Origin of the sequence: Klebsiella sp. BDA134-6 (genome assembly GCF_015601345.1) — a bacterium.
Lineage (GTDB): Bacteria > Pseudomonadota > Gammaproteobacteria > Enterobacterales > Enterobacteriaceae > Klebsiella > Klebsiella grimontii.
On record NZ_CP064784.1, the window covers coordinates 5,628,280 to 5,685,950 of the forward strand.

Below are 57,671 nucleotides of genomic sequence, written 5' to 3' on the forward strand. Positions count from 1 at the left end.
GACCATTTCTTCCTTAATCTTTCGATGGCTGCCTGTAAATCAATGCTGGATGCCGCCTGTGATGTGCCGCACAGCTCGCTGGTTACGGTAATGGCGCGCAACGGTGTCAACTTCGGCATTCGCCTCTCTGGTACCGGTGAACGCTGGTTCCAGGCCCCGGCTAATCCCGTCGATGGCCTGTTCTTCCCTGGCTACGGTATCGACGATGCGGCGGCCGATTTAGGCGACTCGGCAATTACCGAAACCGCCGGGATCGGCGGATTTGCCATGGCAGCCTCCCCGGCCATCGTTAAATTCGTCGGCGGCACGCCAGCCGATGCCGTCCGTCATAGCCTGACGATGCAGGAAATCACGCTCGCCACCCATCCGGCGTTCACGCTGCCCGCGCTGAACTTTGCCGGTAGCGGCTGCGGTATCGATGCCCGCTACGTGGTTGATCGCAATATTCTCCCGGTCATCAACACCGGGATTGCGCATAAACGCGCGGGCGTAGGGCAGATCGGTGCCGGGATCACCACTGCGCCGCTGGCCTGCTTTACCGCCGCGCTTCGCGCGCTGGCAGAAGGAGCTGACCATGAAAAAAAATAAAGTCGCCGTCGTCGCCGTCGGCGGTAATGCATTGATCCGCAACCCCGGAGAAAATGCGCTGGAACAGCAGTACGAAGCGGTAAAAGCCACTGCTGAAAATGTGGTTGATCTGATTGCCGCAGGCTGGCGCGTGGTGGTGACGCACGGTAATGGTCCGCAGGTGGGTTTTATCCTGCGCCGTAGCGAAATCGCCAAAGACGCCGTTCCTGCGGTGCCGCTGGAGTACGCGGTCGGCGATACCCAGGGCGCAATTGGTTTTATGTTCCAGAACGCGCTGAATAACGCATTGACCTTACGCGGTCTTGATAGCGTCAGCGCCGTCGCGCTGGTGACGCAAACGTTAATAGACCCAAACGATACCGCCTTCAGCCATCCTGATAAGCCTATCGGCGACTATATGACTCTGGAAACGGCGGAGACGCTGGCGGCGGCTCAGGGCTGGGATATCGCAGAAGATTCGGGCCGCGGCTGGCGACGCGTCGTGGCATCACCGGCACCAAAAGAAGTCATCGAAACGCCGGTTATTCGCACCCTGCTTGAGCAAAATGTCTTAGTCATTGCCTGCGGAGGCGGCGGTATTCCAGTCTGGCGCGATACGTCTGGCAAGCTTATTGCCGCCCAGGCGGTCATTGATAAAGACCGCGCATCGGCGCTGCTGGCCTGCGAATTGCAGGCGGACATGCTGCTGATTCCGACCGGCGTAGAGCAAGTCGCCATCAACTTTGGCACACCGGAGCAGCGCTGGCTCGATACTTTAACGTTAGCTGAAGCGCAGGCCATGCTGCAAAGCGGTCAGTTCGGAGCCGGCAGCATGGCGCCAAAAGTCGAAGCCATGCTCACCTTCCTGCGATGTAATCCTGCGGGGGTTGGGCTGATTACCAATCCGGAAACCATCGTTCGCGCCATTGACGGTAACGGTGGAACCCGGTTTACCGGTTAAGTTTACGCCGCCATGCGCACGGCGAATGGCGGCCCTATATTCAGGTATAAATAAGGATAAATACGATGTCAGATAGCAAAATCCTGCTTGCGGTTAACGGCACGCTAATGCGCGGCCTGAAGCTAAACCCCAACATGCTTGCCGTTAATGCCGAATTCGTTCGTGAGGATAAAACGGCCTCCTGCTACCGCTGTTGGAGCATCAACGACGATCACCCCGGAATGATTCGTTCACCGGATAACGGCGCAAAAATCGCGCTGGAAATCTGGGCGGTTCCTCCTGCCGGACTGGGGAATATTCTGCAAAAAGAACCTGCCGGACTCTGTATCGGCAAAGTGTTACTGGACGACGGTAGTGAAGTGTTGGGCGTTCTGGCGGAATCCTGGCTGGTTGAAGGCCAGCCGGAGATCACTGACCTCGGCGGTTGGCGGGCATACACCGGCCACCACATGACTGAATAACTTCAGGAGAAGGATTATGGGGCAAGGAAAACTCACATTTCGTCCACCGCTATGGGTGACGGGCGATCTCAACGCTTTTTTCGGACTGTTTACCAACGTATTACTGAACGTGCTGGTCCTGTCAGGCCTCGCGCTGTACGTCGCGCAAATCCCGGCGACCACCGTTTATGGCCGCATCCTACCAGCGTTAGGTATCGCGCTGCCGCTGGGTAATCTGTTTTACGCCTGGCTTGCCTGGCGGATGGCAAAACGCGAGGGTCGCGACACGGTGACCGCCCTGCCATACGGGCCAAGCGTACCGCACATGTTCATCGTGGTGTTCGTTGTCATGCTGCCAACGCTGCTTATCCATAAAGACTGGATGCTGGCGTGGAAGCTCGGGCTTATCTGGGCAATGATTGTCGGCCTTATTGTGCTGGCAGGCGTGCTGGTTGGCCCGGCGATTCGTAAATATACGCCGCGCGCCGCAATGCTGGGGACGCTGGCGGGGATTGCGATTGCGTTTATCGCCATGCGCCCGGCGTATCAGATGTTTGATACCGCCTGGATTGGCATTGTCTGCTTCGCCATTATCCTGCTCAACTGGGTCGGTAACGTGCGGCTGCCGTTCGGTCTGCCGGGCGGGCTGGCGGTGGTTCTGGTGGGTTGCCTGCTGGGCTGGGGCGCGACCTGGCTTGGCTTTAGCGACATTATGAATCCGGCGGAAGTCAAAGAGGCCGCGGGGCGTTTCTCGCTCTATTTACCCACGCTTTCTACTGATGTCTTTAACGTCCCGATGAGCCTGGTCTGGCCACTGCTGGTGACGGCGATCCCGTTAGGGATTTTCAACTTTACCGAAATCCTCAATAACGTCGAATCCGCCGCAGTAGGAGGCGACAGCTACAACCTGCGCGCGGTACTGGCGGCTGACGGGCTGGGCGCGATTGTCGGCGCATTGTTGGGTTCGCCGTTTCCACCTGCGGTTTATATCGGCCATCCGGGCTGGAAAGCGATGGGCGGGCGCATTGGTTATTCGCTGGCAACCGGTGTTTGTATGGCCATCGTCTGCTTCCTGGGCCTCACCGCGCTGCTGCTCTCCATCATCCCACTGGTGGCAATCGTACCTATTCTGCTGTTTATCGGTCTGGTCATTGGCGCTCAGGCGTTCCAGGTGTCGCCGAAACGCCACGCTCCGGCGATCGTGTTGGCGCTGGTACCGAATATCGCCGAATGGGCGAAGAGCCAGGTCGATGGTGCGCTGGCGGCGGCCGGCGCGAATACCGTCAACCTCCCGGCTGACGTCGTTAATACGATGGCCAACAACGGTGTGCTGTATCACGGTATGGCAACCACCGGGGGCGGTGCGGTGTTGGCGGGGTTAATGATGGGGGCGATTGCCGCGTTCATTATCGACCGGCGCTTTAACTGGGCGGCGCTTTATGCCGCAGCAGCCACCGTCCTGTCGTTCTTCGGCTTTATTCACGGCCATCAGATGGCGTTTAACGCTTCACCGACGGTGACGTTTGGCTATGGCGTTGCCACGCTGTTCCTGACCTTTATGGCCTGGCGACAGGTTAAGGAAGAAGGAAAAGTCGACTGGTCGCCAATTGATAATGGCGATGAGGTGGTACATTAAGTCATAAACCGCCGCTGCCGGGATTTTCCCCGGCTTGCGGCGTAACACCTTAGCCGGGCTACGGGAACGCAGGCGTCTGTGAACCCGTAGCCCCGGTAAGCGTTAGCGCCACCGGGGAAGACAATACCTGATTATCAGCTCAGCGGTTTCTCGCCGTTTTGATCCTGGTCGACGGCAAAGCAGGCCACCAGCTGGCCGCCGTAATCCTTCAGCTGCGGCTGAAGCTGAGTGCATGGGCCAAAGCGGCGACGGCAGCGGGCGTTAAACGCGCAGCCCGGCGGCGGATTCAGCGGGCTCGGCAGCTCGCCGGTCAGCTTGATGCGCTCGCGGCGGTCATCCGGGTTCAGGCGCGGCGTTGCCGACAGCAGTGCCTGAGTGTAAGGATGCTGCGGGTTGTTGAAGATTTGATCCTTCGACCCTTTTTCCACGCAGCGGCCTAAGTACATCACCATCACTTCATCTGCGATGTGCTCCACGACCGACAGATCGTGGGAGATAAAGACGTAAGAAAGCCCCAGATCCTGCTGCAGATCCATCATCAGGTTCAGCACCTGCGCGCGCACCGAAACGTCCAGCGCGGAGACCGGTTCGTCAGCGATTACAACGTCCGGGTCAAGCATCAGACCACGGGCGATGGCGATACGCTGACGCTGGCCGCCGGAGAACATATGCGGATAGCGGTCGTAGTGTTCCGTTTTCAGGCCCACTTTGGCCATCATCGCCAGCGCTTTCTCCCGGCGCTGCTCCTTACTTAAGCTGGTGTTGATCTGCAGCGGCTCTTCCAGAATTTGCCCCACCTTTTTGCGCGGGTTCAGCGAACCGTAGGGGTTCTGGAACACAATCTGGATTTTCTGCCGGCGCAGCTTTTGCGCCTGCGGATCGTGCTTAAGCAGATCCTGCCCCTGATAATAGAGCTCGCCGCCAGTGGGGATTTCAATCATCGTCAGCAGACGGCCGAGCGTCGATTTACCACAGCCGGATTCCCCCACCACCGCCAGCGTTTTACCGCGTTCAAGAGTAAACGAGACGCCGTCCAGCGCTTTGACCAGGCGTTCCGGCGCAAATAGCCCCTTCTTCACCGGATAGTATTTCTTCAGATCGGTGGCCAGCAACAGAGGCTGTTGCGTGGTGGCCTCATGCGTACTCATAGCCCTGGCCTCCCGGCATCATCAAGTGGGTAATGACATTTTGACTGACGACCGCCGTTAAGCAGGTTCAGTTCAGGTTCTTCACTGCGGCATTTGTCTGTTGCATACGGGCAGCGCGGGTTGAGCAGGCAGCCGCTCGGACGGTCGTATTTGCCCGGCACCACGCCCGGCAGCGAGGCGAGGCGCGCTTTATCCTGAGCGAACTCCGGCAGCGCGCGCAGCAGCGCCTGCGTATAGGGGTGGCGAGGCGCGCGGAAGATATCCTTCGCATCGCCGGTTTCCACTACCTGGCCGGCGTACATGACGATGATTTTGTGCGCCGCTTCGGCCACCAGCGCCAGATCGTGAGTGATCAGGATCAGCGCCATATTCTCTTTCTGCTGCAGCTCCAGCAGCAGCTCGATGATCTGCGCCTGAATGGTCACATCCAGCGCCGTCGTCGGTTCATCGGCGATCAGCAGCTTTGGCCGACAGGCAATCGCCATCGCGATCATCACACGCTGGCTCATGCCGCCGGAGAGCTGGTGCGGATAGACATCGAGACGCGAAGCCGGGTCGGGGATCCCCACCAGCGTCAGCAAGTCAATCGCCCGTTGAATACGCGTTTTCTTATTACCGCCCTGGTGGACCTTGATGGCTTCCATAATCTGGTAGCCGACGGTATAGCACGGATTCAGACTGGTCATCGGGTCCTGGAAGATCATCGCCACTTCCGCGCCCACCAGCTGGCGGCGCTCTTTTTCGGAAATGCGCTTCAGGTCGCGACCGTTAAACTCCAGCTTTTCAGCCATCACCCGGCCGGGGTAGTCAATCAGCCCCATAATCGCCAGCGAACTGACCGATTTGCCCGAGCCGGACTCGCCGACAATACCGACCACTTCGCCCTGGTTTACGCTGTAGCTTACGCGGTCTACGGCGCGGAACGGCGTCCCTTCGTCGCCGAAGTGCACCGAGAGTTTATCTACATTTAATAACGCCATCTCGAACCTCTTACTGCTTCAGTTTGGGATCGAGCGCGTCACGCAGACCGTCACCCATCAGGTTAAATGCCAGCACCGTCAGCAGGATAGCGACACCCGGAAAGGTGACGACCCACCAGGCGCTCTGCGCGAACTGCAACACGTCGGAGAGCATCGTGCCCCACTCCGGTGTCGGCGGCTGCGCACCCATGCCAAGGAAGCCAAGAGCGGCCATATCGAGAATGGCGTTAGAGAAGCCCAGCGACGCCTGAACAATCAGCGGCGCAAGGCAGTTGGGAAGAATGTTGATGAACATCTGACGCATAGCCCCTGCGCCCGCCACCCGAGAAGCGGTCACGTAGTCGCGGTTGACTTCCACCAGCACCGCGGCGCGGGTCAGACGCACGTAGTGCGGCAGGGCGACAAAGGTTAGCGCCAGCGAGGCGTTGACGATGGATGGGCCAAAGATGGCCACCAGCACCAGCGCCAGCAGCAGGCTTGGCAGGGCCAGCATAATATCGACAACGCGCATAATGACCGAGTCAACCACGCCGCCAAAATAGCCAGCAATCAGGCCGAGTACCACGCCGAGGATCAGCGACAGCACCACCACCAGACAACCAACCAGCAGCGACAGGCGCGCGCCGTACATCAGGCGCGACAGGATATCGCGGCCGACGTCATCGGTGCCGAGCAGGTGGGTCACGCTGCCGCCTTCCTGCCAGAACGGCGGAGCCAACAGCGCGTCGCGGAACTGGTCCGCCGGGTTATAGGGCGCGATGAAATTGGCGAAGACGGCGATGATAATCATCACCGCGACGTAGGCCAGCCCCACAACGGCGCCTTTGTTGCGTTTAAAATAGTGCCAGAACTCCTGCAAAGGGGTCATTGGCACCGGTGCGGCGACAACTTTATTTTCAGTAACTTGTGACATGATGGCCCCTTACTTCTTATGCCGGATACGCGGGTTCACCACGCCGTACAACAGGTCGACCAGCAGGTTGACGAGAATAATCATCGTCGCCACCAGCAGCACCCCGCCCTGCACCACCGGATAGTCGCGGCGCTGCAGCGCATCAATCAGCCAGCGGCCAAGACCCGGCCAGGAGAAGATGGTTTCGGTCAGGATGGCCCCCGCCAGCAGCGTACCGACCTGCAGGCCGATAACCGTGACCACCGGCAGCATCGCGTTACGTAAAGCATGAACGACGATCACCCGCATCCGCGTCAGGCCTTTCGCGCGCGCGGTACGGATATAATCCTCGCCCAGCACTTCCAGCATCGACGAACGAGTCATACGCACGATCACCGCCAGGGGAATCGTCCCCAGCACCACGGCGGGCAGGATCATATGCATCACCGCATCAATAAAGTCGCCCGGCTCGCCCCAAATCGCGGTATCGATCAGCATAAATCCGGTCAGCGGCAGGGTATCGTCAAGGAAGACGGTATCGCTGATACGCCCGGAAACCGGCGTCAGGTTAAGCTGTACCGACACCAGCATGATCAGCATCATCCCCCACCAGAAGATAGGCATGGAATAGCCGGTCAGCGCGAGGCCCACGGAGGTGTGGTCGAAGATAGAGCCGCGTTTGACCGCCGCCAGCACACCCACCGGGATCCCGACGATGATGGCAAAAATCATCGCGCAGACGCCCAGCTCCATGGTGGCCTTAAAGCGCGGTACGAACTCTTCCCAGACGGGAATACGGCTTTTCAGCGAGATGCCCAAATCACCGTGCATCACGCCCCAAATATAGTTGACGTACTGCTGCCACATTGGCTTATCGAGGCCCATTTCGGCCAGCAGCTGCGCGTGACGTTCAGGGGAAATACCACGTTCGCCCGCCATAATCATCACCGGGTCGCCGGGGATCATATGAACGAAGGCAAAAGTGAGAAGGGTAATACCGATAAATGTTGGGATGACAAGTCCCAAACGTCGGAGAATGAACTGCAACATAACCCGGATTCTCTCTGGAGACGACCCGCCTGGTGACAGGACGTCTGTATTGCTCACAAATGTCAATTCCCTCCCCCCAAGGCGGGGAGAGGGGAAACACGCTGTTATTATTCGATAGAGACGTTATCGAAGTGGTGTTTACCTAATGGATCGACCACGTAGCCTTTGACTTCTTTACGCACCGGCTCATAGACGGTGGAGTGAGCGACGATCAGCGCCGGAGCCTGATCGTGCATCACGACCTGAGCCTGTTTGTACAGCTCAATACGTTTGTTGTGGTCATCGGTGGCGCGAGCCGGCTGAATCAGATCTTCAAACGGTTTGTAGCACCAGCGGGAGTAGTTAGAACCGTCTTTTGCCGCCGCGCAGCTGAACAGGGTGGCGAAGAAGTTATCCGGATCCCCGTTGTCGCCGGTCCACCCCATCATGACGGTCTGGTGTTCGCCCGCTTTCGCGCGCTTGAGGTATTCACCCCACTCGTAGGTCACGATCTTGGCCTGGACGCCGACTTTCGCCCAGTCAGCCTGAATCATCTCAGCCATACGGCGCGCGTTCGGGTTATACGGACGCTGTACCGGCATCGCCCACAGGTCGATGGTGAAGCCTTTTTCCAGGCCTGCTTCTTTCAGCAGCGCTTTCGCTTTCTCTGGATCGTAGGTGTAGTCTTTAACGTCGTCGTTATAGCCCCACATGGTCGGCGGGATCAGGTTCTTCGCGGCCTGGCCTGCGCCCTGGTAAACGGCTTTGATAATCGCTTCTTTGTTTACCGCGTAGGTCAGCGCCTGGCGAACTTTGACATCATCCAGCGGCTTCTTCTCGGTGTTGAAAGAGAGGTAGCCGACGTTCAGGCCCGGCTGCTCCAGCAGAGTGATGTTCTTGTCTTGTTTCATGCGCGCGATGTCTGCCGGGTTCGGGTACGGCATAATCTGGCATTCGTTTTTCTGCAGCTTAGCGTAGCGCACGGAAGCATCAGGGGTGATGGAGAAGACCAGGCGATCGATTTTCGGCTTGGTGCCCCAATAGCCCGGGAAGGCTTTATAGAGAATACGGGAGTCTTTCTGATACTGCAGCAACTGGAACGGGCCGGTACCGATTGGGTTGAGGTCCACTTTTTCCGGCGTACCGGCTTTCAGCATATTGTCGGCATACTCTTTTGACAGAATAGAGGCGAAGTCCATAGCGAGATCGGCAAGGAACGGCGATTCCGGACGGGTCAGCACGAACTGGACGGTATTATCGTCCACTTTCTTCACTTCGCTAATCAGGTCAGGTAACCCCATGCCTTCAAAGTATTCATAGCTGCCGCCAGACACTTTATGGTACGGGTTGTTGGTATTTTTTTGTCTGTCGAATGAGAAGACAACGTCATCGGCGTTCAGCGTGCGGGTCGGTTTAAAATCTTTGTTATCCTGCCACTTCACGTCTTTACGCAGATGGAAAGTATAGGTTTTCCCGTCTTCGCTAACTTCCCATTTTTCAGCCAGGCCCGGAATGACTTCCGTGGTGCCGGTTTTGAATTCTACCAGGCGGTTATAAATCGGCACTGAGCTGGCGTCATAGGTGGTACCAGAAGTGAAGAGCTGCGGGTTAAAGCCTTCCGGCGAACCTTCTGAACAATAAACCAGGGTCTTCGCTTGTACGCTTGCTGCGACGGTCATGGCAACCAGGCTCAGACCAAGCTTCAGCATCCCTGATTTTTTCAAGGAAATACTCATTATTCTGCTCCAAATGTGATGTTGTTTGCATATATCCGCCAGACCTTTATTTATTTTTATTCGTCATATTTCGAACTACGGATGCGTTGGCTGCGCTCGATAGCCCCAGTCACATAGTCATCTATGCTCCTGGGGATTCTCAAGCTTGCCGCCTTCCCGCAGCTCGAACTATTTAGAATATACCCGGTCCGGTCGGTGGTGCCCGAAAGCGTTGAGAGAGATGGGGATTCCTTTCACAAAAACGACTGAGTTGCAGTACGGATTCTCCATGAAATGCCCCTCATGCCCTACAATCTGTCAACAGAATGGGGAAACGTCAATACAGCCAACCAGGTTTTACATCCGGGGTGAGAATCGGCAGGCAAAGATTAAAAAAAGTGCAAAGCGCTATTTCCAGCAGAGAAATTTATGCTAGCGGCCAGTATACAGAATAAACGCCTTAATATTTTCCGGTAGCCAGTGATAAGCAATTATGGCAAATGGTAAAAATTTCTTGCGATGTGACCAATATGTGAGCGATAAATAGCGTGAACGTTAAAACGCACAGCGGAAAATGCTGAAGTTATCCATAAGCTTCGCGAAAAAAGATCGGAGTATATATAAAAAAATACAATGGAAGATGTCACAAAACAGGGAATTGGCGCCAGGAAATGAGGGTGGAGGCGTTTTTTTACACTCTTAGCAAGCAGCGTATTTTCCCGGAGGCGATGCTGCGCATCTGTCCGGGCTACCGGCCCGCAGACAACGGTGAACCCGTAGCCCCCCCCGGTAAGGCGTCAGCCGCCACCGGGGAGCCGAGCGCAGAGTCGCTGAAATTCCCGGAGGCGGTGCTGGGCGCCTTTACCGGCGACAGACGCAAAAAAGCCTGCTCGTTGAGCAGGCTTTTTGAATTTGGTCGGTGATAGAGGATAACTCGCCACTCCGTGGCTCGCCCTGCGGGCCGTTGCTGACGGAACGTTCTCTCGCTCCGCTCGAGTCGAACCTCTACCCCCGGAGGTTCTCATCCTCATAAAGCGCAGATGCAAAAAAGCCTGCTCGTTGAGCAGGCTTTTTGAATTTGGTCGGTGATAGAGGATAACTCGCCACTCCGTGGCTCGCCCTGCGGGCCGTTGCTGACGCAACGTTCTCTCGCTCCGCTCGAGTCGAACCTCTACCCCCGGAGGTTCTCATCCTCATAAAGCGCAGATGCAAAAAAGCCTGCTCGTTGAGCAGGCTTTTTGAATTTGGTCGGTGATAGAGGATTCGAACCTCCGACCCCTTCGTCCCGAACGAAGTGCGCTACCAGGCTGCGCCAATCACCGAATGCGGGCGCATCTTACTGCTGCGATACACACCCGTCAATGCCTTATTATGAAAAAGTCGCTCAAGCGGCGAGAAACTCGCCACTCTGCTACTCCTTCTTCGCCGCAGCGTCAGGAACGTGGCACCAGTTGTTATATTGGTTAATCCCGCCGTCCGGCGAGGTATAGCCAAGACAGCCCATAATGGTGTCATACAGCTCTACGTGACGACGCGGTACCTTCATTGCCGCCTGCTGCTTCAGGCGCGCAAAGGAGGCTGCATGGTCAGGCGACTCCAGATACTTATCGGACATCCACACCAGCATCGGCACGCGGAACTGCTCCGGCGGCGCCATCTTGCGCGGCGTCCCATGCAGGTGTTCGCGCTCGTTGATGGACTCGCCGTGGTCGGCTGCATAGAAAACAATCGCCTTCTTATCCCGCAGTTGATCCAGCACGCTAACGATAAAGTGATCGACGTAAGTCACGCTGTTATCGTATGAGTTAATCAGCTCAGCCTTCGAGCATTTATTATCGACGCCAACGCACTCCGGCTTCCATTGGGCAAAGCTGCGCGGATAGCGCTGGGTATAGTTAAAGTGCGATCCTTTGGTATGCAGAATAATCAGGTGCTTACCATTGGGATTCTTCGCCAGCCCGCGCTTCATTTCATCTACCAGCAGCATGTCGTCAACGCTCTTGCCGCGGTTACTCGGCTCAGCGCCAATCTGCTCGCGATAGGCGATATTGTTCGCCATTGTGTTGCTGTAGAACCACATCTCGCTCTGCATGGCGTACAGATTGCCGGTAAAGCCGAGCTGGTGGAGGACGGCAAAGACGTTCTGTTCTTTCAGCGTCCGCTGCGGGTTATCATCCGCCCCGCCCTGACGAACGAACATACAGCGCAGCGACAGCTTAGTCGCGGTATCGCAGGAGTATCCGCGGAAAGCGACCAGGTTTTTCTCCTGCGCCAGCTTAGGCGTGGTATTGCGGTTATAGCCCAGGATGCCCATATGGTCCCAGCGGGTGGTTTCGCCGATGATAAACACCACATAAGTGTCATCCAGCCCTTGCGGCGCAACGTAGGTAAATTTTTTCGCTGGATTGATCAGAGATTTATTATCGGAAGACTCATCCACCTGCGCCCATGCGTAAAGACCCAGCGCTGAAAGCCAGTTAGACGGCAGGTAGGAATTAGCCACCACCCCGCCATAGCTTGGCAGATCGACTTCGGAACTGCGCTCGAAGTTCTTCTGGCGAACCTCCAGCAGACGAATTGGCCCCCAAACCATCAGGCCAGCCAGCAGCACGATGGTAATATTCTTCATCCGCTGGCCGGGCGTACGAATTTGACGCAGCAGCGTGAAGCGGCAGCGGTTGCTCCAGATAAGCACCAGCGGCAGCGCGCTCATCAGCACCAGCCAGAGAATCAGGTGCCAGCCGATAACTTCTCTGGACAAGTCGATGTCAGTAGTCATCACCGAGGCAATAATCCCGTAGCCGATCACCACGTTCAGGAAGGTCATGTAATAGCTGGCGGCGGCGGAGAATAGTACAACGATGGTCGCAAGGATGCGCCAGACCCGGCGGCCAAACAGCGACAAAATACGCAGCAGAAAGAAGGTGACCAGAAAGGTCCCAATCAGCTCAACTGCACCGGAGAGTCCTTTCCAGATGGTAAACTCCTGAGCGTACCCTTCGAAGCGGCGGAAGAATACGGCAGCGTTCATAAACCAGCCGATGTACAGCGCCAGCCAGATACTGAGCTTCAGCTGCGTCATCGTTTTAATGTATTTCATGCAAAAAACCTGGAAAACGAAGAGATAAAACCGCCCGACTTAAGCGATATAAGTAAGCAGGTTAATAAAGTGCGTTTAGCTTGGTTATAAGAAACCTCTACAAAGCGCGATAAGTAGACCACAGCGGAAGGAAAAAGTATCAGGAGGGAATGTGATCCAACCAAACATTTACAAAACATTTGGTTGGATTGGCACTATTAGCTTAGGTAATTAACCATCGGGGCCGTAATAACGCCCGGTTTCAGGCATGAGCCTGGTGGTAAATTTCACTTTTCGGCTGGCGAATCGTTGTCGAAAGCGCCAGGGAAAGAATCAGCAGCGCAAAAATGACGCAGAAGGTCACGTAGAAACCGCCGAACAGGGAAGCAATCAGCGAACCGCAGATGCTGCCGATACCGAAACCGAGATAAATCACACCGTAGTTTTTCGCCAGGTTATTGAGGCCAAAGAACTCGCTGACCAGCGACGGGAAGACGGTAATCGTGCCGCCGAAGTTAAAGGCCACGCAGGCGATGGCGGCGAAGAAAGTCGTGGCGTTCAGCGGAGCGAACAGCAGCGCCGCCATACCGATAAGCGAAACGACCTGTCCGATGGTAATCACCCGGATGCGCGACATTTTATCCGACAGAATGCCCAGAACCAGACGGCCGCTCAGGTTAGCGATGGAAATCACCGTCACCGCATTGGCTGCCGTCGCCACATCGAGATGCACCATTCCCTGGGCAATATCTTTCGCTACGCCAATCACGTACAGGCCGCTCATGCAGGCGGTCAGGAACATCACCGCCAGCATCCAGTACTGAGGTTTACGCATCGATTCGGCGAGGGTGAAGTCGTTTTCGACCACGCCATTGTTCGCGGAGACGGTGTGGTTCGGCGCGTCTGTCATCAGCGTCGCGCCGAAAACGATCATCACCAGCACGATAGCGCCCCAGATGATAAAGGTTTTTTCCAGACCGACCGTCGCCAGCAGATGGGAATCAATAAACTTGAAACCCAGGCTGCCAAGCCCGTAAGAACCGATAGAGAAAGCAGAAATCAACCCCTTACGTTCCGGGAACCATTTGACGCAGTTCGACAGCGTCAGCAGATAGCCGGCGCCGTCGGCAAGCCCGACCAGAAGGCCCGCGCTCAGCCACAGCATCATCAGGCTGTTTGAATGCGCGGTCAGGAAGAATCCGAGGCCCAGCAAGACGCCGGACGCCATGGTGACGCGTTTGACGCCGAAACGTTCCTGTAATTTGCCCGCCACGGATGAGGAGAGCGCCAGGCCGAGGCTTAACAGGCCGAATGAGAACGCCACCTGGCTGACCGGTTCGTCCAGCTTGGTGGAAAGCGAACTATTGAACAAACTCCATGTATAAACCGATCCCAGCGCAAATTGCGTAATGATAGTGCCAAGCAGCGTAAGCCAGCGGGTGTATTGACGGTTTGCAGCGTTCATAGCAGTTGTCCTGGATAATTAACTGCCGCCACCATAACGAAGTCCCCTTTAAGCCTGGGGAAAAAAGGCATGAACTGCCGTCACCGCGGAATGAAATGCACTAAAGGCGGAATGAATGACAGTGAAAAACATTCACGCCTTAAATATTCATTGAAAAGTTAGTACCTGCTACCGCCAGAAGATGCGTCATTACTGTAATTATGAAGTAAATTAAACGTATCAAATATGCTACATAATTAGCCTAAATAATTAGAATTGCAGCCAACGCATCTCCAGCTTGAAGCATGACGAATAAATTAAAAATTGGCGCTCACGCCCATTAAATAGAGATAGTTTGCCCCGTTGGGCAAGTTGTCCGCCTGCGACAACGCCGCCCAGGCGGCAAGATGAGAGTTGAGCGACATATCGGCGCCAAAGGTCACGTCCCGCCAGGCACCGTCCTGCGTGCGATTCTGTCCGCCGGCATCAGCCGTGAATCCCTGGTTATAGCTCACCTGGGCCCACGGATGTACGCCCCATAGCTTCTGATAATCTACCCGCCAGCCCAGCGTATTCACGTAGCCGGTTCCGGCCGTATTGCGGGTCAGCGGCGGCGACGTCAGATCGGAATGTAAACTGGCGACCGGGCCGGACGTCATACCCTCGGTCAGAGAGAAATTCCAGCCGACGCTCATACCGCGTGCGCTATCCACTGGAGAGACCGCCTGATTAAACGCCAGTCCGGAAGGATCGTCGGACGCATTTATCCGCTCCGCGAGAATATCTTCATAGCGCGGTTGGTGATCGCTGTCCCATGTATAGCGTTCCGCAGTATTACTTTTTGTATCGATAGCGATATATTCCTGTTGCCAGGCATTCGCACCGGCAACACACGACGCCCAGACGGATACGTACGCCGGGACCAGGAATACCCGGAGGCCATTGCATTTCTTTATTATCATTAATGCGACTCCAAAAAGAGCCGAAGCGGCAAGGTTGCTGTGTTTTTTATGGGGTATCCTATCCCTGTTTTGGGGATAATAACCCTGTATTAACTATTATCTTTATCTTACAGCCGTCAAGTTGCCCGGCTGATTTTTATGACAAAAGGGAGAGACAGATGCAACGTTGCGGATGGGTCAGTCAGGATCCTTTATACATTGAGTACCACGATAACGAGTGGGGCGTTGCTGAAAAAAATCCCCGCAAGCTGTTTGAGATGATTTGTCTCGAGGGCCAGCAGGCCGGGCTATCGTGGATCACCGTACTGAAAAAGCGTGAAAACTACCGCAGCGCCTTTCATCAGTTTGACCCGGTTCGCGTCGCGGCGATGGGCGAAGAAGATGTTGAACGTCTGGTGCTCGATGCCGGTATTATTCGCCATCGCGGGAAAATTCAGGCCATCATCGGCAACGCCCGGGCCTTTCTGGCGATGGAGGAAAATGGCGAGCCTTTCGCAGATTTCGTCTGGTCATTCGTCGATAATCATCCCCTGGTGACTACCGCCGCCGCGCTGGCGGAGATCCCGACAACCACTCCGGCTTCTGACGCGCTGTCAAAAGCGCTGAAAAAACGGGGCTTTAAGTTTGTCGGCTCAACGATCTGCTACTCCTTTATGCAGGCCTGCGGTCTGGTCAATGACCACGTTACCGGCTGTTTCTGTCGCTCAGGAGGCCAGGATGATTCGCAATTGGGACGCTAACGAAACCGGCCCGCTGCTTGAGCTATGGCTGGAGAGTACGATCCACGCCCACCCATTTATCGCCGAAAGCTACTGGCATGACAGTCTGGCGATAGTGCGCGACGTTTACCTGCCCTCCGCCCAAACCTGGGTATGGGAGCAGGAAGGCGTGCTGAAGGGTTTTATCAGCGTGATGGAGTCACGCTTCATCGGCGCGCTGTTCGTCGCACCGGATGCAGCCAGACAGGGTATCGGCAGCGCGCTGATTGGCGAAGTCAAAAAACACTACGGTTGGCTAACCCTTGAGGTATACCAGAAAAACGTTCAGGCGGTGAATTTCTACCATGCGCAAGGCTTCCGTATTGAAGACTGCGCATGGCAGGATGAAACCCAGCATCCGACCTGGATTATGCATTGGTCGGCGGATCAAATGCCGTCAGCGTAAGCTCGGGCCCGATATATTTTTCCAGCCACGCCAGCGCCGTATTTCCGGCGCAGCCGTTGCCCAGCCGCGATGTCGGAAAATCTTTGGTCAGCACGTTCACCGCACCGTTTTTGCAGATCCCCGCCTGAGGGTCGAGATCGGGCCATGCTCCTTCATGCAAGCAGATAACCCCAGGACGAATACCGTCAGTCACTACCGCGCCGGCCAGCACCTGGCCGCGTGAATTCCATACCCGCACCAGATCGCCATCGGCGATATTACGCGCCTGCGCATCGCGCGGATGAATGGTTAATGGTTCACGGCCCGCCACCGCGTAGCGTTCACGTAGCGACGTATGGTTGAGCTGGCTGTGGAGGCGGTGCGCCGGATGCGCTGACAGCACCTGAAGCTGACCTTCCTGCGCATTGCCATGCCACTCGTCCGGTTCCAGCCACATCGGATGCGGCGGGCAATCCGGATAGGCATACCCGGCGATGGTCGGTGAGTGAATCTCAATTTTACCGCTAGCGGTTTTCAGCGGGTTCGCCTGCGGATCGGCCCTGAAGGCGGCAAAACGGGCGAAGCGCGCGTTTTCGGGGCTCTCCGGCATTTCAATCAGCTGATTATCCTGCCAGAACTGGGCGAACGGCGGCAGCGTAACCTGATGCTGCGCCCCGCGCTGGGCGGCAATCTGGTAAAACGTCTCCAGCCACTGCAGATCGTTTTTACCCTCGGTGAAGCGCTCCCGCCCGCCCGCTTCCCAGCGCTCGCTGAGGTCGGCGAAGACCTCGAAATCATCGCGCGCTTCATCGCGCGGCGCGACCACCCGCTTCATCGGCACCAGATGCTGGTTGCTGTAATCCCCGGTCATGGTCATATCATTGCGTTCAAACGAGGTTGTCGCGGGCAGGACGATATCGGCATGGCGCGCCGCCGCGGTCCAGAAGCATTCTGAAATCACGATAAGCTCCGGTTTTTGCCAGGCGCGGATCAGCCGGTTGGTGTCCTGATGGTGGGTAAAGTTGGCGCCGCCCGCCCACCAGATAAAGCGAATATCCGGGAAGCTACGATCCATCCCGTTATGTTGATAAGCGGCGCCGGGGTTCTCCAGCGCTTCAACGATGCGCGCGACCGGAATTTTCGCTACCGCGTCGGTACCGCCCGCCACGCTACCCTGCATTGAGGCCAGCACTGCCGCACGCCGCGTAGGGTTGCCGCCGTTAGCAAAGTGATAGGAAAGGCCAAAACCCCCGCCTTCAGTGCCGATCTGGCCGAGCATGGCCGCAAGGGTCACCAGCATCCAGTGTTTTTGTTCGCCAAACTGCTGGCGCTGCATGCCCCAGCCGGACATCAGCATGGTAGTGTTTTCGTGGAAAAGTTTTGCCAGTTCGCGAATTTTATCCGCGCTAACGCCGCAGATCGCCGCCGCCCATTCCGCCGTTTTTGCCGTTCCGTCGCTCTCGCCGGCCAGATAGCGGGCGAAAACGTCATAGCCGCTGGTGCAACGGGCCAAAAATTGGTCATCCTGCCAGCCGTTTTCCACCAGCGTATGGGCGATACCAAGCATCAGGGCGACGTCGGTGCCCATATGCGGGGCGATCCACTCCGCCGCATCTCCAAAGAATTCAGCCGTTTCCGATCGCATCGGATCGATGCAGATCACCCGCTTCCCGCTCTGGCGCAGACGGTCGAACCACGGGATACCCTGTTCGTCGGAAGCGTTCCAGGCGATTTTTAACGTATTTAAGGGGTTAGCGCTCCACAGCACCACCACATCGCTATGTTCCAGCACCATTGGCCAGCTGGTCTGCTGCTGATAAACCTCATTGTTGCCAACCACGTACGGCATGATCGCCTGGGCCGCGCCGGTGGAATAATCGCCCAGATGCCCGGTATAGCCGCCCGCCAGGCTCATATAGCGCTGGAGCAGCGTCGCCGCTTTGTGCAGCACGCCGTTTGAGCGCCAGCCGTAGGAACCCGCAAAAATCGACGCCGGGCCGTAGCTTTCGCGAATTCGGCGATGCTGGGCGTGAATCAGATCCAGCGCCCGATCCCAGCTTACCCGCACAAACTCATCCTGCCCGCGCACGCCCTGCGGGCTTTCAGGCGAGGCGAGAAATCCCTTACGTACCATCGGGTACCGTACGCGGGTTTTGCTATGCACCTGATCGCGTACGGCGCTTTGCAGCGAGTTGGCGAAAGGGGTATCAAGCGCCCCTCGCGATGAGATGACGTTCTCGCCATCGGTTTCGACCAGCATTGGCCCCCAGTGGGCTGCGGTGAGGATAGTTTTGGTGGCGGATGAGGTTGGCAATGCGGGCTCCTGGTCAGCGATAGCAGGTGTGGTGACGGCACGTTATTCAGCCGTTCAATGTTATTTACAAATTGAGATGCTCTCTGCGGAATTTTCTCCGGTTTCGCGCGTCATAATCAACCGTCACGGTCGCTGTGGCAAAGAATAAAAAGGATTAAGGAAATAAGATGAAAAAACGCGTACTCATGATTGCGGCTGTCGTTAGCGGCGCACTGGCTATTTCTGGCTGTACCACCAACCCCTACACCGGGGAGCGCGAAGCGGGTAAATCCGGGATCGGCGCGGGCATTGGGTCGTTAGTCGGCGCAGGCGTAGGGGTGCTCTCTTCCTCCAAACATGACCGCGGCAAAGGCGCGCTGATCGGCGCGGCGGCCGGCGCGGCGCTGGGCGGCGGCATTGGTTACTATATGGACGTGCAGGAAGCGAAGCTGCGCGAGAAAATGCAGGGAACCGGCGTAAGCGTGACGCGAAATGGCGACAATATCGTGCTGAACATGCCAAACAATGTGACCTTCGACAGCAGCAGCGCCAATCTGAAACCGGCAGGCGCCAATACCCTGACCGGGGTAGCGATGGTGCTAAAAGAGTATGAGAAAACCGCCGTTAACGTGGTTGGCTACACCGACAGCACCGGCAGCCAGGATCTGAATATGCGCCTCTCTCAGCAGCGCGCGGAGAGCGTCGCCAGCGCGCTTATCACCCAGGGCGTAGCGGCTAACCGCATCCGCACTACCGGCATGGGCCCGGCGAACCCGATCGCCAGCAACAGCACCGCGGAAGGCAAAGCGCAGAACCGCCGCGTTGAAATTACCCTCAGCCCGCTGCAGTAATGCCCTCTTTGCCCGGCGACTCGCCGGGCAAAATGCTTGATATAGCGAATTTTCGCGCTAAGGTGTGTGCAGATTTCAGCAAAGGAAGCCACCATGGCGAAAGCGGCGCGAGCAACCATTAGCGATGTGGCGAAAGCCGCACAGACCGGCAAAACCAGCATTTCACGCTATCTGAACGGCGAAAAGCATCTGCTTTCCGAGGATTTGCTGGGGCGGATTGAAAAAGCCATTGCCGAGCTCGACTATCGTCCCAGCCTGATGGCCCGCGGCCTGAAGCATGGCCGCACCCGGCTGATCGGCCTGATCATCGCCGATATCACCAATCCCTACTCCGTCAACGTGCTCAGCGGCATTGAAGCCGCCTGTCGCGAAAAGGGTTTCACCCTGCTGGTATGTAATACCAATAACGAGCTGGACCAGGAGCTGCACTACCTCGACCTGCTGCGCAGTTACCAGGTGGAAGGGATCGTGGTCAACGCCGTCGGGATGCGCGAGGACGGCCTGAACCGCCTGCAGCAGTCGGCGCTGCCGATGGTGCTTATCGACCGCAAGATTCCAGAATTCGCCTGCGATGTCGTCGGCCTCGATAATACCCAGGCCGCCACTACCGCCACCGAACACCTGGTGGAAAAAGGCTTCGAAGCCCTGCTGTTCCTCAGCGAACCCCTTGGCTCGGTCAATACCCGCCGCGAGCGCCTGAGCGCCTTTCGTCACACCCTGCAGCGCCACAGCGGTATCGTCGCGGAAAACGCCGAAGTACCGTTGAACGATGGCGCGATGCTGGATAACGTCCTGCGCCATTTCCACTCCCACCATCGCGGCATGCGCAAGGCGGTGATTTCCGCCAACGGCGCGCTGACGCTGCAGGTGGCACGCTCGCTTAAACGCGTTGGCCTGATTTGGGGCAGCGATATCGGCCTGCTAGGCTTCGATGAGCTGGAGTGGGCCGAACTGGCGGGCGTGGGGATCACCACGCTCAAACAGCCGACCTGGCAGATTGGCTTCGCCGCCGTCGAGCAGGTGGTGCGTCGGATTGAAGGCAGCAACGACCCGGTCTGCGAACGAGTGTTTTCCGGCGAGCTGATCGTCAGAGGCTCCACCTCCCGCTAACGATCCTTCGTGATGGCGATCATAAATTAGACATCCTGGCCTTTGCTTTGGAACCGATACCATCTAGCGTAATAAACAACGCATCAGATTATCGTCGGGAGTATTGGGATGGCCAGAAAGATTATTGTCGTTACCGCCGCGTACGGGAATGACCATGTTAAAGCGCTTGGCGGGCAGTCCGCCGTACTGCCGTTTATCGCCGGTTCCGGCGCGGACGGCGTAGAGATCCGCCGGGAACTTTTCAGCGCGGATGAGCTGAACCGCCTGGCGGAGCTGGCCGCCGATATTGAGCGCCGCGGCCTGCTGGTTTGCTATTCCGCGCCGGAAGCCCTGTTTGCCGCAGACGGAGCGCTTAACCCCCATCTTTCTGACCTTTTACAGGAAGCGCAAACCCTTAACGCGCTGTGGCTTAAGCTCTCGCTGGGCCATTTTACCCACCACCATGGCCTGGAAACCCTGCGCGATATTTTGCGCGAGAGCGGCATGGCGCTGGTGGTGGAAAACGATCAAACCGACTGCGGCCAGCTGGCGCCGATGCAGCGCTTCAAAGCCGCCTGCCGGGTTAACCAGCTGCCGATCACTCTCACCTTTGATATGGGCAACTGGCTATGGGTCGGCGACTCGCCGGAAGAGGCCGCGCGCCACCTGGCCCCGGCCGTCAGCTATATTCATGTTAAGGCGGCTGAGCCGCACCATTCGCACTTTCGCGCCGTACCGCCGGATGAAGCCTCCGGACGCTGGCTGGCGCTGCTCGATAACCTGCCCGCCGATGCCCCGCGCGGGATTGAATTTCCGCTGACTGGCCATGACCTGACGGCCGTGACCCGCCGCTACGTCAACCTGCTACGCGAGGATTAAGTTATGCAAAAAGCATTAGATGTCATCACGATAGGCGAAGCCATGGCGATGTTTGTCGCCACAGAGACCGGCGAGCTGGCTGAAGTAGAACATTTTATGAAGCGCGTGGCGGGCGCGGAACTGAACGTCGCGACCGGGCTGGCTCGCCTCGGCCTGAGCGTCGGCTGGGTAAGCCGCATCGGCAAGGACAGCTTTGGCCGCTTCGTCCTCAACGCGCTGGCGAAAGAGGGAATCGACGCCCGCGGCGTGAGTACCGATGGCCGCTACGCTACCGGCTTTCAGCTGAAATCTAAAGTCGAAAATGGAACCGATCCCATTGTGGAATATTTCCGCAAAGGCTCCGCCGCCAGCCATCTGTCGCCGGACGATTTTAATGAATCGTATTTCGCCAGCGCCCGTCACCTGCACTTAAGCGGCGTGGCCGCCGCGCTGTCGGAAAGCTCATACGCCCTGCTGGAGCGCGCGGCGCGCACGATGAAAGCGCAGGGAAAAACGATTTCGTTCGACCCCAACCTGCGGCCAACGCTGTGGAAAAGCGAAGGCGAAATGATCGAGAAGCTTAACCAGCTGGCGTTTCAGGCCGACTGGGTTCTACCGGGTTTAAAAGAGGGCATGATTCTGACCGGTCTACAAACGCCGGAAGCCATCGCCGACTTTTATCTCGGCCAGGGCGTTCGTGCGGTCATCATTAAAACCGGTTCCGACGGCGCCTGGTATAAAACGGCCGACGGCGAACAGGGGGCCGTGGCGGCGATAAAAGTAGATAACGTCGTCGATACCGTTGGTGCCGGCGATGGCTTTGCCGTCGGGGTGATTAGCGCCCTGTTGGAAGGAAAACCGCTGCGGCAGGCGGTGAAACGCGGAAACAAAATCGGCTCACTGGCCATTCAGGTTCAGGGCGATAGCGAAGGCTTACCCACGCGTGAGGCGCTGGGCGAGTAAGCAGATTCAGCACAACGTCAGGCCGTTCTGTACCCTACATGCAGCGCGGCGTAACGGATCTTTTCTATGATGAGCGTCACCTCACTCACAGAGGCATACCTATGAATAGTTCGACGAATGCAACAAAACGCTGGTGGTACATCATGCCTATCGTGTTTATCACGTATAGCCTGGCCTACCTCGACCGCGCTAACTTCAGCTTCGCTTCGGCGGCCGGTATTACTGAAGATCTGGGGATCACCAAAGGTATCTCCTCCCTGCTGGGGGCGCTGTTCTTCCTCGGCTACTTCTTCTTTCAGATCCCCGGCGCGATTTACGCCGAACGCCGCAGCGTACGCAAACTCATTTTTATCTGCCTGATCCTGTGGGGTGCCTGCGCCTCGCTGACCGGGATGGTGCACAATATTCCCGCGCTGGCGGCGATTCGCTTTATTCTCGGCGTCGTCGAGGCCGCGGTCATGCCGGCGATGCTGATTTACATCAGCAACTGGTTTACCAAATCTGAACGCTCGCGCGCCAATACCTTCCTGATCCTCGGCAACCCGGTGACGGTGCTGTGGATGTCGGTGGTGTCCGGTTACCTGATTCAGGCATTCGGCTGGCGGGAAATGTTTATTATCGAAGGCGTTCCGGCGGTAATTTGGGCCTTCTGCTGGTGGGTGCTGGTAAAAGACAAACCTTCGCAGGTCAACTGGCTGGCGGAAAGCGAAAAAGCCGCGTTGCAGGAGCAGCTGGAGCGTGAACAGCAGGGAATCAAACCGGTGCGCAACTACGGCGAAGCCTTCCGCTCGCGCAACGTTGTCCTGCTGTGCATGCAGTATTTCGCCTGGAGCATCGGGGTTTACGGTTTCGTGCTGTGGCTGCCGTCAATTATCCGCAGCGGCGGCGAGAATATGGGCATGGTCGAGGTCGGCTGGCTCTCATCCGTCCCCTATCTGGCGGCAACCATCGCGATGATCGTGGTGTCATGGGCCTCCGATAAAATGCAGAACCGCAAGCTGTTCGTCTGGCCGCTGCTGCTGATTGCCGCCTTCGCCTTTATTGGTTCCTGGGCCGTTGGCGCCAACCATTTCTGGGTCTCTTATACCCTGCTGGTGATTGCTGGCGCGGCGATGTACGCCCCCTACGGGCCGTTCTTCGCCATCATTCCCGAGATGCTGCCGCGTAACGTCGCCGGGGGCGCCATGGCCCTGATTAACAGCATGGGCGCGCTGGGTTCGTTCTTTGGCTCATGGTTTGTCGGCTACCTGAACGGCACCACCGGCAGCCCGTCAGCCTCGTACATTTTTATGGGAGTGGCGCTTTTCGTCTCGGTATGGCTTACTTTGATTGTTAAGCCTGCTAATAATCAAAAACTTCCGCTCGGCGCACGTCACGCCTGAAACCTTAACGCAACGGAGAACCGCATGAAGCCGTCAGTCATTCTCTACAAAACGCTTCCCGACGACCTGCAACAGCGTCTGGAACAACACTTTACCGTCACGCAGGTGAAAAACCTGCGTCCGGAGACCGTTTCACAGCACGCCGCCGCGTTTGCTGAGGCGGTAGGTCTGCTGGGTTCCAGCGAAAAAGTCGATACCGCGTTACTGGAGAAAATGCCCAAGCTTCGTGCAACTTCGACCATTTCCGTCGGCTACGATAACTTCGACGTCGATGCGCTGAACGCGCGTAAAGTACTGCTGATGCACACCCCGACGGTACTGACCGAGACCGTCGCCGATACCGTGATGGCGCTGGTATTGAGCACCGCGCGTCGGGTGGTGGAAGTGGCTAACCGCGTGAAGGCCGGCGAGTGGACCAAAAGCATCGGCCCGGACTGGTTTGGCAACGACGTGCACCATAAAACCCTCGGTATCGTCGGTATGGGGCGTATCGGGATGGCGCTCGCCCAGCGCGCCCACGCGGGCTTCGGCATGCCCATTCTCTACAACGCCCGCCGCCAGCACCCGCAGGCGGAGGAGCGCTTTAACGCCCGCTACTGCGATCTCGATACCCTGCTGGAGGAAGCGGATTTTGTCTGTCTGATCCTGCCCCTGACCGAAGAGACTCATCACCTGTTCGGCAAAGCGCAGTTTGCCAAAATGAAGTCCTCCGCCATCTTTATTAACGCCGGGCGCGGACCGGTAGTGGATGAGAAGGCGCTGATTGCCGCGCTGCAGGAAGGTGAAATTTATGCTGCCGGGCTGGACGTTTTTGAACAAGAGCCGCTGGCGAAAGACTCCCCGCTGCTGAGCATGCCGAATGTCGTCGCGTTGCCGCATATTGGCTCAGCCACGCATGAAACCCGCTATAACATGGCGGCCTGCGCGGTGGATAATCTGATTGATGCCCTGAACGGCAATGTTGAGAAGAACTGCGTGAATCCGCAGGTGAAGTGAGAAGTGAAAAAAGAAAACCCGGGCTAAGGTGAAGCCTTGCCCGGGTTGTCAGAGCCATTAACGGGTCGCGTTAACTGCCGCTGTCCACGCCTGATTAAAAGCTTGATGCTGAGCGGCCAGCGGTCCAATCAGCGTATTATACTGACTGGCCTGCTGCGAAGTCGGGAACTGAATACCGTTCGCCACGAAGCTGACCTGAGTCTCCTGCTGGGCGATAAAATCACCCACCTGCACCAGCTGCTGGGTAAATACCTGCGCTGCCGGAATTAACGGCTGTAGCGCATTCGCCGGGGCCGTCACGACTTTATTATAGACCTGGTCGAAGACCGGCTTGAGATCGTCACCCTGTTTCAGCGCGCCGTGGGCGGCATCCGCCTGTATTTTTGCGTTCTCCAGCTGCTGGCTCAGTACGCCCAAAGCGCCATTTGCCTGACGCAGCGGCTCGCGCTGGGTAACATAATCCTGCGGTACGCGGATCGCGTTCACGCTATCAACTACCGGACGCAAACCCGCATCCATCGCCTGGCTTACCTGCTGTGAATAGCCGTAAATCACCGCGTAATCGGAAACGAAAGGCCCGAACTGTTTTTTCTGATCGGCGGTCAGCGTCGGCAGACGTTCGCCGCTACGCATTGCCGTATTTTGCAGGAAGTCGATGAACGCTTTGCGCTGATCGCCTTCTTTATCAAAACACCCACTCAGGCTAACCACCATTAACAGGGCCGCAATAGCCGCAAACCAGCGAGAGCAGGACTTTCCTGTCGCCATTTTTTTACTCCTTTCAGCCAAAAAAAGCGCAAACAGACACACACGTGCCAGACGCTGACAAGGATAGTCCAGGTCGGCCTTGCAGGATACCTTTTCCTGACAATCTTCCGCCTTTAAAACCGGGTTTTCGACGTTTTAGCGCGCGGCGGCGGCCTCTGTTAAGTTCATCACAATTACCACCATCGTTCAGCGCGCAGCGAGTTTATCTAATAATATGATTTTACTACGATTACTTTAACCTCACTCCCGAGTTGCCCGTAAAGCGGACGATAATCGCACGCTTCCCTTTTCTCCCGCATTGCCTGAACCACCGTTCGATGATTTTATTAAATGAGCGATTAACGGCGTATTGTTCGATAATCGCACAAACAACATCAACGATCGCGAGGGAGATAACAATAATCTATACCCAAAATAATTCGAGTTGCGGGACAAAACGTTAAACCGTTTTGAACAGCGCTTGCGCTGGCCCCGTAAGGGGCGAGGCCTTAGGCCGAGTGACGCGGCAAGTGAGGGAGTCCCCAGGAGCTTACTGGTGTAAGTGACTAGGGTGAACGAGCGAAGCCAACGCACAGGCAACTTGAAGTATGACGGGTATATCTCTGTCCCCCCCTCTGCCTGCCAGGAATGCCGCATGAAGAACACAACCATCGATATTCAGGCTTTTATCAATGAACATCCCTTCACGAAATACCAGTGGATGATTCTGGCCTTATGTTTTATCACCGTCGCGATGGACGGATTCGATACCGCGATAATCGGCTTTATCGCCTCTGACCTGGTGCAGGAATGGGGCGTCGAAAAATCGGCGTTAGGCCCGGTGATGAGCGCCGCCTTAGTCGGGCTTGCCGTCGGCGCGCTGACCGCCGGACCGCTCGCCGACCGCGTTGGGCGGAAAAAAGTTCTGATTATGTCCATCGTGGTTTTCGGCGGCTTCAGTCTGCTGACCGCCTTTGCTACCAGCCTTAACCAACTGACGCTACTGCGTTTTCTCACCGGCCTTGGGCTGGGCGCCGCCATGCCGAACGCCGCGACGCTGATGAGCGAATACGCCCCCGAGCGGCGTAGGGCGCTGATGGTCAACCTGATGTTCGTCGGCTTTCCGATGGGCTCCTCGCTGGGCGGCTTCCTCTCCGCCTGGATGATCCCCCACTACGGCTGGCAAAGCGTGCTGGTGCTTGGCGGAGTGATGCCGCTGCTGCTGGCGGTAGTGCTGCTCTTTCTTCTGCCGGAATCCGCGCGCTATATGGTGGTCAAACGCCAACCTGCCCAGCGTATCGCCGCGATCCTGCGCCGCATCGCGCCGGTTCCCGAGCAGGCTGAGTTTGAGCTACGCGAAGCGGGCCAGATACAAGAGAAATCATCCATCGGCGTGATTTTCTCTCCGCGCTACGCCGTCGGCACCATCATGCTCTGCCTGACCTACTTTATGGGCCTGCTGATCTTCTATTTGCTGACCAGCTGGCTGCCGCTGCTCATCCGCGAAACCGGCGCGACGATGAGTCAGGCCTCTATTATCACCGCGCTGTTCCCGCTGGGCGGCGGTATTGGCGTGCTTATCCTCGGCGCGCTGATGGATAAGCTCAACCCAAACAAAGTGGTTGCCGTGGGCTGGCTGTTGACCGGCGTGTTCGTTTGTCTGGTTGGTTTCTCGACCCATAACCTGCTGCTGATGGGGATAATGGTCTTTATCGCCGGCAGCATTATGAACGGCGCGCAATCATCAATGCCTGCGCTGGCCGCCGGTTTCTATCCCACACAGGGACGTGCGACCGGCGTGGCCTGGATGTTAGGGATTGGCCGCTTTGGCGGTATCCTCGGCGCCTTTAGCGGCGCGTTCCTGATGCAGGCCCAGCTCTCTTTCGAAACGATTTTCTCCTTGCTGGCTATTCCGGCCTTCCTGTCGGCCATTGCGCTGCTGGTCAAATATAAGCTGGGCCAACGGCAACCCGCGGCTTCGCAAGGCGATGTGAAGAAGCTGCAAAAGGCGTAATACACCGGCCAGCGGGCGCGCGCTGGCCTTTTCCGCTTTTCTTCTTATCTGTTTACAATAATTTTCTTAACGGCTCTCTCTATTACTTTTCAGCACGTTATACCGCTGGAAACGGACGTAAAGAACCTCAAGTGATAAATAATTACCACGGTAATCATTCCTGACTTTTTTTTCCGACTATTCTTAAGAGGCTCTACATAATTCACCCTCCGCCGTATGAAAGAGAGGAGTTCTCAATGGAATATAAAGATCCTGCATTTGAACTGCTGAGCAACCTTGAACAAATTATTTTTAAAGATCAGGCACAGGCGGCCTCGCTGACGCATAAGCCCGCCGCAAGCATTGAATTTGACCAGCTACGCAAAGGCACCGGGCTGAAAATAGATGATTTTGCCAGCGCCATGGGCGTCAGTGTAGCAATGGTACAAGAGTGGGAATCGAGACGCGTGAAGCCCTCTCCCACGGAGCTTAAGCTGATGCGCCTGATACAGGCGAATCCGCAGCTTTCAAGACAGCTTATTGACTCATAATTTTAGCGTTTTTTGGTTTCGGCTAGCGGTCCTGATAAAGGACCGTTTTCATGCCAATGAAAAAAAAGTTTGCTATCACAACGTGAACATGCGTTAATGCTCGCAGGTTTGATGTAAAGACCACAGAGCATTCGAATAGAGCAGTCCTTCAAAGGTTATCCGTTGATACCCCGGTAGTGAACTTTCCCTTTATCGCTTCAAATCTGTAGTCCAGACCGTAACGCCGAAAGGCTCATTTATTTTTTTTAAAGGTAATTCACTATGTCCGGTAAAATGACTGGTATCGTAAAATGGTTCAACGCTGACAAAGGTTTTGGTTTCATCACTCCTGACGATGGTTCTAAAGACGTGTTCGTACACTTCTCTGCTATCCAGAACGATGGCTACAAATCTCTGGACGAAGGTCAGAAAGTTTCCTTCACCATCGAAAGCGGCGCTAAAGGCCCGGCAGCTGGCAACGTAACCAGCCTGTAAGCTTAAAAAGCTCAAAATTCTTAAGTCCCTGCCAAACGGCGGGGATTTTTTTATTTGTGCGATAAGAAACCGCCATCCCGGGGATGGCGGTTTTGCATTTATCGCCGCTCAAAGCGCCAGCCATCTTCCCGCCATTCCAGGCAGTGGGTCAGCTTCAGCGCCTGTAAAAAGGCGTCATCATGCGATACCACCAGCATCGCGCCGGGAAACTGCGCCAGCGCTTTTTCAATCGCCTGGGTGGACGCCAGGTCGAGATGATTGGTGGGCTCATCCAGCAACAGTAGCTGCGTGGCTTCCCTCCGCCAGAGCACGCAGGCCAGCGCCGCCTTCAGGCGTTCTCCTCCGCTAAGGGCCGATAGCGGCAAATGGACTTTGTCCGCCCCCAGCTGTAGCTGCGCCAGCTGGCTGCGCAGCACGCCCTCTTCCAAAGGCGTATCGCCGAGATTCAGGTGCGTCATTGCGGATAATGACAGATCCAGCTGGGTCAGATGCTGGTCCAGATACGCCGCGTTTACCGATAAGCGGCAGCGTCCTGAAAGCGGCGACTCCAGGCCCAGCAGCGTTTTAAGCAACGTCGTCTTACCGCAGCCGTTGGGGCCCCGCAGCGCCACGCGCATCGGCCCATCCATGCGCCAGTTCAGCGGCGCCATAGGTGCATACGCCAGCCGCAACGCTTCCAGCTCCAGCACCTGTTTTCCCGCAGCGACCTGGCTACCGGGCAGAGTAAACATCACCGGGTTGTCCTCCTCGACCCGCTCCCGCGCCTGAACCACCGCATCGTTAAGCGCGCTACGTTGTTCACGATGCTGGCGCTTAAGGGTTCCGGGGCGCTCTTTCGCCGCGCCTTTGTAAGCAACCCGCTCGAATGAAGCGATATTTAGCGTATCAATAGTACGCAACGTCTGCGCAGAGCGCCGCAGGCAGGCATCATGCTCTTTGTGCATCCTTGCGCGAGTACGCCGCCGTTCGATGACGGCATGCTCCAGCGCGGCGCGAGCCGCCTGCTGCTCCAGCTCACGCTGCTGCTGATAATCCGCATAGTTACCGCCGTAGCTGCGCAAAGCTGCGGACGTCAGCTCGAGGATGCGCGGCGTTTGGGCCAGCAGCTCGCGGTCATGACTGGCGATAAGCGCGCCGCCGCGCCATTGCTCAAGCTGCTGATAGAACCACGCCCGGCCTTGTCTGTCGAGATGGTTGGTGGGTTCATCAAGCAGGAGAAAATCCGCGCCGGACAAGAATGCTGCGCAGAGCTGCGCCTTCACTCTTTGCCCGCCGCTCAACGAAGAGGCGAGCCGTCCGGGAGAAAATTCCCCTAAGCCAGCGGCCAGGAAGCCTGCATTCAAACGATCCGGAAGATCCCAAAAGCCATCAAGACGTTCGAGATCGTCAACTCGCCCTTCGCCTCGCTCAAGACGCGCCAGAGCAGAAAAAACGAATTCGAAGCTTAGCCACTCCGCCAGCGTCGTATCAGGAGTCATCGCATGCTGCTGAGCAACGTAGCTTACCGAAACCATACGTTCGATATGGCCGCTCGACGGCGAGTCCAGGCCCGCCAGTAAACGCAACAGTCGGGTTTTACCGACGCCATTGCGCCCGACAAGCCCGCAAAGGGAGCCTTCCAGCGATAAATTCAGCGGACCAAAAAGCGTATCTCCCGTCGCAAATTGACAGGTGACCTGATGCAAAAGAAAAGAGGGGGATTGGGCACAATGAGCCATAAGCACTCCTGAATGAAATCAATACTTCCCCTGCTCGCAAATAGCGCTAAGCAAGGAGCGAAATTCATCAGTCGTGTTTGTTCATTTGGCGTGTGCTCTCCGGTGAGACGAGGGATTCGTCGGAGCATAGGATAGCCATACTGCGGTATACTTTTCAAGCCTGTTTTTTCAACAGACGATGGTTGCGAAAAAAAAGCCTCCTGTATCAGGAGGCAAAATAATTAATTAATGAAAAAAACAGGGTGCATTGAAAATGCCTAACGCCGTAAGTCTGGCGGGAATCACTCCCCGCCAGATGCTCTTACCGTTTAATTTCACAGGCTAAGAATGTCACCAGCTCGATATTCCCCTGTCTGACCTGTAATTCACACAGTGAATGATGAACCATCCAGGTGAATAATAAAATAGTGAAGCAAATCACTATTAAGCCAAACAACAGATACTTTTGCGGCATTCCTCGCCTCCGGTGTTGATTTCCAACAGGTAAGAGGCTACTCTTATGGTGTTGATGCATAGGGGAGCCTCACTTTGATTTATCATCAGGTGGGGCTTTTCTCTATTTGTCTCCTGCTGAACGCCTGAGAAAAACAGTCTCAAGCACCCACAACTATTCTACCGCAAATATCTGAACAGACTGCGCTGGCATATTCCTAAAATATTTTTCTTGAATCTATATATTGAACAAAAATATTGATCAGAGAATTATTAATGGTTCGCTTATTTATAGTATACGCATAAAAAAAACCTGCACTGAGGCAGGTTTTTTATTATTAGCGATACGCTTACTGCAACAGGGAAATATCCGCTACCTGCAGGAACAGATCGCGCAGTTTGGACAACAGCGTCAAACGGTTCACGCGCACGTTCTGGTCTTCGGCGTTGACCATCACGTTCTCGAAGAATTCATCAACCGGCTCGCGCAGGGACGCCAGCTCGATCAGCGCATCCTGGTAACGCCCTTCGGCGAAGTACGGCTGCAGCTTATCGCGCAGCACGACTAAATTGCCTGCCAGTTTGATTTCAGCCGCTTCTTTCAACACGGAGGCGTGAACGATATCGTTCAGCGTAACGTCCGATTTCGCCAGAATATTGGAAACGCGCTTGTTCGCCGCCGCCAGCGCGGAGGACTCTTCGAGGGTACGGAAGTGCGAAACCGCCTTCATGCGCGCATCGAAGTCTGCCGGACGGGTCGGACGACGCGCCAGTACCGCCTGAATGGTATCGACGGTGTAGCCTTCGTCCTGATACCAGGCGCGGAAGCGTCCCAGCATGAAGTCGATAACATCATCGACCACGTTGCCGTTCGTCAGCTTATCGCCGTACAGGCGCACCGCTTCTTCGGTGAGGGTCTGCAGATCCAGATTGAGGTTCTTCTCAACAATGATACGCAGCACGCCCAGCGCAGCGCGGCGCAGCGCGAACGGATCTTTGTCGCCTTTAGGGTGCTGACCAATCCCGAAGATACCCGCGAGAGTATCCATCTTGTCGGCAATCGCCAGCGCGCAAGCAACCGGATTTGACGGCAGGGCGTCACCGGCAAAGCGCGGCTGATATTGCTCATTCAGGGCAACCGCCACATCTTCCGCTTCGCCATCATGGCGCGCGTAGTGCATCCCCATCACGCCCTGAGTATCGGTAAATTCGAAGACCATGTTGGTCATCAGATCGCACTTGGACAGCAGGCCCGCGCGGGTCGCGTGGTTAACGTCTGCGCCAATCTGCCCGGCAATCCAGCCGGCCAGCGCCTGAATGCGATCGGTCTTGTCGCGCAGCGTACCCAGTTGCTGCTGGAACAGTACGGTTTGCAGACGCGGCAGATTGTCTTCCAGACGCTTTTTGCGGTCGGTATTGAAGAAGAACTCCGCATCCGCAAGACGCGGACGAACTACTTTCTCGTTACCGGAAATAATCTGGGTCGGATCTTTCGATTCGATGTTGGCCACGAAGATAAAGTTTGGCAGCAGCTTGCCCGCGTTGTCGTAAACCGGGAAGTACTTCTGGTCGCCCTTCATGGTATAAACCAGCGCTTCGGCAGGCACTGCAAGGAATTTCTCTTCGAACTTCGCGGTCAATACCACCGGCCATTCCACCAGGGAAGTGACTTCTTCCAGCAGGCTTTCGCTCAAATCGGCGTTACCGCCAATTTTGCGCGCCGCTTCTTCGGCATCGGCTTTGATTTTGGCTTTACGCTCAGCGTAATCCGCAATCACTTTACCGCGCTCACGCAGGATTTCTGGGTATTGATCGGCAGAATCGATGGTGAACTCCGCCTCGCCCATAAAGCGATGGCCGCGAATAATCCGGTCGGACTGTACGCCCAGAATCGTTGCCGGGATCACTTTGTCGCCCAGCAGCAGGGTCACGGTGTGAACCGGACGCACGAAGTGCACGTCAGACGCGCCCCAGCGCATCAGTTTCGGGATCGGCAGCTTCGCCAGCGAGGTAGCGATCATGTTCGGCAGCAGCGCTTCGGTGCTCTCGCCTTTCACGTGGGCACGATACAGCAGCCATTCGCCTTTATCGGTCGCCAGACGTTCAGCCTGATCGACGGTAATACCGCAGCCGCGCGCCCAGCCTTCAGCCGCTTTGCTCGGTTTACCTTCGGCGTCAAACGCCTGGGCAATCGCCGGACCGCGTTTTTCGACTTCACGGTCTGCTTGCGCAGCCGCCAGATTCGCCACTTTCAGCGCCAGACGGCGCGGCGCGGCGAACCATTCAACTTTACCGTGCGCGAGGCCGGCGTTATCCAGCTCCGCGGTCACGTTCGCAGCAAAGGATTCAGCCAGGCTGCGCAGGGCTTTTGGTGGCAGCTCTTCAGTGCCGATTTCCACCAGGAAAGTTTTCTCAGACATGGCCGCCTCTTATTTATTCTTGTTGCACATCGGGAAGCCAAGGGCTTCACGGGAAGCATAGTAAGCTTCAGCCACTGCTTTGGTCAGGGTGCGAATGCGCAGAATATAGCGCTGACGCTCGGTGACGGAGATGGCTTTACGCGCGTCCAGCAGGTTAAAGCTATGGGCGGCTTTCAGAATGCGTTCGTAAGCAGGCAGCGGTAGCGGGTTTTCCAGCGCCAGCAGCTGCTGGGCTTCTTTCTCATACTGCTCGAAGCAGGAGAACAGGAAATCCACGTCGGCGTATTCGAAGTTATAGGTGGATTGCTCCACTTCATTCTGATGGAATACGTCGCCGTAGGTAGTTTTACCCAGCGGGCCATCGCTCCAGACCAGATCGTAAACGCTGTCAACACCCTGGATATACATCGCCAGGCGCTCCAGACCGTAGGTGATCTCGCCGGTTACCGGCTTGCACTCCAGGCCGCCAACCTGCTGGAAGTAGGTGAACTGCGTCACTTCCATACCATTCAGCCACACTTCCCAACCCAGACCCCAGGCACCCAGCGTCGGGTTTTCCCAGTTGTCTTCAACGAAGCGAATGTCGTGGATGGTCGGATCCATACCCAGCTCTTTCAGAGACCCAAGGTACAGCTCCTGAATATTATCCGGAGAAGGTTTTATCACCACCTGGAACTGATAGTAGTGCTGTAAACGGTTCGGGTTTTCACCGTAGCGACCATCGGTCGGACGGCGGGAAGGCTGCACGTAGGCGGTTGCCATCGGCTCTGGGCCCAATGCGCGTAAGCAGGTCATTGGGTGAGAAGTGCCTGCGCCGACTTCCATGTCCAGTGGTTGAACAATGGTGCAGCCCTGGCGAGCCCAGTAATCCTGTAAGGTCAGGATCAGGCCCTGGAAGGTCCTGGTATCAAACTTTTGCATATGATTTCGTGCTGGATACGTGTGGATTTAAAGGAAGGAGCCAGTATACCCGCTGGCTGCGAGATATACAGTATGAAACGGGATTGTTTAGGGAAAATTGCGGAAATAAGCGCCATCGCGGGCGCATCTAGCGCATGGAAAGATGCAAAAACTGCCCGTCCGGGTCAAAAGAACAGATAAAGCGTTCATTCCGCGCAGTCTTGCCCGAAAGCTCGTAGCTCCCCCGGAACTGTTCGAAATGGCTGACGTCAATCTGACGCACGCCTGTACTGTAACGTACGGCGGCATTATCCTTGCACAGCTGCGCCATATTGAGTGTTGCCTGCGGCGTTATCCGCGCTTTTTGCGCCTTCTGCGCTGGCTGAGGCGGCGTTGCGCTACAGCCCGCAAGCATGCACAGCAGCAGTCCAGAAAACGCATATTTCATCACCATTTTTTCTCGACCGCCTTGTTAGTAAATTGTTATCGTGCAGGTTACGTTAAATAACCGGCTCATTGTGCGAATTGGACCACACCTCGACAAGTCTATGATGAAAAACTCGGATTATTCCACTGCGATACAAGCGGATAAGGGCAGTCAGACCCTGTCTGAGAAGGAGAAACAGAGGTACTGATGCAGGAAAAAATACACTGGATTACCCATTTGCGCGGTATTGCCTGCCTGATGGTCGTCATGATTCATAGCACCACCTGGTATATCACGCACCCGCACACCGTCAGTCTGCTGACGTGGGATGTAGCCAATATCCTCAACTCCGCGTCTCGCGTCAGCGTGCCGCTATTTTTCATGATTTCAGGCTATCTGTTTTTCGGCGAGCGCAGCGCCCAGCCCCGGCACTTTTTGCGCATCGCGCTGTGCATCCTCTTTTATAGCGCGCTGTCGCTGCTCTATATCACCCTGTTTACCCACATCAACGTTGAGCTATCGCTGAAGAATTTGCTGCAAAAACCGGTGTTCTACCATCTGTGGTTTTTCTTCGCAATCGTCGTCATTTACCTGCTTTCACCGCTGGTTCAGGTCAAACCGGTTAGCGGCAAGATGCTGCTGGCGCTGATGGCGATCATCGGGCTTTTGGCGAATCCTAATATGGTGGCGGTGAAAGCGGGAGGAGTCGAGTGGCTGCCGATCAATCTCTATATCAACGGGGATACGTTCTACTATGTGATGTATGGCGTGTTAGGCCGGGCAATCGGTATGATGAATAGCGATAAAAAATGGCTGACTGCGCTCAGCGCTGGCCTTTTCATCGCGGGAGTATGGGTCATATCACGCGGTACGCTGCACGAACTGCGCTGGCGCGGCGACTTTGGCGATACCTGGTATTTATATTGCGGTCCCGCGGTTTTTGTTTGCGCGATAGCGCTTCTGACGCTGGTAAAAAATACGCTGAATACGCGTGAGTTGCCTCTTATTGCGCTGATTGCACGCCATTCATTAGGGATTTACGGTTTTCATGCGTTGATTATCCACGCGCTCCGCGCCAGCGGACTGGCGCTGTCCCGCTGGCCGTTATTAGATATTGTCTGGATATTCAGCGCTGCGCTGCTGGGAAGTTTATTGCTCTCAATGCTGGTTCAGCGGTTTGATGTCCGCCGCTTTGTCAGTTAAGGCCGTTCTGAGGAATCTTTCTGCGCAGCCTGTGCGTCCAGCGCTTTCTGGGGCATCGCGGAAACGCCGTATAAGCACACAAACCAGGCCGCCACGTAGATGATCTTCTCGTTCCATCCGGCGGGTACGAACCAGGCGCCGACCATCAGTAAACCGACCGACAGCAGGAGCACAAGGCGGCACAGCGAAGCAAAGCCATCGTCTGGCCCCTTCTCCTGCATCGTACGTTGATGCGCTAAAATCGCGAACATGCCCATCACCAGAACGCCGAGAAAATAGCCCTTGCCGCTAAATAACGGACAGGTGCGCCAGATCCCCAGCAGATAAACCAGTGCCCCAAGGGACATCAATAGCTTAGGAATAATATTATTTTTCATGAGGCCTCCCTGGCATAAGACAGGCCCCATTGTGTACTGCCAGAACGTGATTATCCGCACTTTTCGCATCTGAAACGACAAATTCGGAATATATCAATACACTCGATAACTAGATGATTTTAAAAATATTCATTAGATGAATTCGCCCCGTGAAAGGGGCGAATGTTTCAGGACATCAGCGGTAAAAGCTGCTGATAAATCTGGCGGAAAGTTTCCCTACGAGGTGCGTAACGCGCAAAGCGTTCGGCATCCGGAAGATGAGCCTGTTCCAGCGGGAGCTGCGGGAGCAGATCGGAAAACGCGACATTTCGATGCAGCGCCAGCTGCGCCAGCCGCGCCGCGCCAAGCGCCGGTCCGACATCGCCGCCGGTGCGGAAATCAAGCTGCTGGCCGCTTATATCCGCCAGCATTTGCCGCCAGTAGGCGCTGCGCGCGCCGCCGCCAATCAGCGTGACGCTCTCCGGTTTGACGCCGCAGGCGTGAACCACATCCATGCCGTCCGCCAGGGCATAACCGACTCCCTCCAGCACCGCCCGCGCCAGCTCCGCCGGACCGTGTTGATGAGTCAGGCCGAAAAAGACGCCTTTCGCCTGCGGATTGTTGTGCGGCGTGCGTTCACCCGAGAGATAAGGCAAGAACCAGACCGGATCGGCATCGTCGTTCGCCGCTTCCGCTGCCGCAATCAGCGCCGGAACCGTGCCCAGGCCAGTTAATGTCGCCGCCCAATCAAGGCAGGAAGCCGCGCTCAGCATGACCGACATCAGATGCCAGCGTCCAGGCAACGCGTGGCAGAAGCTGTGAACGGCGCTTTCCGGTTTGCTAAGAAAGCCGTCGCTGACGGCAAAGTAGACGCCCGAGGTCCCCAGCGACAGCATCGCCTGGCCCGCATCCGCCATACCTACGCCAACCGCTCCCGCCGCGTTGTCGCCGCCGCCGGCCACCACCAATACTTCCGGCATATTCCACGCTTGCGCGACGGCCGGGCGCAGCGAGCCCGTCACTTCGCATCCTTCGAAAAGCGCTGGCATGTTATCGCGGCTCAACCCACAGGCGGCGAGCATTTCATCGCTCCAGTCGCGGCGCGCCACGTCCATCCACATCGTTCCGGCGGCATCGGACATATCGCTGGCAAACTCACCGGTCATACGCAAACGTAAATAATCTTTTGGCAGCAGAACCTTATCGACTTGCCTAAAAATCTCAGGCTCGTGACGTTGCACCCACAACAGCTTCGGCGCGGTAAATCCCGGCATCATCAGATTACCGGTGATCTGTCGCGAACGGCTGACTTCCTCCTCCAGCAGCGCACACTCCTCGCCGCAGCGGCCATCATTCCACAAGATCGCCGGGCGCAAGACGCGCTGTTGCTTATCGAGCAGCGTCGCGCCGTGCATCTGACCCGCAATGCCCAACGCTTTAACCGCGCGCAAAGAGTGCTGCGCGCCCAACGCTTTCATCGCGCGGTCCGTCGCCAGCCACCAGTGCTCAGGATCTTGTTCAGACCATAAAGGGTGCGGACGCGACACGTTGAGCTTTTCGGTGTGCGAAGCCACGACCTCGCCCTGCTCGTTGAGCAGAATGGCCTTAACGCCCGAGGTGCCGAGATCAATCCCGATATACATACAGCCTCTCCTTACTAACGGGAATAAAGCATCGGTTAAACCAATGCCCGGACCCGCCGGGCATTTTCGCCATCATCAGCGATCAAAGAGGTAGCGGTTAACCACGTTTTCAAGCAGTTCCTGATGGCCGCTCTGGTGCTGCGGCGCCAGGTTATGCTGAGTGGCATACTGGGCGATGTCCGCCAGGTTCATCTGGCCTTTGAGGATCTGCTGACCCAGCTCGCCGTTCCAGCCGGCATAGCGTTTGGCAACGCGTTTATCCAGCTCGCCGCCTTCAATCATACGGGCAGCGACTTTCAGCGCCAGCGCCATGGTGTCCATCGCACCGATGTGGCCGTAGAACAGGTCGTATTTGTCGGTGCTCTGACGACGCACTTTAGCATCAAAGTTCAGGCCGCCGGTGGTAAAGCCGCCCGCTTTAAGGATTTCGTACATCACCAGCGCGTTCTCTTCAACGCTGTTCGGGAACTGGTCAGTATCCCAGCCCAGCTGCGGGTCGCCGCGGTTAGCGTCAACGGAACCAAACAGGCCGAGGGCGATGGCGGTAGCAATTTCGTGGTGGAACGTGTGGCCGGCCAGCGTCGCGTGGTTCGCTTCGATATTCAGCTTGATCTCTTTTTCCAGGCCGAACTGTTTCAGGAAGCCGTAGACGGTAGACGCGTCGTAATCGTACTGATGCTTGGTGGGCTCCTGCGGTTTCGGTTCAATCAGCAGCGTACCCTGGAAGCCGATTTTATGTTTATGCTCCACGACCAGCTGCATGAAGCGGCCAATCTGCTCGCGTTCCTGACGCAGGTCGGTGTTCAGCAGGGTTTCATAACCTTCGCGACCGCCCCACAGGACGTAGTTTTCACCGCCCAGTTTGTGGGTCGCATCCATCGCGGTCACCACCTGGGTCGCCGCCCAGCTGAACACTTCCGGATCCGGGTTGGTTGCCGCACCGGCGCCGTAACGCGGGTTCGTAAAGCAGTTTGCCGTGCCCCACAGCAGCTTGACGCCGCTTTGCTGCTGTTTTTCCGCTAGCACATCAACCATTTGCGCGAAGTTATTGGCATACTCTCTCAGCGATGCCCCTTCAGGAGAAACGTCAACGTCGTGGAAGCAGTAGTACGGTACATTCAGTTTGTGGAAAAACTCAAAAGCGACATCAGCTTTACGTTTCGCCATTTCCATTGCTTCACCCGGCTGCTGCCACGGGCGGTTAAAGGAACCCACGCCGAACATATCGGCACCGTTCCAGCAGAAGGTGTGCCAGTAGCAGGCCGCAAAGCGTAAATGGTCTTCCATCCGTTTGCCCAGCACCAGCTCATCCGGGTTGTAATGACGGAAAGCCAGTGGGTTAGCGGATTTCGGGCCTTCATAACGAACGCGATCGAGCTGATCAAAATAGGTCTGCATAATGAACTCCATATTCAGGGATGCGGCGAGTAATAAGTCATAAGCCAATATAGAATTCTCTTTTTAGTTTCCTCAATTACGTTATTTCACACCGTGATTGAGAGAATCCACAAACGTGCGCCAGGTCGCAAAAATAATACGTCAGCGGCCCCATTCCGCCGCTTCCGCCACGAAAGATCAATGAAATACGGTGAGAACTAATTATTAAAGTACGATCGCGGTCATAAATTAACAAATAAACAAAATTTCATAACGGCAAAATAAGCATAGATAATTGCCAGCGTTCCTTTCCGCGTTAAAAATCTGCTACGTATCAGGCCGTTTATTTTTATCGTTCGTCTTATCCTGCACTTTACAAAAAAGGTGTTATTATTATGAAGATAAAGAACCTTTGCCTAACGCTCTGCGCTTCACTCCTCCTCACCAGCCTGTCGGGCATTGCTAAAGAAGTTAAAATTGGCATGGCGATTGACGACTTGCGTCTTGAACGCTGGCAAAAAGATCGCGATATTTTTGTCAACAAAGCAGAATCATTAGGTGCAAAAGTATTCGTCCAGTCAGCCAATGGCAACGAAGAAACGCAAATGTCGCAAATCGAAAATATGATCAACCGTGGCGTCGACGTTCTGGTGATTATTCCCTATAACGGCCAGGTGCTGAGCAATGTCATAAAAGAGGCGAAACAGGAGGGAATTAAAGTTCTCGCCTACGATCGTCTTATCAATAACGCCGACATTGATTTTTATATTTCATTTAATAATGAAAAAGTGGGTGAAATGCAGGCGCAAAGTCTGGTCGATAAAGTGCCTCAGGGTAACTATTTCTTGATGGGCGGCTCGCCGGTGGACAATAACGCCAAGCTTTTCCGTGCCGGACAAATGAAAGTCCTCAAGCCTTATGTTGATGAAGGGAAAATTAAAATCGTCGGCGATCAGTGGGTCGACGGATGGTTACCGGAAAATGCGTTGAAAATTATGGAAAACGCCCTGACCGCCAACAACAATAAAATTGATGCGGTCGTCGCCTCCAACGACGCCACCGCTGGAGGCGCCATCCAGGCATTAAGCGCCCAGGGACTCGCAGGCAAAGTCGCCATATCAGGACAGGATGCCGACCTCGCCGGCGTGAAGCGCATTATCGCCGGCACCCAAACGATGACCGTCTATAAACCTATCACCACCCTTGCCACCACCGCGGCTGAAATCGCCGTCGAACTAGGCAACGACAAGCAGCCGCAGGCCGATTCCACGCTCAACAATGGGCTGAAAGATGTCCCGTCACGGCTGCTGACCCCCATTGAGGTCAATAAAGACAACATTGATCAGACGGTGATCAAAGACGGTTTCCACAAAAAAAGCGAGCTGTAATCTCTGACGCCCTCTCCCGGGGGCGTTGCCCCATTCAGCCGGATATCGCTTATGTGGAGTCTCTATGTCCTGGTTACTCGAAATGAAAAACATTACTAAAACCTTCGGTACGGTGAAGGCGATCGATAATGTCAGTCTGCGGCTTAACGCCGGAGAAGTGGTCTCGCTGTGCGGCGAAAACGGCTCCGGTAAGTCCACGCTCATGAAGGTCCTTTGCGGAATATATCCGCACGGTAGCTATGAGGGAGAGATTATTTTTTCCGGGGAAACGTTGCGGCCGGGCCATATACGCGATACCGAGCGCAAAGGGATTGCCATCATTCATCAGGAGCTGGCGCTGGTAAAACATCTGACCGTTCTGGAGAATATTTTTCTCGGCGCGGAAATCTCCCGCCACGGTCTGCTGGATTATGAAACCATGACTTTGCGCTGCGAGAAGCTGCTGGCCCAGGTCAATTTAGCCATATCACCCGACACCCGCGTCGGCGATTTAGGCCTTGGTCAGCAGCAGTTGGTTGAAATAGCAAAAGCGCTGAACAAGCAGGTGCGGTTGTTAATTCTCGACGAACCCACCGCCTCATTAACGGAACAAGAGACGGCAATTCTGCTGAATATTATTCGCGATCTGCAAAATCACGGTATTGCCTGCATTTACATTTCCCACAAGCTCAATGAAGTCAAAGCCATCTCCGACACCATCTGCGTGATCCGCGATGGGCAGCATATTGGCACCCGCAACGCTGACGGCATGAGCGAAGATGACATTATCACCATGATGGTCGGCCGCGAGCTTACCGCCCTCTACCCGAGCGAAGCCCACAGCTGCGGCGAGGAAATCCTGCGGGTGGAGAACCTGACGGCCTGGCACCCGGTGAATCGCCACATTAAGCGCGTCAATGACGTCTCCTTCTCGCTACGGCGCGGCGAAATTCTGGGGATCGCCGGGCTGGTCGGCGCGGGCCGTACCGAAGCGGTGCAGTGCCTGTTCGGCGTCTGGCCGGGCCGCTGGCAAGGAAAAATCTTTATTGATGGCCAGCAGGTGACGATTCACAGCTGCCAGCAGGCTATTGCCCAGGGCATCGCCATGGTACCGGAAGACAGAAAGAAAGACGGTATTGTGCCGGTCATGGCGGTGGGTAAAAACATCACCCTCGCCGCGTTAAACCAGTTTACCGGTCCGCTGAGCAGTCTTGACGATGCCGGAGAGCAGCACTGTATTCAGCAATCCATCCAGCGTTTGAAGATCAAAACCTCATCGCCGGAGCTGGCGATCGGTCGCCTGAGCGGCGGCAATCAGCAAAAGGCGATCCTCGCCCGCTGCCTGCTACTGAACCCGCGCATTCTGATACTCGATGAGCCTACCCGCGGCATCGACATCGGCGCCAAGTATGAAATCTACAAGCTGATTAATCAGCTGGTGCAGCAGGGGATCGCCGTCATTGTCATTTCATCCGAGCTGCCCGAAGTGCTTGGCCTAAGCGACCGGGTGCTGGTGATGCATGAGGGTAAGCTGAAGGCTAATTTGATCAACCAGGGTCTGACCCAGGAACAGGTAATGGAAGCCGCACTGAGGAGCGAACGCCATGTCGAAGAACACGTCGTCTGAAATGAAACTCACCCCGTCTACTGCCGGCGCGCTGTCAGGGCTGAAGGGGATGAACCTCCAGGTATTCGTGATGATCGCCGCTATCGTGGCCATTATGCTGTTTTTCACCTGGACCACCGAAGGCGCTTATCTGAGCGCGCGTAATATCTCCAACCTGCTGCGCCAGACCGCTATCACCGGCATTCTCGCGGTCGGCATGGTGTTTGTGATTATTTCCGCCGAGATCGACCTCTCCGTGGGCTCAATGATGGGCCTGCTCGGCGGCGCGGCGGCAATCTTTGACGTCTGGCTCGGTTGGCCGCTACCGCTGACAATTGTGGTTACCCTGGTCCTGGGTCTGCTGCTGGGGGCCTGGAACGGTTGGTGGGTTGCCTATCGTAAGGTCCCCTCGTTTATCGTGACGCTCGCCGGGATGCTGGCATTTCGCGGTATTCTGATAGGCATCACCAACGGCACCACCGTCTCTCCCACCAGCCCGGCGATGTCGCAAATCGGCCAGAGCTATCTACCTGATGGTATTGGCTTTGGCATCGGCGTGCTGGGTATGGCGGCATTTATTATCTGGCAGTGGCGCGGCCGTATGCGACGCCAGGCTCTGGGCCTCTCCACGCCCGCCTCCGCCTCAACCGTTGGCCGTCAGACGATCACCGCCGTTATCGTGCTGGGCGCCATCTGGTTGTTAAACGACTATCGCGGCGTCCCGACGCCGGTACTGATCCTCGCCGCGCTGCTGCTGGCGGGCATGTTTATGGCCACCCGTACCGCGTTTGGGCGCCGCATCTACGCCATCGGCGGCAACCTGGAGGCCGCGCGTTTATCCGGTATCAGCGTGGAGCGCACCAAGCTGGCGGTGTTCGCCATTAACGGCCTGATGGTGGCGATCGCCGGGTTGATTCTCAGCTCGCGCCTGGGCGCCGGTTCCCCTTCCGCCGGCAACATCGCCGAACTGGACGCCATCGCCGCCTGCGTGATCGGCGGTACCAGCCTGGCCGGCGGCATTGGCAGCGTCGCGGGCGCAGTCATGGGCGCTTTCATCATGTCCGCGCTGGATAACGGCATGAGCATGATGGACGTCGCCACCTTCTGGCAGTACATCGTCAAAGGGGTCATTTTATTGCTCGCGGTGTGGATGGATTCAGCCACTAAACGTCGGAACTGAGGACAGTGAAAAAAAATGCCCGAATTATTTGCGCTACAGCCAAACTTAGGCACAAGTAACTTGAAATAATCCGGGCATTGGCCGGTATTGTATGGCCTGCAAGAGAGACCAGGAACAACACTATGTTTGAAAAGCGTCACCGTATTACGCTGTTATTCAACGCCAACAAGGCCTATGACCGTCAGGTCGTTGAGGGCGTTGGCGAGTATCTTCAGGCATCGCAATTGGAATGGGATATCTTCATTGAGGAAGATTTTCGGGCGCGGATTGAAAACATCAAGGAGTGGTTAGGCGACGGCGTCATTGCTGATTATGACGATCCGGAAATTGAAAATCTGCTGATCGACGTCAATGTGCCGATTGTCGGCGTTGGCGGCTCCTTCCACCGGCCGGAATGCTATCCGCCGGTTCACTATATCGCCACCGACAACGCCGCGCTGGTCGAGAGCGCCTTTCTACACCTCAAAGAAAAAGGCATCAACCGCTTCGCCTTTTACGGCCTGCCCGCTTCCAGCTGTAAGGGCTGGGCCGCCGAGCGCGAACACGCGTTTTGCCAGCTGGTCGCCAGAGAGAAATATCGCGGCGTGGTCTATCAGGGTCTAGAGACGGCGCCCGAAAACTGGCAGCATGCGCAAAACCGCCTCGCCGACTGGCTGCAAACCCTGCCGCCGCAAACCGGCATCATCGCCGTTACCGACGCCCGCGCCCGCCACGTATTACAGGCCTGCGAGCGCCTGCATATTCCGGTACCGGAAAAGCTGTGCGTTATCGGCATAGATAACGAAGAGCTGACCCGCTACCTGTCGCGCGTGGCCCTCTCCTCCGTTGCGCAGGGCACCCGTCAGATGGGCTACCAGGCGGCAAAGCTGCTGCATCGCCTGCTGGAGAATGAAGAGCTGCCGCTTCAGCGTCAGCTTATCCCACCGATGCGCGTGGTAGAACGCCGCTCCACCGACTACCGTTCGCTCACCGACCCCTCGGTTATCCAGGCGATGCACTATATTCGTAACCACGCCTGTAAAGGGATAAAAGTGGAGCAGGTGCTGGACGCCGTGGGCATTTCCCGCTCGAACCTGGAAAAGCGCTTCAAAGAGGAAGTCGGCGAAACCATTCATACGGTGATCCACAGCGAAAAACTGGAAAAAGCGCGCAGCCTGCTGGTATCGACCACCCTTTCGATTAACGAAATCTCACAGATGTGCGGCTATCCCTCGCTGCAGTATTTCTACTCGGTGTTTAAGAAAGAGTACGACGTGACGCCGAAGGAGTACCGCGACCGGCACAGCGAAGTGATGATGTAGCGCGCAAAGAAAAATGCCCGGGCTTACGCGCCGGGCATTAATAATGTCATGGATAATCCATTACATATGCGCGGCTATCAACCGCTGGTTATCCTGATACATCGCGAAGAGATAGTTGTTATAGCTCGACCCTTTGGTCGAATAGCCCTTCAGCTTATGAATCATCGTGCTGGCGGTCACTTCCTGATCGGCTTTACGCAGCTGCGCACGCGATTTACGGAATGACGAGTAGGCCGGATGCGTATTCAGATTTCGGACATAGGCCTGAACGGACTCTTCCACCGAATCAAACTGGGAGTAGCCCTTCACCGCGCCGCGGCAGTTTCCACCGCCACACTTCATACCAAACAGATTGTTGTTCACCCGCGCCAGCTTTGACGTTCCCCAGCCGCTTTCCGCCGCTGCCATGGTGGCAACCATGCTATTCGGGATAATGTCGACGCGCTCAAGCAACGAGTTCCATGGAATATGGCGAGTATTGCCGGACCACTTCACTTTATAGCGAGAGGCGATCTCTTTCAGTCGAGTACGCTCACTTGGCGACCAGCGCGCATCGTACTGCTTTGAAACAAGCCAGTTACGATCGGCGGTAATCACCTGATTCTGTTTCGTAATATAAGGCATTACCGTCCGGAGAAACGCTTTTTTCCTTGGTGTCCCGGAAGGGTATTTTCGCAAATCAGGAAGTGAACTGCTCTTTACACTATTGCGAGAATACTCTTGTTTACTGCTTACCTTGCTTACTTTAACGGTACTTTGCTTCTTAACGATTGGGGCTTTATGACTCGTTGTTGCTGTGTGTGTTGTTGCCAGCACACTACCTGAAAATATGCAGGTAAGTAACATGAGTATCGCGGCCCCATATCGTCGAATGGGAGTCGATATCATTAGGTCTCCTGGTCGGATGCAATCATTCCAACGCCTTGTTTTTCACAAAAAATCGATAGTTGAATCGCGAATAGTATCAAAAATACCCAGATGACGCACCCACAGAAATAGTCCAATTCCGAAAAGCTGTCATCTGAAATCGGTTTCCGCATCCTGACAACAGTACAAAAATGCGACTACCTTCTCATTTTTTGCTCATTTTTTGAACGCGATCACTCACCCTTTTCCATCCTCCCTGGAAAAGCGCCGCTGGGATGAGTTCATGGGACTGCCGGACGCGCAAACTGAACAAAAAACCGCACACAGGACTCCGGAATGAAACTCGCTGCGCTTGCGTCGCTGCTGTTGCCTGGGATGGCCTTCGCCGCCTGGACTACCGCAGATTTCCCCGCCTTTACCGAAGAAGGCACCGGCAGATTTATCAGTCAAAACGAGGTAGCAAAGGGTACGCGCCCTCTGCGGATTACGTTTGACCAACAGTGCTGGCAGCCTGCCGGCGCGATCAAGCTCAACCAGATGCTCTCTATGGAGCCTTGCCGCGATCCGGCGCCGCAGTGGCGCGTATTCCGCGATGGCCGCTATACACTGGAAGTCGATACCCGTTCAGGTACGCCAACCCTGATGGTCTCTCTGGAGGAGAAGCAGACCGCCGCCGCCGCGCCGCAGATGAAACAGTGTCCGAAATGGGATGGCAAGCCGCTCACCATTGACGTCAGCAAATCCTTCGCCGAAGGCAGTCAAGTTCGCGATTTCTACAGCGGCAATATCGCGACCGTCAGCGGCGGTAAAATTACCCTCCAGCCGGCATTCAACAGCAATGGTCTGCTGCTGCTTGAACGCGCGGAAACGGAAGCCGCCGCGCCGTTCAACTGGCATAACGCCACCGTCTATTTCGTCCTGACCGATCGCTTTGTCAACGGCAACCCGGCCAACGACAATAGCTATGGCCGCCACAAAGACGGCATGCAGGAAATTGGCACCTTCCATGGCGGCGACCTGCAGGGCCTGACCAGCAAACTGGATTACCTCCAGCAGCTCGGCGTCAACGCCCTTTGGATCAGCTCGCCGCTGGAACAAATCCACGGTTGGGTCGGCGGCGGTACGAAAGGCGATTTCCCGCACTACGCCTATCACGGCTATTACATCCAGGACTGGACGAAGCTGGATGCTAATATGGGGACGGAAGACGATCTGCGTCGCCTCGTCGATGAAGCCCACAAGCGCGGGATCCGCATTCTGTTCGACGTGGTGATGAACCATACCGGCTACGCGACCCTGGCCGATATGCAGGAGTTTCAGTTCGGCTCGCTGTACATCCAGGGAGATGAACTGAAAAAGACCTTCGGAGAGCGCTGGACCGACTGGAAGCCCCGCACGGGCCAAAGCTGGCACAGCTTTAACGATTACATCAACTTCAGCGACAAAGCCGGATGGGAGAAATGGTGGGGTAAAAAATGGATCCGCACCGATATCGGCGACTACGACAACCCCGGCTTTGACGACCTGACCATGTCGCTGGCCTTCCTGCCGGATCTGAAAACCGAATCCACGGAGCCATCCGGCCTGCCGAACTTCTATCGCCATAAGCCGGATACCGCGGCCAAAGCGATCCCCGGCTATACGCCGCGCGATTATCTGACCCACTGGCTGAGCCAATGGGTGCGCGATTACGGTATCGACGGCTTCCGCGTCGATACCGCCAAGCACGTCGAGCAGGCCGCCTGGCTGCAATTAAAAACTCAGGCCACTGAAGCGCTGGCGGAATGGAAAAAAGCCAATCCGGACAAAGCGCTGGATAACGCGCCGTTCTGGATGACCGGCGAAGCCTGGGGCCACGGCGTGATGCAGAGCGACTACTATCGCCACGGCTTTGACGCCATGCTGAACTTTGATTACCAGGATCAGGCGGCGAAAGCGACAAGCTGCCTGGCGAACATAGACCTCACCTGGCAACATATGGCGGAGAAGCTTCAGGATTTCAATGTGTTAAGCTACCTCTCCTCACACGATACCAGCCTGTTCCGCGAAGGCGGCAGCACGGCGGCGGAACTGCTGCTGCTCGCGCCTGGCGCAGTGCAGATCTTCTACGGCGATGAATCCTCACGACCGTTCGGTCCGACCGGCTCCGATCCGCTTCAGGGGACGCGTTCAGATATGAACTGGCAGGACGTCAACGGCAAAGCCGCGCGCAGCGTGACCCACTGGGAGAAACTGGGCCAGTTCCGCGCCCGTCACCCGGCGATTGGCATGGGTAAACAAACCACGCTATCGATGGCGAAAGGCTACGGCTTTATTCGCGAGAACGGCGATGACAAAGTGATGGTGGTATGGGCAGGTCAGCAGTAGCTTTCTGACCCATGGCTCCCCTGACGTTCGGGGGAGCCTTTTCAGGATAAACATCCAAAAATATTTTCTCTCACAGCATAAAAACAAAATATCTTCCTGATACCTCGATTTGCACCCTGTCTGCACTGGCGTTATGGTTACCCACTTTCCTGGAATACCGACAGACTAATCGCGATGACATTTTCACTTTTTGGCGACAAATTTACCCGTCATTCGGGCATCACCCGCTTGATGGAAGACCTCAATGACGGCCTGCGTACGCCGGGCGCCATCATGCTGGGCGGCGGCAATCCCGCACAGATTCCGGAAATGAATGATTACTTCCATAGCCTGCTGGCCGACATGCTGAACAGCGGCAAAGCCCTTGATGCGCTTTGTAATTATGACGGTCCGCAGGGTAAAAGCGAGCTGCTGGCCCTGCTGGCGCAGATGCTGCGTGATGAACTGGGTTGGGAGATCGAACCACAGAATATTGCACTGACAAACGGCAGTCAGAGCGCGTTTTTCTACTTGTTTAACCTCTTCGCAGGCCGTCGTGCGGATGGAACCACCCGTAAAGTGCTGTTTCCGTTAACGCCCGAGTACATCGGCTACGCCGATTCCGGCCTCGAAGAAGATCTGTTTGTCGCCACTCGCCCGAATATTGAGCTGCTGCCGGAAGGCCAGTTTAAATATCACGTGGATTTCGAACATTTGCAGGTCACGGACGAGACGGGAATGATCTGCGTTTCCCGCCCCACCAACCCAACGGGTAACGTGATCACCGACGATGAGCTGATCAAGCTGGATGCGCTGGCCAACCAGCACGGCATCCCGTTGGTGATTGATAACGCCTACGGCGTTCCGTTCCCGGGGATTATTTTCAGCGACGCCAGGCCGCTGTGGAATCCGAATATCGTGCTGTGCATGAGCCTCTCCAAGCTGGGCCTGCCGGGTAGCCGCTGCGGGATTATCATCGCAAACGAAAAAATCATCACCGCCATCAGCAATATGAACGGCATTATCAGCCTCGCCCCCGGTGGAATGGGGCCGGCTATGATGTGCGAGATGATTAAGCGCAACGATCTTCTGCGCCTGTCAGAAACGGTGATTAAGCCTTTCTATTACCAGCGCGTGCTGGAGACTATCGCCATTATTCGCCGCTATTTACCGGAAGATCGCTGCCTGATTCATAAGCCGGAAGGGGCGATTTTCCTCTGGCTGTGGTTTAAGGATCTGCCGATTTCTACCGAGTTGCTGTACCAGCGCCTGAAAAAGCGCGGCGTCCTGATGGTGCCGGGCGACTACTTCTTCCCGGGCCTGGATAAGCCGTGGCCGCACACGCATCAGTGCATGCGCATGAACTACGTGCCGGACCCGGCGAAGATTGAAGCGGGCGTGAAGATTCTCGCCGAAGAGGTTGAACGCGCATGGGGTGAACAGGGCGCGTAAACGGGCGCCAGAATCCTGAATAATCCAGATATATTCCCGGCTCGCGCTGCGCTCAGCCGGGCTACAGGCTTCCAGCGATCTGCGGACAGGTAGCCCGGACAAGGCGCGCAAGCGCCGCCTCCGGGAACACACCGTAAGAAGGCGTCATCGCTACATCGCCAGCGCCATCCGCTGGCGACGTTCAGCGGCTATTCTCTCCAGCTCCATCGGCTCCATGCAGCGCAGCGCCTGGGTCGGGCACGCCGCCACGCAGGCCGGGCCTTCTTCGCGATGGCTGCATAAATCGCACTTCAGCGCCTGTACGCCCTCCTCCACCCGCATCACGGTCATCGCGCCATAGGGACACGCCACCATACAGCTTTTGCATCCGATACAGCGGCGCTGATCCACGTGCCAGACCGCGTTTTCGCGGCGGATTGCGCCCTCGGGGCAGACGTTGGCGCAGGGCGCATCTTCGCACTGGCGGCACAGCGTCGCCGTCGAGAGTTCATCATTTTTCACCACGCGGATCCGCGGCGCAAAGCGCGCGGCGGAGACGCCAGAACAGTCCTGGTCCTGCTGATGGGACACCACGCAGGCGACTTCACAGGTACGGCAGCCGATGCACTTTTGCGCATCCGCGAGAATAAACCGGTTCATCCTTGCTCCATTGGGGATAAAAACGCAGAGTGCCAGAAAAAACCGCTTCCGCGCCTTGATCCTGAATGGAGTCAGCGGCGTTTTCTCTCAGATGCCCGGGATAATCTGGTCATCTGCCTTACCCTTCCCGCACGGAAAAGCCCAGTTCGCGGGAAATCGCCTCTGCCGTATCGCGCAGCGGCTTGAGTAAATTTTTCTCTCCCACCTGCTTGAGGCGCGATGTTGATAGAGAGATAGAAATGGCATAAGGCACGCGCCCATGGATATCGAAAACGGGAACAGCCAGGCACGATACGCCCAGCTCGTTCTCTTCCCTGTCCATCGCCATGTTTCGCTCGCGGATCTGCGCCAGCTCTAGATTCATGGCGGGTAACGTGGTGATGGTATTACGGGTGAGCTGCTGGATGATGTCCTGGTGCGTGTCCCAATAAGTCTCAACATAATCAGGGTGACCAAACGCCATGTAGATCTTCCCCATCGCCGAACAGTACAGCGGCATATGCTGACCAATATAAGCGCGCGTACGCAGCATGCCGGTGGTCGGCTCCAGCTTATAAATCAGGATGGCGTGGTCATCTTCACGGCTGGAGAAGTTCACCGTCTCGCCGGTGGCAAGATTGAGCGCCTCAAGATGCGGCGCCGCGACGTGGATAATATTCAGCGACGACAAAGCCTTTTGGCCAACGGCGATAAATTTTGTCGTCAGACGATAGCTCCCCGCCGCCGGGGCAGGCGTCACGTACCCGCAGGACTGCAGCCCCTGTAATAAGCGATGAACGGTACTTTTGTTCAATCCCGCCAATTCCGACAGGTGCGCCAACGGGCAGCCGTTCGGATAGTTACTCAAAATTTCTATCAACGTCAGGCCACGAAACAGGCTCTGACTTCCTGCTGGTTTCTCTTTTTCATCGTTCAGGTTCATCAGAAATACCCCTCCTTTTCCTGGCACTCAGATGGTAGCTCAAAGTGTGTTGTAGTTCACGATCTCAACATAAAAAGCATAACATTTTGATTTTAATGATTTTTAAAAAAGTTACATATCGTTGCCTTGTTAATTTTTGATCTATATATTTGGAATCAGGTTTCGCATTGTGAAATTTAGAGATAAAAAAACATACCATCATTTTTAAGAATCGACCAGGGGAGCTGGGATGAAAGTAACTTTCGCAGAGTTAAAAGAGGCCTTCTATCGTGTGCTACGGTCACGAAATATCACGGAAGAAACGGCGGACGAGTGCGCTGAAATGTTCGCCAGAACAACCGAGTCCGGGGTCTATTCCCATGGTGTTAACCGTTTTCCGCGTTTCATCCAACAGTTAGATAACGGCGACATTATCCCTGAAGCTAAACCGCAGCGGGTGACCAGCCTCGGCGCCATCGAACAATGGGATGCCCAACGCTCCATCGGCAACCTGACGGCGAAAAAGATGATGGATCGGGCCATTGAGCTGGCCTCCGGGCACGGTATCGGTTTGATCGCACTACGTAATGCCAATCACTGGATGCGCGGCGGCAGCTACGGCTGGCAGGCGGCGGAAAAAGGCTATATCGGCATTTGCTGGACCAATTCCATCGCCGTGATGCCACCCTGGGGCGCTAAAGAGTGCCGCATCGGTACCAACCCGCTGATCGTCGCCATTCCGTCGACGCCGATCACCATGGTGGATATGTCGATGTCGATGTTCTCCTACGGTATGCTGGAAGTTAACCGCCTTGCCGGCCGCGAACTGCCCGTGGATGGTGGATTCGACGATGAGGGTCATCTGACCAAAGAGCCTGGCGTAATCGAAAAAAATCGCCGCATTTTGCCAATGGGCTACTGGAAAGGCTCCGGTCTGTCCATCGTGCTGGATATGATAGCCACTCTGCTTTCTAACGGTTCCTCCGTTGCTGAAGTCACCCAGGAAAACAGCGATGAATATGGCGTTTCGCAGATCTTCATCGCCATTGAAGTGGATAAGCTGATCGACGGCGCAACCCGTGATGCCAAACTGCAGCGGATTATGGATTTCGTCACCACCGCTGAACGGGCAGATGAAAACGTGGCCATTCGTCTGCCTGGTCATGAATTTACGAAACTGCTGGATGAAAATCGTCGTAACGGCATCACCATTGACGATAGCGTCTGGGTTAAAATTCAAGCGTTGTAGGGAGTTAAAATATGATCTTTGGTCATATCGCGCAGCCGAATCCATGTCATCTGCCAGACGCGATTGAGAAAGCGCTTCATTTTTTACGCACCACAGACTTTCGCACGCACGAACCCGGCGTCGTGGAGATTGATGGTAAAAATATTTACGCGCAGATCATCGATTTAACCACCCGCGATGCCGCTGACAATCGTCCCGAGGTGCATCGCCGCTATCTGGATATTCAATTTTTGGCGTCGGGTGAAGAGAAAATCGGTATTGCTATTGATACCGGCAATAATGAAATAAACGAAGCCTTATTAGAACAGCGTGATATTATTTTTTACCACGATAGTGAGCATGAGTCGTTCATTGAAATGATACCGGGAAGTTACGCGATTTTTTTCCCGCAGGATGTTCATCGGCCAGGTTGTAATAAAAATATCGCTACGCCAATCAGGAAAATAGTCGTTAAAGTTGCAATAGCGGCTTTATAGAAAATTATTTTCAGGAGCACACTATGAATTCGAATAATACCGGTTACATTATCGGTGCGTACCCCTGTGCCCCCTCATTTCACCAAAAGAGTGAAGAGGAAGAGACGGAATTCTGGCGACAGCTCTCCGATACCCCAAACATTCGTGGGCTGGAGCAGCCTTGCCTTGAACATCTGCATCCACTCGGCGACGAGTGGTTATTGCGCCATACGCCGGGAAATTGGCAAATCGTTGTCACCGCCATTATGGAGACCATGCGCCGCCGCGGTGAAAACGGCGGCTTTGGGCTGGCGTCCAGCGACGAAGAGCAGCGCAAAGCCTGCGTGGAGTACTATCGCCACCTGCAGCAGAAGATCGCTAAAATCAATGGCAATACCGCCGGAAAGGTCATTGCCCTTGAGCTTCACGCCGCCCCGCTGGCGGGCAATGCCAACGTGGCTCAGGCGACCGACGCCTTTGCCCGTTCATTAAAAGAAATTACCCGCTGGGACTGGTCCTGCGAGCTGGTGCTCGAACACTGCGACGCAATGAATGGCCCCGCACCGCGCAAAGGATTCTTACCGTTAGAAAACGTGCTGGAAACCATTGCTGACTATGACATCAGCATCTGCATTAACTGGGCGCGTTCCGCCATTGAAGGGCAGAATAGTCGTTTGCCACTAACCCACGTGCATCAGGCCAAACGGGCAGGAAAGCTCGGTGCGCTGATGTTCTCCGGCACGACGCAGAGCGGAGAGTACGGCGCGTGGCAAGATCTCCATGCTCCATTCTCCCCTTTCTGCTCGCAAAGCCTGATGACCGAGAAACATGCCAGGGAGCTCATTACCGCCGCCGATCCCGATCCGCTGCGGTTTACCGGGATTAAATTGCTGGAAATCAATGCCAGCGCCGATATTAATCACCGCATTAGTATATTACGTGACGGTATTAATACTCTGGCGAAAGCCACCCAGCGGTTGACCTGACTCAAGTATTAAAATCTTAATTTACGACGAACAGCTCGTTTTTGTACCGGACCAAATATACAACAGGCATAAGAAGTTAAGTTCCAATATTCAGCGCAAAAAATATAAGTTCCACAACCTGATGGAGTCGTTATGAAGCGGGTACTTGAGGGCATACTTGCGGTATTAATTGCCGTACTTTCCTGCATTGTATTTATTAATGTGGTTTTACGTTATGGTTTTGAGAGCAGTATTTTATCAGTGGATGAATTATCTCGTTATCTCTTTGTATGGCTGACATTTATCGGTGCCATCGTTGCATTTATGGATAACGCTCACGTTCAGGTCACCTTTGTAGTGGAAAAACTCTCACCAGCGAATCAACGCCGTCTCTCGCTACTGACACATTCGCTGATTTTATTGTTATGCATCGCACTAGGCTGGGGCAGTTTGCAAAAAGCGATGCAGGACTGGAGCGATCACTCGCCAATCCTCGGTTTACCGATTGGCCTGATGTATATCGCTTGTCTGCCCACAAGCGTTGCCATCGCATTAATCGAACTGCGTCGGCTGTATCGCTTAATAACGCGTAACGATTCCTTTCAACAACCACAGCAAGGAGCCTAATCATGGCCGTGGTGATATTTCTCTGCTGCCTGCTCGGCGGGATCGCGATTGGTTTACCCATCGCCTGGTCGTTACTACTTTGCGGCGCTGCTCTGATGACATACCTGGATATGTTTGACGTGCAGATTATGGCGCAGACTCTGGTTAACGGGGCAGACAGTTTCTCCCTGCTGGCGATTCCTTTTTTTGTTCTGGCCGGGGAAATCATGAACGCGGGCGGCCTGTCAAAGCGAATCGTCGATCTGCCAATGAAGCTGGTCGGCCATAAACCCGGCGGCCTGGGCTACGTAGGCGTTATTGCAGCCATGATCATGGCCAGTCTTTCTGGCTCTGCGGTGGCGGATACCGCCGCGGTTGCCGCGCTGCTCGTGCCGATGATGCGTTCGGCAAACTATCCGATCAACCGCTCCGTTGGGTTAATCGCTTCCGGCGGGATCATTGCACCCATTATTCCACCCTCAATTCCTTTTATTATCTTTGGCGTTTCCAGCGGTCTGTCTATCAGCAAGCTGTTCATGGCTGGCATCGCACCGGGAATCATGATGGGCGCGGCGCTTATGCTCACATGGTGGTGGCAAGCCGGGCGATTAAATCTTCCCTCCCAGCCCAAAGCAACAACGCGTGAAATCTGGCAATCATTAGTTTCAGGCATCTGGGCGCTGTTTTTACCGGTGATTATCATCGGCGGCTTCCGTTCCGGGCTCTTCACGCCAACAGAAGCTGGGGCAGTTGCCGCGTTTTACGCCCTCTTTGTCGCCGTCGTTATCTATCGGGAATTAACGTTTTCCAGTCTTTACCACGTGCTGGTCAATGCTGCCAAAACAACCTCTGTCGTCATGTTTCTGGTCGCCGCGGCACAAGTATCCGCCTGGCTGATTACTATCGCGGAATTGCCAATGATGGTGTCAGATTTGCTGCAGCCGCTGGTCGACTCTCCGCGACTCTTATTTATCGTCATTATGATTTCAATTATGGTCGTGGGTATGGTGATGGATTTAACGCCAACGGTGTTAATTCTTACCCCCGTATTATTACCGCTGGTTAAAGAAGCAGGCATTGACCCTATTTATTTCGGAGTCATGTTCATCATTAACTGCTCTATAGGGTTAATCACACCGCCGGTCGGTAACGTTCTTAACGTGATATCCGGCGTAGCAAAATTAAAGTTTGATGACGCGGTGAGAGGCGTATTCCCGTACGTTGCCGTCCTGATGTCGCTGCTGGTTCTGTTTATTTTTATTCCCGAGCTAATTACCACACCGCTTAAATGGATTAATTAAAGGATAATATTATGAAATTACATGTTATTGCTCGTTCATTATTCATAGCTGGTCTGACAGTTTTCAGCATGTCGTCTCTGGCGGCGCAGTCTTTACGTTTTGGTTATGAAACACCGCAAACTGACTCCCAACATATTGCTGCGAAAAAATTTAACGAATTATTAAAAGAAAAAACCAATGGCGAATTGGCCTTAAAACTTTTTCCTGACAGCACATTAGGTAACGCACAGGCGATGATCAGCGGGGTGCGTGGCGGAACCATTGATATGGAAATGTCCGGTTCAAACAATTTCACCGGCCTGGCCCCGGTATTCAACTTACTTGATGTTCCATTCCTGTTTCGCGATACCCCACATGCGCATAAAACGCTCGACGGTAAAGTCGGCGATGAACTGAAAAAATCACTCGAGTCAAAAGGGCTAAAAGTTCTCGCGTACTGGGAAAATGGCTGGCGTGACGTTACTAACTCCCGTACGCCGGTAAAAACCCCTGCCGATCTAAAAGGGTTAAAAATTCGTACCAATAACAGCCCAATGAATATCGCGGCTTTTAAAATCTTTGGTGCGAACCCGATTCCGATGCCGTTCTCCGAAGTCTATACCGGGCTGGAAACCCGCACGATTGATGCCCAGGAACATCCTATTAATGTCGTCTGGTCGGCCAAATTCTATGAAGTACAAAAGTACCTTTCTCTGACTCACCACGCTTATTCTCCTTTGCTGTTGGTGATCAATAAAACCAAATTCGATTCTTTAAGCCCGCAGTTTCAGGAAGCGCTGCTAAGTTCCGCCAAAGAAGCCGGCGACTATCAGCGCAAACTGGTCGCCGAAGATCAGCAAAAAATCATCGACGGCATGAAGCAAGCCGGAGTGGAAGTTCTGACCGATATCGATCGTAAAGCCTTTAGCGATGTGCTCGGTAACCAGGTACGCGATATGTTCCTGAAAGACAGCCCTCAGGGCGCAGATCTCCTGAAAGCCGTTGATGAGGTGCAATGAGTTATGAGCGATTACTGGCTGGGGTTAGACTGCGGCGGAAGCTGGCTGAAAGCCGGATTGTATGACCGTGAAGGCCGGGAGGCAGGCGTAGAGCGCCTGCCGCTGCGCACGCTCAGTCCACAGCCGGGTAGAGCAGAGCGCGACATGTATGCGTTATGGCAACAGTGTGCTGCGGTTATCGCCACATTGCTCTCACGTACCGGCATCGACAATACCCGCATCCGCGGCGTAGGCATCTCAGCTCAAGGCAAGGGGCTATTTTTACTCGATAAAAATGACAAACCGCTGGGAGCGGCAATCCTCTCATCCGATAGGCGCGCGATGGGCATCATCCATCAATGGCAGCAGGATGGTATTCCGGAACAACTCTACCCCATTACCCGACAAACGTTATGGACCGGCCATCCGGTCTCCCTTTTACGCTGGATGAAAGACAATGAACCTCAGCGCTATGCGCAGATAGGCTGCGTCATGATGACGCATGACTATCTGCGCTGGTGCTTAACCGGCGTGAAAGGCTGCGAGGAGAGCAACATCTCCGAGTCAAACCTTTACAACATGGCCGCGGGCCAGTACGACCCGCGCCTGACCGAGTGGCTGGGCATCGGTGAAATCGATAACGCGCTGCCACCCGTTGTAGGGTCAGCCGAAATTTGCGGGGAGATCACCGCTCAGGCAGCCGCTTTAACCGGTCTGGCGGCGGGTACTCCCGTCGTTGGCGGCCTGTTTGACGTGGTCTCCACCGCCCTTTGCGCCGGGATTGAGGATGAATCGGCCCTCAATGCGGTAATGGGAACCTGGGCCGTCACCAGCGGGATCGCCAACGGTTTGCGCGAGCACGAAGCCCATCCTTATGTCTATGGCCGCTACGTCAATGACGGCCAGTATATCGTTCACGAAGCCAGCCCGACCTCGTCCGGCAACCTCGAATGGTTTACCGCCCAGTGGGGCGATCTCTCGTTTGCTGAGATCAATCAGGCCGTAGCCAGCCTGCCGAAAGCCGGTAGCGAGCTGTTTTTTCTGCCGTTTCTCTACGGCAGCAACGCCGGGCTGGAGATGACCTGCGGCTTTTACGGCATGCAGGCGCTGCATACCCGCGCCCACCTGCTGCAGGCGGTTTATGAAGGCGTGGTATTCAGCCATATGACCCATCTCAACCGTATGCGCGAACGCTTTACAAGCGTTCAGGCCCTGCGCGTCACCGGCGGCCCGGCGCACTCCGACGTCTGGATGCAAATGCTGGCGGACGTCAGCGGCTTACGCGTTGAACTGCCGCAGGTGGAAGAGACCGGCTGCTATGGCGCGGCCCTCGCCGCTCGCGTCGGCACTGGCGTATACCGCAGCTTTAGCGAAGCCCGGCACGCCCGGCAGCACCCGGTGCGCACGCTGCTGCCCGATATGACCGCCCACGCGCGCTATCAGCGCAAATACCGCCACTACCTGCATTTGATTGAAGCACTACAGGGCTATCACGCCCGTATTAAGGAGCACGCATTATGAGCCGACCATTACTGCAGCTGGCGCTCGACCACACCAGCCTTCAGGCTGCGCAGCGCGATGTCGCCCTGCTACAGGATCACGTTGATATTGTGGAGGCGGGCACCATCCTCTGCTTAACCGAAGGGCTTAGCGCGGTTAAAGCCCTGCGCGCCCAGTGTCCGCAGAAGATCATCGTCGCCGACTGGAAAGTCGCCGACGCCGGTGAAACCCTGGCGCAGCAGGCCTTTCGCGCTGGCGCCAACTGGATGACCATCATCTGCGCCGCGCCG

Annotated in this window: 52 protein-coding genes, 1 tRNA gene and 2 other RNA genes (2 of these 55 only partly in view); 31 read left to right on the forward strand and 24 right to left on the reverse strand. The window is 55.6% G+C overall.

Annotated features, from left to right (window positions below; genetic code table 11):
* The 4 genes from IYV58_RS26115 to IYV58_RS26130 form a co-directional block, all read left to right on the forward strand.
* Positions 1-588, forward strand: the final stretch of a protein-coding gene (locus tag IYV58_RS26115; RefSeq protein ID WP_142445853.1) for a YlbE family protein. 819 nt of this gene lie to the left of the window's left edge; only the last 588 of its 1,407 coding nucleotides appear in the window; its start codon lies beyond the left edge, outside the window; its stop codon occupies positions 586-588.
* A complete protein-coding gene (locus tag IYV58_RS26120; protein ID WP_142445854.1) occupies positions 575-1,528 on the forward strand; it encodes a carbamate kinase in 954 nt (317 codons plus the stop codon). The genes IYV58_RS26115 and IYV58_RS26120 overlap by 14 nt, the downstream gene beginning before the upstream one ends.
* Before the next feature lie 65 nt (positions 1,529-1,593).
* The gene (locus tag IYV58_RS26125; protein WP_123828674.1) at positions 1,594-1,989 is read left to right on the forward strand and encodes an allophanate hydrolase-related protein; all 396 of its coding nucleotides are present in this window, start codon (positions 1,594-1,596) and stop codon (positions 1,987-1,989) included.
* A gap of 16 nt (positions 1,990-2,005) precedes the next feature.
* Entirely contained in the window at positions 2,006-3,604 is a 1,599-nt protein-coding gene (locus tag IYV58_RS26130; protein ID WP_004126379.1) for a hypothetical protein, read from the forward strand.
* A gap of 134 nt (positions 3,605-3,738) precedes the next feature.
* On the opposite strand, the gene dppF is transcribed toward IYV58_RS26130, so the two are convergent.
* The 5 genes from dppF to dppA all read right to left on the reverse strand — a co-directional run bounded on the left by dppF (position 3,739) and on the right by dppA (position 9,389).
* The gene (dppF, locus tag IYV58_RS26135; RefSeq protein ID WP_004126382.1) at positions 3,739-4,752 is read right to left on the reverse strand and encodes a dipeptide ABC transporter ATP-binding subunit DppF; all 1,014 of its coding nucleotides are present in this window, start codon (positions 4,750-4,752) and stop codon (positions 3,739-3,741) included.
* Positions 4,749-5,732, reverse strand: a complete 984-nt coding sequence (dppD, locus tag IYV58_RS26140) for a dipeptide ABC transporter ATP-binding protein (protein WP_004126385.1) — start codon at positions 5,730-5,732, stop codon at positions 4,749-4,751. Before dppD ends, dppF begins: the two co-directional genes overlap by 4 nt.
* Positions 5,733-5,742: 10 nt before the next feature.
* The gene (gene dppC / locus IYV58_RS26145; RefSeq protein WP_004126388.1) at positions 5,743-6,645 is read right to left on the reverse strand and encodes a dipeptide ABC transporter permease DppC; all 903 of its coding nucleotides are present in this window, start codon (positions 6,643-6,645) and stop codon (positions 5,743-5,745) included.
* A 9-nt stretch (positions 6,646-6,654) separates the two neighbouring features.
* Positions 6,655-7,674, reverse strand: a complete 1,020-nt coding sequence (dppB, locus tag IYV58_RS26150) for a dipeptide ABC transporter permease DppB (protein ID WP_004126390.1) — start codon at positions 7,672-7,674, stop codon at positions 6,655-6,657.
* A 107-nt stretch (positions 7,675-7,781) separates the two neighbouring features.
* Positions 7,782-9,389 (reverse strand): dipeptide ABC transporter periplasmic-binding protein DppA, encoded by a 1,608-nt coding sequence (gene dppA / locus IYV58_RS26155; protein WP_049113785.1) that lies wholly within the window; start codon positions 9,387-9,389, stop codon positions 7,782-7,784.
* 656 nt (positions 9,390-10,045) lie between these two features.
* Between dppA and IYV58_RS26160 the strand changes: the two genes are divergently transcribed.
* A complete protein-coding gene (locus IYV58_RS26160) occupies positions 10,046-10,291 on the forward strand; it encodes a hypothetical protein (RefSeq protein ID WP_087828556.1) in 246 nt (81 codons plus the stop codon).
* Here the strand turns inward: IYV58_RS26160 and IYV58_RS26165 are convergent.
* The 6 genes from IYV58_RS26165 to IYV58_RS26190 all read right to left on the reverse strand — a co-directional run bounded on the left by IYV58_RS26165 (position 10,282) and on the right by IYV58_RS26190 (position 14,853).
* Positions 10,282-10,413, reverse strand: a non-coding RNA gene (locus IYV58_RS26165) — RtT sRNA. The two genes, IYV58_RS26160 and IYV58_RS26165, sit on opposite strands and share 10 nt — an antisense overlap.
* A gap of 34 nt (positions 10,414-10,447) precedes the next feature.
* A non-coding RNA gene (locus IYV58_RS26170) (RtT sRNA) lies at positions 10,448-10,579 on the reverse strand.
* A gap of 34 nt (positions 10,580-10,613) precedes the next feature.
* A tRNA-Pro gene (locus IYV58_RS26175) sits at positions 10,614-10,690 on the reverse strand.
* Positions 10,691-10,779: 89 nt separating this feature from the next.
* Positions 10,780-12,468: a kdo(2)-lipid A phosphoethanolamine 7''-transferase gene (gene eptB, locus IYV58_RS26180; protein WP_004126395.1), complete on the reverse strand. Its 1,689-nt coding sequence runs from the start codon at positions 12,466-12,468 to the stop codon at positions 10,780-10,782.
* A 241-nt stretch (positions 12,469-12,709) separates the two neighbouring features.
* Positions 12,710-13,912, reverse strand: coding sequence for an L-lactate MFS transporter (locus IYV58_RS26185; RefSeq protein ID WP_004126398.1), 1,203 nt, complete (start codon positions 13,910-13,912; stop codon positions 12,710-12,712).
* Between the two features lie 296 nt (positions 13,913-14,208).
* Complete coding sequence (locus IYV58_RS26190; protein WP_004126401.1) at positions 14,209-14,853, reverse strand: hypothetical protein; 645 nt, start codon at positions 14,851-14,853, stop codon at positions 14,209-14,211.
* A 158-nt stretch (positions 14,854-15,011) separates the two neighbouring features.
* Here IYV58_RS26190 and tag point away from each other — a divergent pair, with 158 nt between their 5' ends.
* Together tag and IYV58_RS26200 are read left to right on the forward strand one after the other, a co-directional pair.
* On the forward strand, positions 15,012-15,593 hold the full coding sequence (gene tag, locus IYV58_RS26195) for a DNA-3-methyladenine glycosylase I (protein ID WP_195729332.1): 582 nt from the start codon (positions 15,012-15,014) through the stop codon (positions 15,591-15,593).
* Positions 15,571-16,017: an N-acetyltransferase gene (locus tag IYV58_RS26200; protein ID WP_004126407.1), complete on the forward strand. Its 447-nt coding sequence runs from the start codon at positions 15,571-15,573 to the stop codon at positions 16,015-16,017. Before tag ends, IYV58_RS26200 begins: the two co-directional genes overlap by 23 nt.
* Here IYV58_RS26200 and IYV58_RS26205 read toward each other — a convergent pair.
* On the reverse strand, positions 15,980-18,310 hold the full coding sequence (locus IYV58_RS26205) for a molybdopterin guanine dinucleotide-containing S/N-oxide reductase (protein ID WP_195729333.1): 2,331 nt from the start codon (positions 18,308-18,310) through the stop codon (positions 15,980-15,982). The genes IYV58_RS26200 and IYV58_RS26205 overlap by 38 nt on opposite strands.
* 167 nt (positions 18,311-18,477) lie before the next feature.
* Here IYV58_RS26205 and IYV58_RS26210 point away from each other — a divergent pair, with 167 nt between their 5' ends.
* From IYV58_RS26210 to ghrB, 6 genes are all read left to right on the forward strand, one after another.
* The gene (locus IYV58_RS26210; RefSeq protein WP_004126414.1) at positions 18,478-19,140 is read left to right on the forward strand and encodes an OmpA family lipoprotein; all 663 of its coding nucleotides are present in this window, start codon (positions 18,478-18,480) and stop codon (positions 19,138-19,140) included.
* A 93-nt stretch (positions 19,141-19,233) separates the two neighbouring features.
* A complete protein-coding gene (locus tag IYV58_RS26215; RefSeq protein WP_087828553.1) occupies positions 19,234-20,250 on the forward strand; it encodes a LacI family DNA-binding transcriptional regulator in 1,017 nt (338 codons plus the stop codon).
* 108 nt (positions 20,251-20,358) lie between these two features.
* A complete protein-coding gene (locus IYV58_RS26220; RefSeq protein WP_004137816.1) occupies positions 20,359-21,108 on the forward strand; it encodes a sugar phosphate isomerase/epimerase family protein in 750 nt (249 codons plus the stop codon).
* 3 nt (positions 21,109-21,111) lie between these two features.
* Positions 21,112-22,050, forward strand: coding sequence for a sugar kinase (locus IYV58_RS26225; protein ID WP_049115127.1), 939 nt, complete (start codon positions 21,112-21,114; stop codon positions 22,048-22,050).
* Between the two features lie 101 nt (positions 22,051-22,151).
* Positions 22,152-23,432, forward strand: a complete 1,281-nt coding sequence (locus tag IYV58_RS26230) for an MFS transporter (protein WP_004126424.1) — start codon at positions 22,152-22,154, stop codon at positions 23,430-23,432.
* A 24-nt stretch (positions 23,433-23,456) separates the two neighbouring features.
* Positions 23,457-24,428 carry a glyoxylate/hydroxypyruvate reductase GhrB gene (ghrB, locus tag IYV58_RS26235; protein WP_004126442.1) on the forward strand — a complete coding sequence of 324 codons (972 nt, stop codon included), beginning with the start codon at positions 23,457-23,459 and terminating at the stop codon, positions 24,426-24,428.
* 57 nt (positions 24,429-24,485) lie between these two features.
* Here ghrB and IYV58_RS26240 read toward each other — a convergent pair whose 3' ends face one another.
* A complete protein-coding gene (locus tag IYV58_RS26240; protein WP_004126443.1) occupies positions 24,486-25,196 on the reverse strand; it encodes a DUF3053 domain-containing protein in 711 nt (236 codons plus the stop codon).
* Positions 25,197-25,830: 634 nt separating this feature from the next.
* On the opposite strand from IYV58_RS26240, the gene IYV58_RS26245 reads away from it, so the two are divergent.
* The 3 genes from IYV58_RS26245 (at position 25,831) to cspA (ending at position 28,193) form a co-directional block, all read left to right on the forward strand.
* Positions 25,831-27,189 (forward strand): MFS transporter, encoded by a 1,359-nt coding sequence (locus IYV58_RS26245; protein WP_004126444.1) that lies wholly within the window; start codon positions 25,831-25,833, stop codon positions 27,187-27,189.
* A 236-nt stretch (positions 27,190-27,425) separates the two neighbouring features.
* On the forward strand, positions 27,426-27,719 hold the full coding sequence (locus IYV58_RS26250) for an HTH-type transcriptional regulator (protein ID WP_049113648.1): 294 nt from the start codon (positions 27,426-27,428) through the stop codon (positions 27,717-27,719).
* A gap of 261 nt (positions 27,720-27,980) precedes the next feature.
* Complete coding sequence (gene cspA / locus IYV58_RS26255; RefSeq protein WP_000014594.1) at positions 27,981-28,193, forward strand: transcription antiterminator/RNA stability regulator CspE; 213 nt, start codon at positions 27,981-27,983, stop codon at positions 28,191-28,193.
* Between the two features lie 98 nt (positions 28,194-28,291).
* Here the strand turns inward: cspA and IYV58_RS26260 are convergent, their stop codons facing one another.
* The 5 genes from IYV58_RS26260 to IYV58_RS26280 all read right to left on the reverse strand — a co-directional run bounded on the left by IYV58_RS26260 (position 28,292) and on the right by IYV58_RS26280 (position 34,117).
* Positions 28,292-29,911 (reverse strand): ATP-binding cassette domain-containing protein, encoded by a 1,620-nt coding sequence (locus IYV58_RS26260; RefSeq protein WP_004126449.1) that lies wholly within the window; start codon positions 29,909-29,911, stop codon positions 28,292-28,294.
* A 301-nt stretch (positions 29,912-30,212) separates the two neighbouring features.
* Complete coding sequence (gene hokA / locus IYV58_RS26265; protein WP_049113644.1) at positions 30,213-30,365, reverse strand: type I toxin-antitoxin system toxin HokA; 153 nt, start codon at positions 30,363-30,365, stop codon at positions 30,213-30,215.
* Between the two features lie 328 nt (positions 30,366-30,693).
* Entirely contained in the window at positions 30,694-32,763 is a 2,070-nt protein-coding gene (gene glyS / locus IYV58_RS26270) for a glycine--tRNA ligase subunit beta (protein WP_024359752.1), read from the reverse strand.
* A gap of 9 nt (positions 32,764-32,772) precedes the next feature.
* Entirely contained in the window at positions 32,773-33,684 is a 912-nt protein-coding gene (gene glyQ / locus IYV58_RS26275) for a glycine--tRNA ligase subunit alpha (RefSeq protein WP_004126458.1), read from the reverse strand.
* Positions 33,685-33,811: 127 nt separating this feature from the next.
* On the reverse strand, positions 33,812-34,117 hold the full coding sequence (locus IYV58_RS26280) for a YsaB family lipoprotein (protein WP_004126460.1): 306 nt from the start codon (positions 34,115-34,117) through the stop codon (positions 33,812-33,814).
* A 180-nt stretch (positions 34,118-34,297) separates the two neighbouring features.
* Between IYV58_RS26280 and IYV58_RS26285 the strand changes: the two genes are divergently transcribed.
* A complete protein-coding gene (locus IYV58_RS26285; RefSeq protein ID WP_004126463.1) occupies positions 34,298-35,293 on the forward strand; it encodes an acyltransferase in 996 nt (331 codons plus the stop codon).
* On the opposite strand, the gene yiaB is transcribed toward IYV58_RS26285, so the two are convergent.
* The 3 genes from yiaB to xylA all read right to left on the reverse strand — a co-directional run bounded on the left by yiaB (position 35,290) and on the right by xylA (position 38,690).
* Positions 35,290-35,670: an inner membrane protein YiaB gene (gene yiaB, locus IYV58_RS26290; protein WP_004126465.1), complete on the reverse strand. Its 381-nt coding sequence runs from the start codon at positions 35,668-35,670 to the stop codon at positions 35,290-35,292. The two genes, IYV58_RS26285 and yiaB, sit on opposite strands and share 4 nt — an antisense overlap.
* Positions 35,671-35,837: 167 nt before the next feature.
* Complete coding sequence (gene xylB, locus IYV58_RS26295; protein ID WP_004126469.1) at positions 35,838-37,292, reverse strand: xylulokinase; 1,455 nt, start codon at positions 37,290-37,292, stop codon at positions 35,838-35,840.
* Between the two features lie 75 nt (positions 37,293-37,367).
* Positions 37,368-38,690, reverse strand: coding sequence for a xylose isomerase (xylA, locus tag IYV58_RS26300; RefSeq protein WP_004126472.1), 1,323 nt, complete (start codon positions 38,688-38,690; stop codon positions 37,368-37,370).
* A gap of 374 nt (positions 38,691-39,064) precedes the next feature.
* Between xylA and xylF the strand changes: the two genes are divergently transcribed.
* The 4 genes from xylF to xylR all read left to right on the forward strand — a co-directional run bounded on the left by xylF (position 39,065) and on the right by xylR (position 44,123).
* Positions 39,065-40,057, forward strand: coding sequence for a D-xylose ABC transporter substrate-binding protein (gene xylF / locus IYV58_RS26305; protein ID WP_123828669.1), 993 nt, complete (start codon positions 39,065-39,067; stop codon positions 40,055-40,057).
* A 64-nt stretch (positions 40,058-40,121) separates the two neighbouring features.
* Entirely contained in the window at positions 40,122-41,663 is a 1,542-nt protein-coding gene (locus IYV58_RS26310; protein ID WP_004126478.1) for a xylose ABC transporter ATP-binding protein, read from the forward strand.
* Positions 41,641-42,822: a xylose ABC transporter permease XylH gene (gene xylH / locus IYV58_RS26315; RefSeq protein WP_004126481.1), complete on the forward strand. Its 1,182-nt coding sequence runs from the start codon at positions 41,641-41,643 to the stop codon at positions 42,820-42,822. The genes IYV58_RS26310 and xylH overlap by 23 nt, the downstream gene beginning before the upstream one ends.
* Positions 42,823-42,944: 122 nt before the next feature.
* Positions 42,945-44,123: a D-xylose utilization transcriptional activator XylR gene (gene xylR, locus IYV58_RS26320; RefSeq protein ID WP_004126484.1), complete on the forward strand. Its 1,179-nt coding sequence runs from the start codon at positions 42,945-42,947 to the stop codon at positions 44,121-44,123.
* A gap of 60 nt (positions 44,124-44,183) precedes the next feature.
* On the opposite strand, the gene IYV58_RS26325 is transcribed toward xylR, so the two are convergent.
* The gene (locus IYV58_RS26325) at positions 44,184-45,011 is read right to left on the reverse strand and encodes a protein bax (RefSeq protein WP_071988248.1); all 828 of its coding nucleotides are present in this window, start codon (positions 45,009-45,011) and stop codon (positions 44,184-44,186) included.
* Between the two features lie 315 nt (positions 45,012-45,326).
* On the opposite strand from IYV58_RS26325, the gene IYV58_RS26330 reads away from it, so the two are divergent.
* Entirely contained in the window at positions 45,327-47,357 is a 2,031-nt protein-coding gene (locus IYV58_RS26330) for an alpha-amylase (RefSeq protein ID WP_049113632.1), read from the forward strand.
* Positions 47,358-47,531: 174 nt separating this feature from the next.
* Positions 47,532-48,788 carry a valine--pyruvate transaminase gene (gene avtA / locus IYV58_RS26335; RefSeq protein WP_123828667.1) on the forward strand — a complete coding sequence of 419 codons (1,257 nt, stop codon included), beginning with the start codon at positions 47,532-47,534 and terminating at the stop codon, positions 48,786-48,788.
* A gap of 150 nt (positions 48,789-48,938) precedes the next feature.
* On the opposite strand, the gene IYV58_RS26340 is transcribed toward avtA, so the two are convergent.
* Complete coding sequence (locus tag IYV58_RS26340; RefSeq protein WP_004126493.1) at positions 48,939-49,427, reverse strand: 4Fe-4S binding protein; 489 nt, start codon at positions 49,425-49,427, stop codon at positions 48,939-48,941.
* A 118-nt stretch (positions 49,428-49,545) separates the two neighbouring features.
* On the reverse strand, positions 49,546-50,349 hold the full coding sequence (gene yiaJ, locus IYV58_RS26345; RefSeq protein WP_004126495.1) for an IclR family transcriptional regulator YiaJ: 804 nt from the start codon (positions 50,347-50,349) through the stop codon (positions 49,546-49,548).
* Positions 50,350-50,578: 229 nt separating this feature from the next.
* Here yiaJ and yiaK point away from each other — a divergent pair, with 229 nt between their 5' ends.
* The 8 genes from yiaK to ulaD form a co-directional block, all read left to right on the forward strand.
* Positions 50,579-51,577: a 3-dehydro-L-gulonate 2-dehydrogenase gene (gene yiaK, locus IYV58_RS26350; protein WP_195729334.1), complete on the forward strand. Its 999-nt coding sequence runs from the start codon at positions 50,579-50,581 to the stop codon at positions 51,575-51,577.
* A gap of 11 nt (positions 51,578-51,588) precedes the next feature.
* Positions 51,589-52,053, forward strand: a complete 465-nt coding sequence (locus IYV58_RS26355; RefSeq protein ID WP_004126501.1) for a YhcH/YjgK/YiaL family protein — start codon at positions 51,589-51,591, stop codon at positions 52,051-52,053.
* Between the two features lie 23 nt (positions 52,054-52,076).
* Positions 52,077-53,018 carry a DUF4862 family protein gene (locus IYV58_RS26360; RefSeq protein WP_170100844.1) on the forward strand — a complete coding sequence of 314 codons (942 nt, stop codon included), beginning with the start codon at positions 52,077-52,079 and terminating at the stop codon, positions 53,016-53,018.
* 132 nt (positions 53,019-53,150) lie between these two features.
* Positions 53,151-53,624 carry a 2,3-diketo-L-gulonate TRAP transporter small permease YiaM gene (gene yiaM, locus IYV58_RS26365; protein ID WP_004126507.1) on the forward strand — a complete coding sequence of 158 codons (474 nt, stop codon included), beginning with the start codon at positions 53,151-53,153 and terminating at the stop codon, positions 53,622-53,624.
* Positions 53,625-53,626: 2 nt separating this feature from the next.
* Entirely contained in the window at positions 53,627-54,904 is a 1,278-nt protein-coding gene (yiaN, locus tag IYV58_RS26370; protein WP_004126509.1) for a 2,3-diketo-L-gulonate TRAP transporter large permease YiaN, read from the forward strand.
* 11 nt (positions 54,905-54,915) lie between these two features.
* Positions 54,916-55,902, forward strand: coding sequence for a 2,3-diketo-L-gulonate TRAP transporter substrate-binding protein YiaO (gene yiaO / locus IYV58_RS26375; RefSeq protein WP_004126515.1), 987 nt, complete (start codon positions 54,916-54,918; stop codon positions 55,900-55,902).
* Positions 55,903-55,905: 3 nt separating this feature from the next.
* A complete protein-coding gene (locus IYV58_RS26380) occupies positions 55,906-57,402 on the forward strand; it encodes an FGGY-family carbohydrate kinase (protein ID WP_142470214.1) in 1,497 nt (498 codons plus the stop codon).
* Positions 57,399-57,671, forward strand: partial view of a 3-keto-L-gulonate-6-phosphate decarboxylase UlaD gene (gene ulaD / locus IYV58_RS26385; RefSeq protein WP_049113623.1) — the 5' end (the start) only. Its footprint extends 390 nt past the window's final position; 273 of the gene's 663 nt are visible here — the first part of the coding sequence; its start codon is at positions 57,399-57,401; its stop codon lies beyond the right edge, outside the window. The genes IYV58_RS26380 and ulaD overlap by 4 nt, the downstream gene beginning before the upstream one ends.

Coding starts and splice junctions, on each gene's coding strand:
- IYV58_RS26120 (WP_142445854.1), top strand. CDS start 575: ATGAAAAAAAATAAAGTCGCCGTCGTCGCCGTCGGCGGTAATGCATTG.
- IYV58_RS26125 (WP_123828674.1), top strand. CDS start 1,594: ATGTCAGATAGCAAAATCCTGCTTGCGGTTAACGGCACGCTAATGCGC.
- IYV58_RS26130 (WP_004126379.1), top strand. CDS start 2,006: ATGGGGCAAGGAAAACTCACATTTCGTCCACCGCTATGGGTGACGGGC.
- dppF (WP_004126382.1), bottom strand. CDS start 4,752: ATGAGTACGCATGAGGCCACCACGCAACAGCCTCTGTTGCTGGCCACC.
- dppD (WP_004126385.1), bottom strand. CDS start 5,732: ATGGCGTTATTAAATGTAGATAAACTCTCGGTGCACTTCGGCGACGAA.
- dppC (WP_004126388.1), bottom strand. CDS start 6,645: ATGTCACAAGTTACTGAAAATAAAGTTGTCGCCGCACCGGTGCCAATG.
- dppB (WP_004126390.1), bottom strand. CDS start 7,674: ATGTTGCAGTTCATTCTCCGACGTTTGGGACTTGTCATCCCAACATTT.
- dppA (WP_049113785.1), bottom strand. CDS start 9,389: ATGAGTATTTCCTTGAAAAAATCAGGGATGCTGAAGCTTGGTCTGAGC.
- eptB (WP_004126395.1), bottom strand. CDS start 12,468: ATGAAATACATTAAAACGATGACGCAGCTGAAGCTCAGTATCTGGCTG.
- IYV58_RS26185 (WP_004126398.1), bottom strand. CDS start 13,912: ATGAACGCTGCAAACCGTCAATACACCCGCTGGCTTACGCTGCTTGGC.
- IYV58_RS26190 (WP_004126401.1), bottom strand. CDS start 14,853: ATGATAATAAAGAAATGCAATGGCCTCCGGGTATTCCTGGTCCCGGCG.
- tag (WP_195729332.1), top strand. CDS start 15,012: ATGCAACGTTGCGGATGGGTCAGTCAGGATCCTTTATACATTGAGTAC.
- IYV58_RS26200 (WP_004126407.1), top strand. CDS start 15,571: ATGATTCGCAATTGGGACGCTAACGAAACCGGCCCGCTGCTTGAGCTA.
- IYV58_RS26210 (WP_004126414.1), top strand. CDS start 18,478: ATGAAAAAACGCGTACTCATGATTGCGGCTGTCGTTAGCGGCGCACTG.
- IYV58_RS26215 (WP_087828553.1), top strand. CDS start 19,234: ATGGCGAAAGCGGCGCGAGCAACCATTAGCGATGTGGCGAAAGCCGCA.
- IYV58_RS26220 (WP_004137816.1), top strand. CDS start 20,359: ATGGCCAGAAAGATTATTGTCGTTACCGCCGCGTACGGGAATGACCAT.
- IYV58_RS26225 (WP_049115127.1), top strand. CDS start 21,112: ATGCAAAAAGCATTAGATGTCATCACGATAGGCGAAGCCATGGCGATG.
- IYV58_RS26230 (WP_004126424.1), top strand. CDS start 22,152: ATGAATAGTTCGACGAATGCAACAAAACGCTGGTGGTACATCATGCCT.
- ghrB (WP_004126442.1), top strand. CDS start 23,457: ATGAAGCCGTCAGTCATTCTCTACAAAACGCTTCCCGACGACCTGCAA.
- IYV58_RS26240 (WP_004126443.1), bottom strand. CDS start 25,196: ATGGCGACAGGAAAGTCCTGCTCTCGCTGGTTTGCGGCTATTGCGGCC.
- IYV58_RS26245 (WP_004126444.1), top strand. CDS start 25,831: ATGAAGAACACAACCATCGATATTCAGGCTTTTATCAATGAACATCCC.
- IYV58_RS26250 (WP_049113648.1), top strand. CDS start 27,426: ATGGAATATAAAGATCCTGCATTTGAACTGCTGAGCAACCTTGAACAA.
- cspA (WP_000014594.1), top strand. CDS start 27,981: ATGTCCGGTAAAATGACTGGTATCGTAAAATGGTTCAACGCTGACAAA.
- IYV58_RS26260 (WP_004126449.1), bottom strand. CDS start 29,911: ATGGCTCATTGTGCCCAATCCCCCTCTTTTCTTTTGCATCAGGTCACC.
- hokA (WP_049113644.1), bottom strand. CDS start 30,365: ATGCCGCAAAAGTATCTGTTGTTTGGCTTAATAGTGATTTGCTTCACT.
- glyS (WP_024359752.1), bottom strand. CDS start 32,763: ATGTCTGAGAAAACTTTCCTGGTGGAAATCGGCACTGAAGAGCTGCCA.
- glyQ (WP_004126458.1), bottom strand. CDS start 33,684: ATGCAAAAGTTTGATACCAGGACCTTCCAGGGCCTGATCCTGACCTTA.
- IYV58_RS26280 (WP_004126460.1), bottom strand. CDS start 34,117: ATGGTGATGAAATATGCGTTTTCTGGACTGCTGCTGTGCATGCTTGCG.
- IYV58_RS26285 (WP_004126463.1), top strand. CDS start 34,298: ATGCAGGAAAAAATACACTGGATTACCCATTTGCGCGGTATTGCCTGC.
- yiaB (WP_004126465.1), bottom strand. CDS start 35,670: ATGAAAAATAATATTATTCCTAAGCTATTGATGTCCCTTGGGGCACTG.
- xylB (WP_004126469.1), bottom strand. CDS start 37,292: ATGTATATCGGGATTGATCTCGGCACCTCGGGCGTTAAGGCCATTCTG.
- xylA (WP_004126472.1), bottom strand. CDS start 38,690: ATGCAGACCTATTTTGATCAGCTCGATCGCGTTCGTTATGAAGGCCCG.
- xylF (WP_123828669.1), top strand. CDS start 39,065: ATGAAGATAAAGAACCTTTGCCTAACGCTCTGCGCTTCACTCCTCCTC.
- IYV58_RS26310 (WP_004126478.1), top strand. CDS start 40,122: ATGTCCTGGTTACTCGAAATGAAAAACATTACTAAAACCTTCGGTACG.
- xylH (WP_004126481.1), top strand. CDS start 41,641: ATGTCGAAGAACACGTCGTCTGAAATGAAACTCACCCCGTCTACTGCC.
- xylR (WP_004126484.1), top strand. CDS start 42,945: ATGTTTGAAAAGCGTCACCGTATTACGCTGTTATTCAACGCCAACAAG.
- IYV58_RS26325 (WP_071988248.1), bottom strand. CDS start 45,011: ATGATATCGACTCCCATTCGACGATATGGGGCCGCGATACTCATGTTA.
- IYV58_RS26330 (WP_049113632.1), top strand. CDS start 45,327: ATGAAACTCGCTGCGCTTGCGTCGCTGCTGTTGCCTGGGATGGCCTTC.
- avtA (WP_123828667.1), top strand. CDS start 47,532: ATGACATTTTCACTTTTTGGCGACAAATTTACCCGTCATTCGGGCATC.
- IYV58_RS26340 (WP_004126493.1), bottom strand. CDS start 49,427: ATGAACCGGTTTATTCTCGCGGATGCGCAAAAGTGCATCGGCTGCCGT.
- yiaJ (WP_004126495.1), bottom strand. CDS start 50,349: ATGAACCTGAACGATGAAAAAGAGAAACCAGCAGGAAGTCAGAGCCTG.
- yiaK (WP_195729334.1), top strand. CDS start 50,579: ATGAAAGTAACTTTCGCAGAGTTAAAAGAGGCCTTCTATCGTGTGCTA.
- IYV58_RS26355 (WP_004126501.1), top strand. CDS start 51,589: ATGATCTTTGGTCATATCGCGCAGCCGAATCCATGTCATCTGCCAGAC.
- IYV58_RS26360 (WP_170100844.1), top strand. CDS start 52,077: ATGAATTCGAATAATACCGGTTACATTATCGGTGCGTACCCCTGTGCC.
- yiaM (WP_004126507.1), top strand. CDS start 53,151: ATGAAGCGGGTACTTGAGGGCATACTTGCGGTATTAATTGCCGTACTT.
- yiaN (WP_004126509.1), top strand. CDS start 53,627: ATGGCCGTGGTGATATTTCTCTGCTGCCTGCTCGGCGGGATCGCGATT.
- yiaO (WP_004126515.1), top strand. CDS start 54,916: ATGAAATTACATGTTATTGCTCGTTCATTATTCATAGCTGGTCTGACA.
- IYV58_RS26380 (WP_142470214.1), top strand. CDS start 55,906: ATGAGCGATTACTGGCTGGGGTTAGACTGCGGCGGAAGCTGGCTGAAA.